This window comes from Paenibacillus sp. FSL A5-0031, from assembly GCF_001956295.1.
In the GTDB taxonomy this organism is placed as follows: domain Bacteria; phylum Bacillota; class Bacilli; order Paenibacillales; family Paenibacillaceae; genus Pristimantibacillus.
The window spans coordinates 1-57,671 of record NZ_MRTD01000030.1; the positions used below are offsets into that span (position 1 = coordinate 1).

The 57,671-nt window shown below is 42.7% G+C and carries 42 protein-coding genes and 1 pseudogene; 8 read left to right on the top strand and 35 right to left on the bottom strand.

Annotated elements, in window-relative coordinates:
• Positions 1–96 precede the first annotated feature (96 nt).
• From BK120_RS31885 to BK120_RS35625, 4 genes are all read right to left on the bottom strand, one after another.
• On the bottom strand, positions 97–1,782 hold the full coding sequence (locus BK120_RS31885; protein WP_076271499.1) for a response regulator transcription factor: 1,686 nt from the start codon (positions 1,780–1,782) through the stop codon (positions 97–99).
• Positions 1,783–1,810: 28 nt separating this feature from the next.
• Positions 1,811–3,136: an ABC transporter substrate-binding protein gene (locus BK120_RS31890; RefSeq protein ID WP_076271500.1), complete on the bottom strand. Its 1,326-nt coding sequence runs from the start codon at positions 3,134–3,136 to the stop codon at positions 1,811–1,813.
• A gap of 121 nt (positions 3,137–3,257) precedes the next feature.
• Positions 3,258–5,039: a sensor histidine kinase gene (locus tag BK120_RS31895; RefSeq protein ID WP_076271501.1), complete on the bottom strand. Its 1,782-nt coding sequence runs from the start codon at positions 5,037–5,039 to the stop codon at positions 3,258–3,260.
• A gap of 26 nt (positions 5,040–5,065) precedes the next feature.
• Positions 5,066–5,248 (bottom strand): hypothetical protein, encoded by a 183-nt coding sequence (locus BK120_RS35625; protein WP_076271502.1) that lies wholly within the window; start codon positions 5,246–5,248, stop codon positions 5,066–5,068.
• A 53-nt stretch (positions 5,249–5,301) separates the two neighbouring features.
• On the opposite strand from BK120_RS35625, the gene BK120_RS31905 reads away from it, so the two are divergent.
• The 6 genes and pseudogenes from BK120_RS31905 (at position 5,302) to BK120_RS36215 (ending at position 12,953) form a co-directional block, all read left to right on the top strand.
• Positions 5,302–6,696 (top strand): ABC transporter substrate-binding protein, encoded by a 1,395-nt coding sequence (locus tag BK120_RS31905; RefSeq protein ID WP_076271503.1) that lies wholly within the window; start codon positions 5,302–5,304, stop codon positions 6,694–6,696.
• Positions 6,697–6,794: 98 nt separating this feature from the next.
• Complete coding sequence (locus BK120_RS31910; protein ID WP_076271504.1) at positions 6,795–7,709, top strand: carbohydrate ABC transporter permease; 915 nt, start codon at positions 6,795–6,797, stop codon at positions 7,707–7,709.
• A gap of 15 nt (positions 7,710–7,724) precedes the next feature.
• On the top strand, positions 7,725–8,540 hold the full coding sequence (locus BK120_RS31915; RefSeq protein ID WP_076271505.1) for a carbohydrate ABC transporter permease: 816 nt from the start codon (positions 7,725–7,727) through the stop codon (positions 8,538–8,540).
• A gap of 17 nt (positions 8,541–8,557) precedes the next feature.
• Positions 8,558–10,591 carry a DUF5107 domain-containing protein gene (locus BK120_RS31920; RefSeq protein WP_076271506.1) on the top strand — a complete coding sequence of 678 codons (2,034 nt, stop codon included), beginning with the start codon at positions 8,558–8,560 and terminating at the stop codon, positions 10,589–10,591.
• A 502-nt stretch (positions 10,592–11,093) separates the two neighbouring features.
• A pseudogene (locus BK120_RS36210) lies at positions 11,094–12,257 on the top strand (family 8 glycosyl hydrolase); the annotation flags it as partial.
• A 48-nt stretch (positions 12,258–12,305) separates the two neighbouring features.
• Positions 12,306–12,953 carry a discoidin domain-containing protein gene (locus BK120_RS36215; RefSeq protein WP_372239036.1) on the top strand — a complete coding sequence of 216 codons (648 nt, stop codon included), beginning with the start codon at positions 12,306–12,308 and terminating at the stop codon, positions 12,951–12,953.
• A gap of 65 nt (positions 12,954–13,018) precedes the next feature.
• Here the strand turns inward: BK120_RS36215 and BK120_RS31930 are convergent, their stop codons facing one another.
• The 4 genes from BK120_RS31930 to BK120_RS31945 all read right to left on the bottom strand — a co-directional run bounded on the left by BK120_RS31930 (position 13,019) and on the right by BK120_RS31945 (position 18,918).
• Positions 13,019–13,609, bottom strand: a complete 591-nt coding sequence (locus tag BK120_RS31930) for a TetR/AcrR family transcriptional regulator (RefSeq protein WP_076271507.1) — start codon at positions 13,607–13,609, stop codon at positions 13,019–13,021.
• 52 nt (positions 13,610–13,661) lie between these two features.
• A complete protein-coding gene (locus tag BK120_RS31935; RefSeq protein ID WP_076271508.1) occupies positions 13,662–14,117 on the bottom strand; it encodes a VOC family protein in 456 nt (151 codons plus the stop codon).
• Positions 14,118–14,270: 153 nt separating this feature from the next.
• On the bottom strand, positions 14,271–16,073 hold the full coding sequence (locus BK120_RS31940) for a glycoside hydrolase family 3 protein (RefSeq protein ID WP_076271509.1): 1,803 nt from the start codon (positions 16,071–16,073) through the stop codon (positions 14,271–14,273).
• A 670-nt stretch (positions 16,074–16,743) separates the two neighbouring features.
• A complete protein-coding gene (locus tag BK120_RS31945; RefSeq protein WP_218639610.1) occupies positions 16,744–18,918 on the bottom strand; it encodes a glycoside hydrolase family 3 N-terminal domain-containing protein in 2,175 nt (724 codons plus the stop codon).
• A gap of 115 nt (positions 18,919–19,033) precedes the next feature.
• Here BK120_RS31945 and BK120_RS31950 point away from each other — a divergent pair, with 115 nt between their 5' ends.
• On the top strand, positions 19,034–19,828 hold the full coding sequence (locus BK120_RS31950) for a helix-turn-helix domain-containing protein (RefSeq protein ID WP_083682697.1): 795 nt from the start codon (positions 19,034–19,036) through the stop codon (positions 19,826–19,828).
• A gap of 64 nt (positions 19,829–19,892) precedes the next feature.
• Here BK120_RS31950 and BK120_RS31955 read toward each other — a convergent pair whose 3' ends face one another.
• The 13 genes from BK120_RS31955 to BK120_RS32015 form a co-directional block, all read right to left on the bottom strand.
• The gene (locus BK120_RS31955) at positions 19,893–20,642 is read right to left on the bottom strand and encodes an N-acetylmuramoyl-L-alanine amidase family protein (RefSeq protein ID WP_076271511.1); all 750 of its coding nucleotides are present in this window, start codon (positions 20,640–20,642) and stop codon (positions 19,893–19,895) included.
• A 180-nt stretch (positions 20,643–20,822) separates the two neighbouring features.
• On the bottom strand, positions 20,823–21,926 hold the full coding sequence (locus tag BK120_RS31960; RefSeq protein WP_076271512.1) for a hypothetical protein: 1,104 nt from the start codon (positions 21,924–21,926) through the stop codon (positions 20,823–20,825).
• Positions 21,923–23,392: a HAMP domain-containing sensor histidine kinase gene (locus BK120_RS31965; protein WP_256711085.1), complete on the bottom strand. Its 1,470-nt coding sequence runs from the start codon at positions 23,390–23,392 to the stop codon at positions 21,923–21,925. Before BK120_RS31965 ends, BK120_RS31960 begins: the two co-directional genes overlap by 4 nt.
• A complete protein-coding gene (locus BK120_RS31970; protein ID WP_076271513.1) occupies positions 23,389–24,084 on the bottom strand; it encodes a response regulator transcription factor in 696 nt (231 codons plus the stop codon). The genes BK120_RS31965 and BK120_RS31970 overlap by 4 nt, the downstream gene beginning before the upstream one ends.
• 227 nt (positions 24,085–24,311) lie before the next feature.
• Positions 24,312–24,941 carry a hypothetical protein gene (locus BK120_RS31975; protein ID WP_076271514.1) on the bottom strand — a complete coding sequence of 210 codons (630 nt, stop codon included), beginning with the start codon at positions 24,939–24,941 and terminating at the stop codon, positions 24,312–24,314.
• Between the two features lie 223 nt (positions 24,942–25,164).
• Complete coding sequence (locus BK120_RS31980) at positions 25,165–27,147, bottom strand: AraC family transcriptional regulator (RefSeq protein ID WP_076271515.1); 1,983 nt, start codon at positions 27,145–27,147, stop codon at positions 25,165–25,167.
• Positions 27,148–27,467: 320 nt separating this feature from the next.
• Positions 27,468–28,463: a cell wall hydrolase gene (locus tag BK120_RS31985; protein ID WP_076271516.1), complete on the bottom strand. Its 996-nt coding sequence runs from the start codon at positions 28,461–28,463 to the stop codon at positions 27,468–27,470.
• Between the two features lie 145 nt (positions 28,464–28,608).
• Entirely contained in the window at positions 28,609–29,154 is a 546-nt protein-coding gene (locus tag BK120_RS31990) for an RNA 2'-phosphotransferase (RefSeq protein ID WP_076271517.1), read from the bottom strand.
• Between the two features lie 31 nt (positions 29,155–29,185).
• The gene (locus BK120_RS31995; RefSeq protein WP_076271518.1) at positions 29,186–30,277 is read right to left on the bottom strand and encodes an NAD(P)H-dependent flavin oxidoreductase; all 1,092 of its coding nucleotides are present in this window, start codon (positions 30,275–30,277) and stop codon (positions 29,186–29,188) included.
• 160 nt (positions 30,278–30,437) lie between these two features.
• Positions 30,438–31,067: a hypothetical protein gene (locus tag BK120_RS32000; protein WP_076271519.1), complete on the bottom strand. Its 630-nt coding sequence runs from the start codon at positions 31,065–31,067 to the stop codon at positions 30,438–30,440.
• Between the two features lie 173 nt (positions 31,068–31,240).
• Positions 31,241–32,281, bottom strand: a complete 1,041-nt coding sequence (locus BK120_RS32005) for a serine hydrolase domain-containing protein (RefSeq protein ID WP_076271520.1) — start codon at positions 32,279–32,281, stop codon at positions 31,241–31,243.
• Positions 32,281–34,695: an excinuclease ABC subunit UvrA gene (locus tag BK120_RS32010; RefSeq protein WP_076271521.1), complete on the bottom strand. Its 2,415-nt coding sequence runs from the start codon at positions 34,693–34,695 to the stop codon at positions 32,281–32,283. Before BK120_RS32010 ends, BK120_RS32005 begins: the two co-directional genes overlap by 1 nt.
• A gap of 26 nt (positions 34,696–34,721) precedes the next feature.
• Positions 34,722–35,657 (bottom strand): AraC family transcriptional regulator, encoded by a 936-nt coding sequence (locus BK120_RS32015; protein WP_076271522.1) that lies wholly within the window; start codon positions 35,655–35,657, stop codon positions 34,722–34,724.
• A gap of 177 nt (positions 35,658–35,834) precedes the next feature.
• Between BK120_RS32015 and BK120_RS32020 the strand changes: the two genes are divergently transcribed.
• A complete protein-coding gene (locus BK120_RS32020) occupies positions 35,835–36,479 on the top strand; it encodes a phosphatase PAP2 family protein (RefSeq protein WP_076271523.1) in 645 nt (214 codons plus the stop codon).
• Positions 36,480–36,659: 180 nt separating this feature from the next.
• Here BK120_RS32020 and BK120_RS32025 read toward each other — a convergent pair whose 3' ends face one another.
• The 14 genes from BK120_RS32025 to BK120_RS32090 form a co-directional block, all read right to left on the bottom strand.
• On the bottom strand, positions 36,660–39,059 hold the full coding sequence (locus tag BK120_RS32025; protein ID WP_076271524.1) for a hypothetical protein: 2,400 nt from the start codon (positions 39,057–39,059) through the stop codon (positions 36,660–36,662).
• Between the two features lie 75 nt (positions 39,060–39,134).
• Positions 39,135–40,742, bottom strand: a complete 1,608-nt coding sequence (locus BK120_RS32030) for an extracellular solute-binding protein (RefSeq protein WP_076271525.1) — start codon at positions 40,740–40,742, stop codon at positions 39,135–39,137.
• Positions 40,743–40,787: 45 nt separating this feature from the next.
• Positions 40,788–41,684, bottom strand: a complete 897-nt coding sequence (locus BK120_RS32035; RefSeq protein ID WP_076271526.1) for a carbohydrate ABC transporter permease — start codon at positions 41,682–41,684, stop codon at positions 40,788–40,790.
• A gap of 30 nt (positions 41,685–41,714) precedes the next feature.
• A complete protein-coding gene (locus BK120_RS32040; protein WP_076271527.1) occupies positions 41,715–42,665 on the bottom strand; it encodes an ABC transporter permease in 951 nt (316 codons plus the stop codon).
• A gap of 172 nt (positions 42,666–42,837) precedes the next feature.
• A complete protein-coding gene (locus BK120_RS32045; RefSeq protein WP_076271528.1) occupies positions 42,838–44,550 on the bottom strand; it encodes a sensor histidine kinase in 1,713 nt (570 codons plus the stop codon).
• Positions 44,551–44,553: 3 nt separating this feature from the next.
• Complete coding sequence (locus BK120_RS32050) at positions 44,554–46,107, bottom strand: response regulator transcription factor (RefSeq protein WP_076271529.1); 1,554 nt, start codon at positions 46,105–46,107, stop codon at positions 44,554–44,556.
• Positions 46,108–46,502: 395 nt separating this feature from the next.
• Positions 46,503–47,387, bottom strand: a complete 885-nt coding sequence (locus BK120_RS32055) for an ROK family protein (protein WP_076271530.1) — start codon at positions 47,385–47,387, stop codon at positions 46,503–46,505.
• A 163-nt stretch (positions 47,388–47,550) separates the two neighbouring features.
• The gene (locus tag BK120_RS32060; protein ID WP_076271531.1) at positions 47,551–48,999 is read right to left on the bottom strand and encodes a glycoside hydrolase family 32 protein; all 1,449 of its coding nucleotides are present in this window, start codon (positions 48,997–48,999) and stop codon (positions 47,551–47,553) included.
• 29 nt (positions 49,000–49,028) lie between these two features.
• Complete coding sequence (locus tag BK120_RS32065) at positions 49,029–50,681, bottom strand: extracellular solute-binding protein (RefSeq protein WP_076271532.1); 1,653 nt, start codon at positions 50,679–50,681, stop codon at positions 49,029–49,031.
• Positions 50,682–50,792: 111 nt separating this feature from the next.
• Positions 50,793–51,662 carry a carbohydrate ABC transporter permease gene (locus tag BK120_RS32070; RefSeq protein WP_076271550.1) on the bottom strand — a complete coding sequence of 290 codons (870 nt, stop codon included), beginning with the start codon at positions 51,660–51,662 and terminating at the stop codon, positions 50,793–50,795.
• Between the two features lie 27 nt (positions 51,663–51,689).
• The gene (locus BK120_RS32075; RefSeq protein WP_076271533.1) at positions 51,690–52,601 is read right to left on the bottom strand and encodes an ABC transporter permease; all 912 of its coding nucleotides are present in this window, start codon (positions 52,599–52,601) and stop codon (positions 51,690–51,692) included.
• Positions 52,602–52,625: 24 nt separating this feature from the next.
• Entirely contained in the window at positions 52,626–54,494 is a 1,869-nt protein-coding gene (locus BK120_RS32080; protein ID WP_076271534.1) for a glycoside hydrolase family protein, read from the bottom strand.
• 17 nt (positions 54,495–54,511) lie between these two features.
• Entirely contained in the window at positions 54,512–56,005 is a 1,494-nt protein-coding gene (xylB, locus tag BK120_RS32085) for a xylulokinase (RefSeq protein ID WP_076271535.1), read from the bottom strand.
• 190 nt (positions 56,006–56,195) lie between these two features.
• Positions 56,196–57,392 carry an ROK family transcriptional regulator gene (locus tag BK120_RS32090; RefSeq protein ID WP_256711086.1) on the bottom strand — a complete coding sequence of 399 codons (1,197 nt, stop codon included), beginning with the start codon at positions 57,390–57,392 and terminating at the stop codon, positions 56,196–56,198.
• Positions 57,393–57,671 lie beyond the last annotated feature (279 nt).

Below are 57,671 nucleotides of genomic sequence, written 5' to 3' on the forward strand. Positions count from 1 at the left end.
GTACAGGAATAGCTCTCCTGTACTGCTACCAATACTCCCGTTCAAAGCGAGCTATTCCTCAGCGAGCTTGATGCTTATGGGACAGCCCCTTAGCATTTATGAATGCTTTAAATAATAGGAAGCCGTCATGGGACGTTTCTCACATTTCTTGCGATAGGTTACTGGGCTAAGTCCCGTCACCTTCTTGAAAATTCGGCTGAAATGCTCAGGATTAACATACCCTACACTTTCCGCTACATCGTAAATTTTCAACCCGTTCTCTAGACCTTCTTTCGCTTTTTCAATTCTTAAATTGGTCAAATAGTTGATAAAATTAATACCGATTTCTTTCGCAAACTGTTTGCTAAGATAACTGTCGCTCACACCGACCATGGCGCAAATCGTAGACAAATGCAAATCTTCATTAAAATGATTATCTAATATCGCTTTAGCTTTCGCTACAACAGGACTCAGCCAAGCAGCAGCTTTGTCGAGCTTAGGATGCAGCTTATCATGCAATGCATCAAGAAATAATTGCAGCCATTCCATGGTCTCATCCCATGTCTCTATACTCCGGACATGCTCAACCGGTTGAGGAAATCTTTCATGCAGCTTATCCCACGACATTCCTCGCTCATGCATCAGCGTGCCCGTTTCCCAGATCAAATCGCTGAGTGCTTTTTTGATAGGCTCAGGCGAGGATGGAAAGTATTCAAGTAGCAGCTTGAATCCGTGCTGAATAGACTGTTTCCATCGCATAGGGTCGGTATCTTTTAGCGCATGCAGCAGCTCGAGCTTAAATGGCGCCCATGCTTCTTTCCAATTGTCCTTCTCTGCACCCATTGATCGTTCGGCTTCTGGATAGATCAAGTGATCATATCCTTGATAGTAACTAAGAAGGGAAAGCCGTTCAGCTTGACGGAACAAACGATTCCACTGCATCACTCCATTGGCAGAGTCACTGATACCGATAGATAAATGAAGATTCAAAAACTGCCGCAGCCTTATTTTCACATCCGTCAAGACAGCTTGGGTCAAACTTCGAATTGCCATCGCACTGCATTGCTCAGGAAAGGTGAAATATAGGATATAGTTCCGTTCATCATGACGACAAACGCGGCATATTCCTTCATTCCTATCCGTGTTCGTTACGGTTCTAATGGTTTGCATAATAATTTGCTTCGTATGTTCGAAGTGAACCACTTGAGATAGTCTAATGAAGGCTACCTTCTGATTTTTCTCGCCCAACTGTTTCCGTACGATATTCAATCCTAATTTCAACTGTTCATCGAGTTCACAATCAGATGAGCTCAATCCATCTGACACCGACAGCTGGTGGAGCATGGAACAAACCATTTCGTCTTCATCTAAGGCAGACAATTCAGGTTCCGCAGCCTTGCTCCTCTGTCGCCTATTCAATTCCTCCACTGTCTTATTCAGCACTGGAGCAATATATTGTTCATCCAATTTCGCCTTTAGCATATAATCAAACGCCCCAAGCACAAATGAGTCTCTTACATAGCCATAGTCGCCGTATGCACTAAGCATAATAATAAGCGGCGGGCTCTCGAACGACACATCTCTAAGTGATGCAAGAAGCTCCACACCATTCATCCGCGGCATCTTTATATCTGCGAAGATGATGTCGATATCCTGACGATCCTTTAGAAGATGCAATGCTTCTTCTCCGTCGCCCGCCTCTCCTGCAATTTCAATATCTGTTGAAGTTAAAGCGATATATTCCCGAAGCGCTAATCTGGCTAAAGGCTCGTCATCCACGATAAAGGCTTGGTATTTCGGCATCTTACTCCCCCTCATACATCGATAGGCTTTAATTATGCTGAACATATTGCACCGCTTTGCTCCAGTTTTCATTCATCTTGTTCTGAATGCCTGCCACTGACTCGCCTGCAAAAATTTCTTGCGCCAGCTTTTTCTCATCATACTGCGCTGCGTTTTTCACTCGTACAAATTTCTCATCTAACGCGGAATACATAAAAGGCACAAATGGATGCTCTTTATTTTCCTCATTAAAAAAGGGAAGTATGGACTGAACATCCGTTAACGTCGATGAGCTTTGTGAGTTATTTATAAAAGCCTGATAAACCTCGGGGCTGAATACCCATTCAAGAAATTGTATCGCTTCTTCTTTGTTTTTGGAGTTTTTGTTAATCGCCATATACTGGTCCGGCATCGTTACAGAAAGCAGCGGTTCTTTGGTCGTTTCCCTCCACGGCAACGCAAATGCACCTATATCCTCATCATTGCTCACTATTGCCACATGATCCGAGTAATACCATTGACCAAGTGCGATCATTGCCGCTTCTCTGGACTGAAACAATTGTTTCGCCTGATCAAAGCCAATTTCAAGCGCGTTTGGGCCAGCTAATTTATTTTCCGCGATCGTCTTGAGCATAGCGGCTGCTTTGCCAAAGGCTGAGCCTTCTCCGAATGGCTTCAATTCGTTTGATATATTGGCCAAATAGTTCTCTTCCTTCGCAAAGATTGGCGGTCCAAATTCAATAAATGGATAGAAGGTCCAATCATCTTTGCCCCCGATAGCAATCGGAATATATTTGCCGTGCAATTTAATTTGATTCAGTACATCCATAAATTGTCCTAAAGTTTGCGGTACGCTAACGCCCACCTCTTCAAAAATACTTGGTCGATAATACACATACTCAGAGAAGGATATGAGCGGCAAGCCAAGTGTTTCGCCCTCTATTTCAGCTGGGTACTTATTTCTGCTCGTTGCTTGCAATTGATTAAGAGACAGCAATGAATTTTTATAAATGGGCAAGTGACCCGGTTTCAAATAAAATAGGTCAGGCAAATCATTTGCCGTCAGACGCACCTTTAAATATTGGCCGCTATTATCTGGAATCGTCTCTACTTCCACGGTTACATTTGGTTTGAGAGCCGAATATTCCTTCACCTTCTCCGTCCAAAATTCGATATCCGTCTTCGATTCCCATATTCCAAATTTCATTTTTACCGGCTGATTTTGATTGGAGGTTTGTTTCTGTGGTGTATTAACAACTAAAGAATAAATCGTATCATTGGTATCAGCCTTAAACATACCGATCCATCCTGCAAGCAAGCCTACCGATATCAAAGTAACGACTAAGACAGTGACAATATTTTTGTTAAATTTCATTTCCACTTCTCCCAGCAAAACTTGAAGCCGCAAACGAATGATTGCGCTTTCAAGTATATGGCATTTATTATACAGCGTTTATGGTTAGAAAAGTTGACATTTTTAGTTCAAACATGATCATTTATGCTGAAAAATCAGCCATTTCCTCATCCGGTTCATTAATCAAAGGCAATCGAATGCTCACCTTTGTTCCTTGCGGCAAATTAGATTCGTATTGCAATCCATACTGCAAGCCGTAGTGCAGTTGTATCCGTCGATGTACATTTCGATTTCCCATTCCGCTAAACGTATAGGAGGCCGTTCTGTCTTCAAGCTGATCAATTACGTCTGACGTCATTCCCATCCCATTGTCTGCGATCGTAATGAGTAAATTTTTATCATCCCTTACGATTGTGATTGTGATGATTCCAGGGTAATCAATATCCTTCAGACCATGAATGATGCTATTTTCCAATATAGGCTGCAGCAATAGCTTTAACAAATAATGCCCTGAAACCTCAGAATCGATGTTCCATTCCATTTGGATCGGTCTGCCGAAACGAATCTCCATAATGTACAAATAATGCTTCAAATGGTCGACTTCATCCGCTATCGTAGTTAGAAGCCCGCCGCGGTTAAAAGAGGAAGCTAATAGCTGTGTCAACGAGTGAGTCATGTTGCGGATATTGTCCGCTTTGCTTATTAAGGCCATAAACTTAATTGCGTTTAACGTGTTGATTAGAAAATGCGGATTAATTTGCGACTGCAGCGCGGCAAATTCTGCTTTACGCTTTTCGACCTCCTGCTTCTCACGCTGGCTTATTAACTGGCGAACCTGTTCGGTCATTAGATTAAAGGAATGGCCCAGCCTCACCATCTCCAAGCTGCCTGAGCCTGTAAATTTTGCATTTAAATCTCCACCCGTTACACGAACCATTTGGTGGAGTAGCACACGAATCGGCTTGGTCACATTGGAAACAAAATAGAAGGAAACGAGCACAAACGCTAAAATGATCAAAATAGCGAGAAACCACACAAATGAATTTACATTCCGGTAATTGGCGAGCAAATCTGCGAATGGAATAATTTGAACAATGTACCAATCCGTATTGTCTACTTTTGCATACGTTATTAATTTCTTATTGTCCTCTGAGTCATCTACGAAGGACCCTTCTACCCCGCGGCTTATCTCTTTCGACCAATTGTTTACAACCTGGCTTCCCCTATCGATAACTGTATTCGAAGCGATGATTTGACCTTTGTCGCTTACAATATGCAGAACTGATTCCGAATTATCGCGTGACTGCAAAATATGATCGAAAGTTCCGCTTTCAAATGTAAATAGGATTAATTCCATTTTGGACATCCGATTCGTCGTGCTTGGAGAGAGCGCAGCGGCCATCATGTACGGATTGTAATTCCCATAAAGAGCGTTGGGAAGCATGCCTTGAAACCGGATGACGTCAGGCTTGCTAATTGTGTCTCGGTACCAATCTTGCTCGCGTACAGCAGAGTCATCCATCATCATGTTTTTCAAATAAGAATATGATTTTCCGTTATCAAAAAAAAAGTTAACAGAGAGCACGCGGCCAGAGACCGATGCGGTGTACTTCTCGATCATTATTTTCAGCTTATTGGCAGCCTTCTGCTTTTCGATGCCGCTCAAACGATTAATATCAAATATGGTGAAAATGACATCCTGATCTACGCCAATCGAAGCAAACAGACCAGACATGCGGTTGATTTCTTGACTTACCGAATATGAAAGCGCTTTCGATATTTGCAGCGAGCGCCCTGTGTTTTGTTCGAGAATATCCCGTTCGTAAATGTTCAATATGACGGAGCATATTAAAAAGACAGGTACGATAACAACCGAAATAAAAAATAGTTTTAGTATGGTAGACATGCGCAAGTTTTTTTGCATATTGGCTCCTTGATTAGATGTTAGGCTTACTCCTCGTATATAACCACCTCAGGCTCATCGCTGTCAATATTCATTTTGGCAAAACCAGTTTTCTTTCTATTAATAAAGTAATGCACCCGCTCGCTGTTTGCTGTAACCGCTTCCTTATCAGCAATAACCAAATATAAATTGAGTACAAAATATGACGGATTCAGTTCAAAAATGGTCATGTACCCGGTTGCATTCCCAGCGGTATACTTACCAAAAAAAGGAGGAGTCAACAATGCAAAGAAACAAAATATTTTCGATTTTATTAACAGTAATGATGATCTTTTTAGCCGTCGGGTGCTCAAATTCGAAGAGCAACAACCCGGAGGTTACTGAGTCTCCCGCTCCTGCTGCAACAAACGAGCCCACTTCTGCTGCCGAGCCAAGTCCTAATGCTGCCGGCCTTGAAGGCAAAGTTGTCTTCTGGTCCATGTGGAGCGACACCGAACCGCAAGCGAAAGTGATTAAAGTGGCAGTCGATGAATTTAAAGCTGCTAACCCAAAAGTTACTGTCGATCTGAAGTTTACAGGACGGGATATTAGAAAGCTGATTAAACCAGCACTCGACGGCGGTGAACAAATCGATATATTCGAGGATGATCCTTCCGTTACGATGGCGATCGTTAAGGACCATTTGCTGAAGCTGGATGAATATTTGGCTACACCATCTGTAGGTATGGAAGGAAAATCATTGCAAGATTCACTTATGCCAAGCTTAATGGATTGGACAAAATCATTGTCAGTAACAGCAGGACTTGAAGAAGGCCACTATGCGATTCCGCAGCAGCCGTTCGCTGTACTATTTTTCTACAACAAAGAAGTGTTTGAGAAAGCAGGAATTACGACTCCGCCGAGCTCATGGGAGCAGTTTATGGAATATTGTGAGCTGATTAAGAAATCTGGCGTTGCTCCAATTACATTCGATGATGCATACCGTGATTTGTTCATCGGCGGATACCTCAGCAGCGCAATGGGCAATGAATGGGTCGACGCACTCGTGAATGACAAAACAGGCGAGATGTGGAAGGATCCGATCATCCTTCAATTCGCCAAAGATATGGTCATGATGAAAGAGAAAGGTTACTTCTCTTCTAAGCTTGCAGGCAGTAAATATCCAGCTGCACAGCAGGATCTCGTATTCGGTCAATCCGCAGCTTATCTGAACGGCACTTGGCTTCCGAATGAAGTTTCTGCCACAGCAGGTCCTGATTTCAAATGGGGCTCCTTCCAATTCCCAACTGTGCCTAACGGCAACGGAAAAGGCCAGAATGAGCTGACATTTGGCGCACAAGCTCTTATGCTGAACAAAAACAGCAGCAATAAAGAAGCTGCTATCGAATTGGTTAAATACCTGGTAAGCCAAAAAACACAAGCTGAAATGGTGAAGCAAGCTCAAGCTATTCCCGTTTCTATCGATACAGAATGGCCTGCAGCACTCGCTGAAGCAGAAACAGCAATTAACAACGCTAAGGTCAATGCGCCTTGGGGCTACGGAATCAACAACTCCGCTGACTTCTCCAAAGGTGTAATCGTACCCGTATTCATGGAGCTTGCCGCTGGTAAATTAACGGCAGACGCTTACGTCAACAAAATGAGTGCAGAAGCCAAAAAGTTTTATGGCACAAAATAACGTTAATTAAATACTTCGATCATTGTGCAGCGATCCTTCGGATTGCTGCACAATGACGTTATAACGGATTATGAATCATATCCGGGAGGGAAATTTACATGCAAATTAAAAAACCGATGATTGCCCTTTTCCTTTTGCCGGCGGTACTCATCTATCTTGCAGTCTTTCTATATCCAACGCTTAGAGCTTTGCTGATGAGCTTCTATTCCTTGCCGTCCATCTCAAGCAAAATGTCAGAGTGGTCATTTATCGGATTCGAAAATTACGCAGACCTGTTCCGCAACAGCTATTTTATGGAATCTGCATGGAATGTATTGAAAATATGGCTGTTTGGCGGCATCATCACGATTTGCTCCGCCTTCCTATTTGCTGCTATTTTATCATCCGGCGTCCGCGGCAAAACGTTCTGGCGCTCGCTCGTTTATTTGCCGAATACCGTATCTGCAGTCGTGTTATCCGTTATTTGGATTCATTATATATTCAATTCAAGCTATGGCTTCTTAACGAAGCTGTTCCGTTTCCTTGGACTCGATATGCTTGCCGATATTCAGTGGACGAGCGACAGTTATTTGTTCCTCTCCATGCTGCTGGCGTACTGCTTTGGTTCCATCGGCTACTTTATGCTTATCCTTAATGCCGGGATGGACCGCATTCCACGCGATTATTACGAAGCTGCCCTGCTCGAAGGGGCTAATCCATTGCACAAGTTTTTCCGAATTACGCTGCCGCTGCTTCAGGACATATTCCGTATGACGCTCGTTTTATGGACGGTAACAGCCGTGAATTTCTTTGTCTGGTCCGCTACCTTTGGCGGTGCGAGTGAAAGCGTCGCTACGATGACGCCGGGCTACTTTATGTATCTCAAAGTGTTTGGCGACGGCACTTCAGTTTATACGCAGGATGCCTTTAATGTAGGAGCAGGCGCGGCAGTAGGCGTTAGTATTACGATATCAATTCTAATCCTATCCGCCATCATCAATCAGTTCTTCCGTAAAGAACGTCTTGAATATTAAAGATGAGGTGTTAGCATGGTTAATAAAATTCGGTACGTCCCGCTCTATTTGTGGCTGCTGTTCACGATTGTATTGTTCGGTTTCGCCATTCTAGCCTCACTGAGCACAACAAGAGGCATTTTTACAAATTCATTATTTGAGAGCGGCATTCATTTCTCCAATTATATTGATTTATTCAAAACCCAAAAGATGGGACGGTACTTTCTGAACAGTGTCATTTATACCGTTTCAGCTTGCGTCGGTGTTCTCGTATTCGCTGCTCCTGCCGCTTATGTTTTGGGCAGAGTTAAATTCCGCGGCAAAAAAATAGTCAATCTAATGTTTTTATCCGCAATTTCCATCCCTGGCTTGCTCATATCCATCCCGCTTTTTTCATTGTTCGTTGAGCTGAAGCTTACGGGTTCTATTATTACGCTCGTATTAATCTATATTTTCACTAATATTCCGTTTAGCGTATTCCTTCTCACTGGATTTTTCGCTTCCATTCCTAAGGAATTGGAGGAATCAGCAGCTGTTGACGGCTGCGGCCCTATTCAAACATTTATCAAAATTATATTGCCGGTTGCCCAGCCTGGCCTCATTACAGTTTCTATTTTCAACTTTATGTCGATATGGAATGAGTATTTGTATGCGCTTATATTTGCTGGTGATCCGAAATATCATACGCTCGCGCTTGCATTGCAATCCATCGTACTCGGCTTTACCAACACAGGAAACTATTCCGGTATTTTTGCAGCATCCATTATCGTATTTTTGCCTACATTCATTTTGTATTTGTTTATTTCCAAGCGCATTGTTGCAGGCATTACGGTTGGATCAGTAAAAGGATAGAAAGGAGTTCATTCACCATGCGTGTATATCAATCTACCTTACGGATCGAAGGCTCAAGCATTGGCGGTCAAAATCCACTGCCGATGTTCCGAAATCGTCAAAAACATAGAGAAGTCAGCGATAACGGCACTCTTCCAAGCGAGCTGCGATCAAAGCTAGGATATGAAGCAGGGGAACGTTATTTACCCTACCGAATGCAGGATCGTTATACTAGAGATCGGAAAAATCTATTGCTAGAAACTATCGTGCTGGAAAATGAACATTTGCAGGCTGTTTTTTTACCTGCTTATGGTGGAAGATTGTATTCTCTTACGGAGAAAAAAACGAATCGCAGCCTTCTCTATACGAATCCGGTGCTGCAGCCTGCCAACCTAGCCATATTGAACGCTTGGTTCTCTGGAGGAATCGAGTGGAATATCGGTCAGCTCGGACATACGTTTACCACATGCTCCCCCGTTCATACAGCCATTCTGCAAGATGAGAAAGGAAACGATTTTCTAAGGCTGTATGATTACGAGAGCTGTAAAAACGTATTTTGGCAAATTGACTTTCATCTGCCCACTGGTTCAAACAAGCTCATTCTTTATGTGCGGATCATTAATGACAATGACAAGTCGGTTCCGATGTACTGGTGGACGAACATCGCTGTAGAGGAAACACCGCAAGCCCGTCTTTTTTCGTCAACAGATGAAGTCATTTATATTGACCATAAAGTGAAAGGATTTGGCCTTGGCAAGCTGCCGTATCTGCCGACTGTACCGGGCAAAGACATCACCTATCCGCTGAACTTTCCTTTCTCGAATGAATATTTCTTTCAAACGAAGGCAAGCTGTAATGCTCCTTGGGAAGCTGTCGCTTATGAGGATGGACGATTGTTTTATGAACGCTCCACCTCTCTTCTCCGTTATCGCAAAATGTTTTGCTGGGGAAACCATGCCGGAGGAAGACGATGGTGCGATTATCTTGCTAACCCCGGTGAAGGAAATTACATTGAAATTCAAAGCGGCTTAGCGCCAACGCAGCTGCATGGACTTGATATGCCTGCTCAATCGGAGTGGGATTTCACGCAAGTAATCGGCATGACCGATATTAAAATCGACAAAGCCCACCAACAGGATTGGAATCAGGCGAATCAATACATTCGAGATTGTGTCGATCATCATATCGATGCCGAAGAAATGGAGAAGCTGCATGAGTCCATGCGAATTCTCGCACAACAAGCGCCTGAGCAAGTCCTTTATACGGGTTCTCCATGGGGTGCGCTAGAGCAGCTGCGCCGAGAACTGAAGGAAAATCGAACGATTCCTGAAGGCTTTTATTTTACGAAGCTAAGCACAGCGCCCGAAGCCGAGCATAGCGATTGGCTCGCCCTTCTTGAAACAGGAACGCTTCCAGATCACGACGTGCAAGAAGTGCCAAAAGCATGGATGGTTCAGGATGAGTGGCTTGCCCTGCTTGAAGAGAGCCTTGAGCACCAAGAGAACCAATCATGGAACGCTTATATGCATTTGGGCATCATGCTTTATGAGCGAGGAATGGAGCAGGAAGCTATCGATGCATGGGAGAAATCGATAGACATTCAACCCTCCGTATGGGTATATCGAAATCTAGCTGAAGCGATGAAATATGTAGGACGAATCGATCTGGCGCTTGCCTACTGGAAAAAAGCCTATCTCGTTTCCAACTCGTTCCCTGATCGTGCTTTGGCTGAGGAATACTTAAATTTGCTCATAGCTAACAAACAGTACGAAGAGGCGTGGCAAATGTACAAAGAATTGCCTGAAGCCTATTCGAGCAGTGACCGCATTCAAATTATAGTAGGCGTTGCCGCACTTGAGCTTGAACAGGATGCATTCGTTAAGCAATTGTTCCTTAAGGAATTTGCGGTCATACGTGAAGGTGAAATATTAATCATAGAGCTATGGTATAAATACAATGCCAAGAAGCTTGCACAATCAAGGAATGAATCCTATTCCGAAATACATCTTGAAGAGGCGAAAAATAAATTTCCGCCGCCAACCAATATTGACTTCAGAATCATAGGTGAATAAAGAGATGACGGTGCGTAGTAACGTACCGTTTTTCTGTGCTTTGAGAAAGCTGCCTCGCCCTCTTCTGTTCCGTTTTAGGCATAATATAAAAATTGAAATTGGCTGTAGACATATACAAATTTTGTGTGTTACATTGATTAACATAGAGGCATGAACGAAAAACAACCATCAGGAATGGATGGCTAGAAGTAAATTGGTTGATTCTATAGTGTGTCCTGCACCTTTAGTCTCATCTGAATTACTTTTTTTATAGGCCTAAAGTTAAAGCGCTTAAATGTTTTATTTTTTTGTATTTAAATTAAAGCGCTTTAATTTTGTTTGAGCTTGATTACATGCAAAGGAGGCTGCGAATCTGTCGACGGTTATACGACTATAATTTTAGGAGGAGTTTTAATTGCGCACTTTAAAAGCAAATAAAAGTATGATGAAATGGATGGGCCATGTCTTTCTCTGCTCAGCAATGCTTCTAACTTTATTGGGTGCACCCGCTCCACTTCAAACAAAGGTGCATGCTGCAGGAGAGCTTAAACCGTTTCCGCAGCAGCTGAGCTATCCTGGCATTATAAAACCTAACCATGTCACTCAGGCAGCTATGAATACAGCGGTTTCGAGTTATTATACTTACTGGAAATCAACCTATTTAAAAAATAACCTCTCCTCATTGCCAGGCGGCTATTATGTCAAAGGGGATATTACCGGCGACGCTGATGGTTACGATCCGCTTGGCACTTCAGAGGGGCAAGGCTATGGCATGGTCATTACAGCCTTGATGGCAGGTTTTGATTCAAATGCCAAAACCATTTATGACGGCCTATTCAAAACCGCTAGAGCTTTTAAAAGTTCGGGCAACTCAAATCTTATGGGCTGGGTTGTTGCAGATGCTGCTGGAGCACAAGGACATTTTGGCTCCGCTACCGACGGTGATTTGGACATCGCTTATTCCTTAATACTTGCTGACCAGCAATGGGGATCAGCTGGTACGATAAATTATTTGGCAGAAGCCAAAAAAATGATTACGAACGGTATCAAGGCGAGCAATGTCACGACGAATAACCGCCTGAACCTTGGCGATTGGGATGCTAAGAGTGCATTAAATACCCGTCCCTCCGACTGGATGCTCTCGCATTTAAGAGCCTTTTATGAGGTGACAGGAGATCAAACCTGGTTGAATGTCATTAACAACTTGTACACGGTTTATAGTCAGTTCTCAAGCGCCTATTCAGCTACCACGGGGCTGATTTCAGATTTTGTTGTCGACAATCCTCCAAAGCCAGCTCCACAAAACTACTTAGATGAATTTCCAGAAACTAATGAATACAATTACAATGCAAGCCGGGTTCCACTCAGAATCGTAATGGACTATGCTTTCTACGGCGACACGAGAGGCCGGGATATTGCTAACAAAATGGCCGTATGGATCAAAGGCGCTACAAGCGGCAATCCGAATAACATTAAAGATGGATATAAACTAAATGGCGGAGTTAGCGGTTCCTACGCAACTGCTGTTTTTGTATCGCCGTTTATTTCAGCAGCAACCACGAGCAGCACGCACCAAGCATGGGTAAATGCTGGATGGGATTGGATGAAAAACAAAAAAGAATCCTATTTCAGCGATTCCTTCAATTTGCTTAATATGTTATTCATTTCAGGTAATTGGTGGATACCAACTGGTGGCGGAACAACGGATACACAAGCGCCTACAGCACCAGCAAATTTGACTGCATCTTCTGCATCCAGCAGCCAAATTAACTTGAGCTGGTCAGCTTCTACCGACAATGTTGGCGTATCTGGTTATCAAGTATTTCGCGGCGGCACATTAGTAGGCTCGCCTCCTTCCGGTACGACCTTTACTGACACAGGCCTAAACGCTTCCACGTCATATAGTTATACAGTGAAGGCCATTGATGCTGCGGGCAATCTTTCTGCGAGCAGCAATACAGCCAGCGCAACAACGAGTCCGAATTCAACAACAACGAACCTTGCTTTAGGCAAAACCGCTACAGCAAGCTCAATTGAGGGCGCAGGTTTTGAAGCTTCCAAAGCGACGGATGGCAATTCGACGACAAGATGGGCGAGTGTTGAAGGAAGCAACAACGAGTGGATTTACGTAGACCTTGGTTCCATTCAAAACGTCAACCGTGTGAAATTAAACTGGGAAGCCGCTTACGGTAAAGGCTATAAAATCCAAGTTTCCACAAATAGTACAACTTGGACAGACGCTTTTACAACGACAACGGGCAATGGAGCCATCGATGATATTACGTTTGCATCCAAAAGCGGAAGATATGTAAGAGTGCTTTGCACGGCACGAGGTACTGCTTACGGATACTCGCTTTTTGATTTCGAGGTATACGGCTCTTAATAGGTAAACACACGCAAAGCCTGACCGATAACTGTCGGTCAGGCTTTGTTTTGTTTGTCTCTCATTTAACGAAGGCCGTCTAGAAGCTTACGCAGCGTCTGCAAACATTCCTCCATCGCTTCAGCAGCCTCAGCAGTATCCGATATTTGTGCGAGCCAAAGCGCCGCTTCATTCATAGCTCCCGACAACAAATGAGTGGCAGCATCCAGACGAACACCCTTAAGGTAGCCCTGCTGCTGCATCGTTTCCAGCTGTTCAAGCAGCAATTTCATCGACTGCTGCTCATCCAGAAGCCGCCACTCCTCCCAGCCAAGCACAGCAGGACCATCGATTAGCATGATCCGCCTGTTTTGCGGTTCTATTGCGACAGTCACAAATGCCCGGCATCCCAGACATAATTGCTCCCACAAATCGTCGCTAAGCGAAGCCTCTTCCTCCAGCCGCTGCGCTACTTCAGATTGAACAAGTGAAAGCACCGCTCGGAATAAACCTTTTTTACTGCCAAAATGGTGATAAACAGCCCCCCGAGTGACCTCAGCATCTTTGGCTATTTCCTCTAGTGAACTGTCCGCAAATCCGAAAGTGGTAAAATGATGCCTCGCCACTTCCTCTAGTTTATGAATCGTCTCTTCCGTATCTTTTTTCGTTTTCCTCATCCAGTTGCTCCTATTTTCTTAAAAGCTCAGAAGGAGCTTCAAGCAAGCTCATTTAATTATCAGCTGCTGCTCCCTCTTGCTGCCACACGGATTGCACATAGTTCATGCTTTCTTGTTCCGAGGGCGGAATAATTGCAATTACATCTATTAATACGCCGCCGGGATCAGAGAGAATAAAATGTCGTTGCCCAAAATCCTCATCGCGAATATCCTGCTCCAAAGACAGCTTCGCGTCAAGGACCAAGCGCTTGTACTCACTATCTACATTATCAACTTCCATGTTAAGAATCAATCCTTCCGCTCTCTTACGATAGCTCGCGGGAACCGTGGAATGACTTGCTGATAGCAGCGCTAATTCATAAAAACATTGCCCTTCACCCGTCTTCCGCAAGCTCACATACCAGTCGGACTCGTACACAACTTCAAAACCAAAGTAACGTTGATAAAAATCAGCACTTTTCGCTACATCCTGTGACATCACAACTGGATAAAAACTGTTCATTTTCAAATGGAAGCTCTCCTTTAGTATTTATAGGATTGAATATAGTTGGATCTTAACATACATACTGTATGTATGTAAATAGTTTTGTTATTTACTCTAGGCCGAACGCAAAAAAAAAATGACCTTCCGGAAATGAAGAAGGTCATTTCTTATGTCAGGCTAGCGATAACTCAAGCCAAAGTTTCTTGAGTATTCGTTATTTAAGGTCACAGGCAGCTTCCCCTGTGGCTTGGAACCGAATATGACCTTCACAGCAGCTTCCCACGATATTGGAATCGGCGTTATCCAGTACCAATTATCAAGCGCATAGGTTGAAATATATGCCTTCACATTCGGATATCCCAAAATATCGCTTGGGTTTCCGAGGGAGACAGCTGCTACCGGCTTTCCAGTTGCAAGTAATCCGTTCACCAGATCCACTTGCCCTTGTGGTATTTGCTGATCCGACTTCGTAAACACAATAATTCGATCTGCGTTTTCAGCCTTCTCGACCGCCTTCTTAACCGCTGACTTTGTAGCATCTAACACTTCTCCCGCAGCTTTTGCTGCCTGATAAGAAATGACTTTGCCTTTGCTTATTTGCCTAACTGCTGCTGCAATCTGATCTGCGTAAGCCATACTTACGACAAGCGTTGTCTGATTTGCTTCCGCATCAAATGGAAGAACATTGTCATTTTTGATGAGCGTTATAGAATTCAGTGCCATTCGCTCAGCTAACTCACGGTGTTCTTTTTTCCCAACTACTTGGCTCACATGATCAATGTCTACCAAACGATGATCAAACATGTCTAGCTTGAATTTATAGGTCAGTATCCGTTCCACCGATTCATCCACTCGGCTTCTCTCGAGCTTGCCGGCCTGCAATGCTTCATAAAGGGACTCCAACGTATCGAATTGATCAGCTTCAGTGCCATTTGCCATGACGATATCTGCTCCTGCATTGATGGCCATAACCGCAGCTTCGCCCGCTCCCCAATTGTCGGATATCGCTTGCATCACCATAGCATCTGTGACAATGATCCCTTTAAAACCCATTTCCTTTCTCAACAAACCTGTAAGAACTTTCTTTGAGAGTGTCGCAGGAAGTTCAGCATCAATCGCTTCAATAATAATATGTGAAGTCATAATAGACTCGATTCCTTGATCGATTACTGCTTGAAATGGGGGGAGATGCACGGTTCGCAGCACTTCTTCGCTGTAAGACACTTTGGATAACGACATATGAGTATCAAAACCTGTATCCCCATGCCCTGGAAAATGCTTGGCGCTAGATATCATTCCTTCGTTTTGATAACCCCTCACCTCTGCAACAGCCATATCGCTTACAAGCTTCGTGTCTTCTCCAAAAGACCGAACACCAATCACTGGGTTCATCAGGTTCGAATTGACATCAACGACCGGCGAGAAACTCCAGTGAAAACCCATTGCTTTGGATTCAACAGCCGTCAAGCGCGCAGCTTGTTCCGCATAATCTACATTTTGTGTAGCTCCAATTGCCATCTGTCTTGGCAATACCGTTGCCTCATCAGGTACTCTTTGAGCAGCGCCGTATTCCAAATCGCCAGAAATAAATAGAGGGATACTTAATCTGGATTCAGATGCCAGTTGCTGGAGCGCATTAGTAAACCGGGCAGTATCGGAAGTAGAATTCATTCGTCGATTCAAGAGGGCACTGCCCACACCGTATTCCTTGATCATTTTATTTGATAATGAATCCGCTTGACCCGTAGGTGTATACATCACAAGCTGGCCTATCTTTTCCTTGTCCGTCATTTGACTTACAAGCTGTTTAGCTTTACTCGCATTGGTTATCTCTTTGTCTGTAGATTCCGAAGGTGATGGTGTTTGAACCGTTTCGGGTTCTTTGCTCCTTTTTTGGAAGTCAATCGGTGCTATTACGAATATTACAGCTATGGCGATAACCATTACTAATGTAAATAATATAACTGATCGCTTCTTCATCGTTACCTTCCTTTGCTTATTCATTTCGGATGATATGAGTTAATACTGCCCATATGTTCCGAATAAAACCCTTCATTCACAGTTCTTGCCTAGTGTAGCACGACCATTTTTAGGAGAACAATATTGGAAATTCATTATTTATTATAGTTATCCATGCTTTTAAATCCGCTCAAAAAACAACACTTGTCAGACAATAACTAACGAACCCAGCAATGCTTATTTGAAGCATTCATAGTGGAATAAAATTGTAACGAACTCCAGAATCGCTATTTCGAGAAGAACAGCCCATTAGACCCTGTAAACCTTGTAATAGCGCCAATAAGGTTCGTTAATACGTAAAAAAGGGTATTTTTCGAATAATAAGCATGATACAGTTCCTTAGAGATTCGACTTGGGGAGGTCTGGAGGTCTGGCGATGTTTGAGGCAAAGCGGCACTTACATTTCAGTATCGCAACTTCGCAGCATACCAAAGGTAAGACTAGTGCTTCGCTTGTATTCGCTTGCCCATAATCGGTTTAAGCAAGCAACCATGCACCAAATTGAAAAAATAGCGCTGAAGGGATAACCCTTCACCGCTATTTTTTCATGTTCTATAATATCTCTGCTCAAAGCGAGCGCTCACTCTGGCGAGTTCAATACTACTGCAGGAACAGCATCCCCTGTTCACAATTACTCTACTGTGATTTCACCGATCAAGCCCTTCTCGGAATGAGGACCAACCATCAGTTGGAAAAAGCCAGGCTCAACCGACAAACGGTCGTCTGCCCCTATGATTGCAAGCTCCGAAGGGGTTACCGAGAATGTCACCGTCTTCATCTCGCCGGCACTTAAGCTCACCTTGGCAAAACCTTTTAGTTTTTTGAGAGGCTGTGTTACGCTTGCCGCTGCATCACGAATGTACAGCTGCACCACTTCTTCACCCGTAACGCTGCCTGTATTCGTAACATTTACAGAAACAGATACGGAATCCGAGCTGCTTATGCGAGCTGAGCTCACGACAAGATTGTCATATTCAAAGTCGGTATAGCTCAGACCGTACCCGAACGGATATAATGCTTGCACTGGAGCATCGATATATCTTGAAGAATACACGCCTCCTGGAGGACGTCCTGTGTTCTTCCGGTAATAATAAAGCGGGATTTGTCCTACACTCCGCGGGAATGTTGCTGTCAGCTTGCCGCTTGGGTTATAGTCTCCAAACAAGACATCAGCTATTGCATTGCCGCTTTGAATACCTAGGTGCCATGCTTCTACTATTGCTGTTGCCGTGTCATCCAGCCAAACCGTTGTCAGCGGACGGCCGTTGAACAAAACAACGATAACCGGCTTGCCCAGCTGTATTGCTGCTTCTACGAGCTCACGCTGCTTACCAGGCAAGTCCAGTTCTGATCGGGAGTTTCCTTCACCGCTCATCGTCAGACTTTCGCCTACTGCAATAATAGCAGCATCCGCCCCAGCAACTGCTGCCAGCGCCTGTTCAAAGCCGCTCTCGTCTTCACTTTCAATGCCGCAGCCTTCCGCATATAGCAGCTTTGTGTCTGGTGATATTTTCGCTTTAATGCCTTCAAGCAGTGAAACGACATCATCCGCATTGCCATCCGCTGCCCAGCAGCCTAGCGGGTCTTTCGTGTTCGCTGCCAACGGTCCGATAACAGCCAGCGTTTTCAGCTGCTTTGAAAGAGGCAGTATGCGATTATCATTTTTAAGCAGAACGATAGACTCTCTTGCTGCCTCGCGCGCCAATGCCACATGCTCCTCTGACAAAATAACGCTTTGGCTTCGTTCTGGATTTACGTATGCATTCTCGAACAATCCAAGTTTCATCTTTACAGCTAAAATTCTGCCTACAGCAGCGTCGATCAGGCTTTCGGCAACCCGTCCCTCTTGAACGAGCTTCGGCAAGTATTTGTAGAATATGCCTGAATGCATATCCATATCCGTACCCGCTTTAATCGCAATTTCACACGCTTCCTCTGCGTCTCGGGCAACCCCATGAGTGATTAATTCGCCTAGAGCATTGTAATCACTAACGATGACGCCTTCAAAGCCCCATTCCTCCCGTAAAATAGTCGTAAGCAAATAACGGTTGGCACATGCAGGAATGCCATTCAATTCATTAAAGGAGGCCATAATGCTAAGCGCTCCTGCTTCAACCGCTTTACGAAACGGAGGCAAAATAACTTCACGCAGCACGCGGTCCGAGACGTCTACCGTATTATAATCTCTGCCCGCTTCCGCAAATCCATATCCGGCAAAATGTTTAGGACAGCTTGCTACAGAGAGGCTTTCGCTTGAAGCATCATCGAGCTCGGCGCCCTCAACCCACGCTTTTGCCATAAGCTCGCCTACATAAGGGTCTTCTCCCATCGTTTCGGCAATTCTTCCCCATCTAGGATCTCTCGTAATATCGATCATCGGCGCAAACACCCACGAAATACCGTCGGAAGCTGCTTCCTTAGACGCTGCTGCTGCTGTTCTTCTAATCAGTGCTGGGTTCCAGCTTGTCGATTGCGCGAGTGGAATAGGGAATACTGAACGGTAGCCGTGAATAACGTCTCTCCCAACGATCATCGGTATGCCAAGGCGTGACTTTTCAATGGTTTGTTTTTGCAGTGTATTCGCTTGTTCAACGCCCGATAAATTAAACAACGAGCCTAACATTCCTTTATCGATGAGATCCTTCATAATTAGATTGATCTCACCGCCGGCATCCGGATTTATCGCATGAAAGCCCCAGTCAAATTGCGACATTTGGCCAATTTTTTCTTCTAATGTCATTTGGGAAACCAAGGACAATACTTTCTCCTTTATTTCCGACGAGAACAACTTTTTGTTTCCTGCCATCGATAACAACTCCTTCATGTATATACTGTCCATTATGAAGGAAATAGACAGGCATGTGTAGAAACAAACTAATGATAAACATCAACGATCTGCTTATGAAAGAGGAGAAACAGTCATGAAGGAAACTGGAATAAAGCTCGATTATTGTGCCTTTATGTACCATAATACGCCTTTTAGGCATACCTATAAATCCGGCCTCGAAACCTATATCATTCGATTGCAGACTGAAGGCTTATGCCAAGCATTGATTGCAGGGCAGGTCGATATCATCGAGCCTGGCGACCTTCTTCTATTTGCCCCCGGTGAAGTTTATGATCTGAGAATTGGCGAGCTTGGGCCAAGCGGAGACTATTATGTGATCTGCAGCGGTCCTTGGCTTGATGAATGGTGGAAGCTTCAGCGAAGACCTCAAAAAACAAAAATAGGTGAGAACGGCAGAATAGCGGCTTTATGGCAGCAATTAATATTAGAAAGCAGACGTCATGACGGTGGGAATCCTGAACTATTAAGTACGCTGATGCAATCACTTTGCTATTTGCTCGATAGAGCCATAGATGAAGCAACCTCATACAACTCCGGTCCCAAGCTTCTCTCTTATAAAATAAAGCTTTATATCGAGGAGCATGCGGCGATTCCGTTCACTTTATCCGATGCTGCGAAACATACGGGACTAAGCGTATCCCGATCGGTTCAATTGTTCAAAGCTGAATTCGGCATGTCGATCATGCAATATGCCCAGAAGGTGCGTCTAGCGATGGCGCTTGAATTAATGGGCAAAAGTCCGCTTACGCTCGAACGCATTGCTGAAGAAACCGGATTCGGCAGCTATACTTACTTCCATCGCGTGTTCCAGCGGTATTACGGCATCTCACCTGGCGCATACCGAAAACAAATGACAGAAAAACAATAAACCACGTCCAGAGGACGTGGCTTATTGTCTCATTACCTTTTATATAAAACGGATTACATTCTTATTAGGATTGTATGATTGCATCTTCTGAATTGTTTTTAAAATATTGCTTCAAACCTTCAACAATAGCTTTCGCAGCACGGTCTTGTCCATCTTCTCCAAGCAATACTGCCTCTTCAGCGGGATTTGTCAAATAACCTACTTCGAGCAAAATCGCCGGCACCTTGCTTAGTGAAAGAACCTTTAACTCTTCATTCCGTATTCCGCGATCCCGAAAACCCATTGCCTTTACAACTTGATTGTGCATGGTCTGAGCTAATTCAATATTTTCATCAAAACGATAAAATGTTTCAATTCCACCAACATTCTCGTCCTTATAGGTATTTGCATGAATGGATAGAAGCACATCTGCTTCCATTTGATTCGCTATATCAGGACGTACGTCCAGATCAATAAACGTATCGTCATTCCGGGTTAGATGCGGCTCAAACATGTTTTCTTGCTTTAACAGCTCGTACACTTTCTGTGATAGCGATAGTGTAAAATGTTTTTCTCTTTTTCCGCTAGCTCCTTCCGCCCCGGGATCTTTGCCGCCGTGTCCTGCATCAATGACAACTTTGTATATCCTATCTGGTTTTCCATCCAAGGATTGCTGCTTCGTTGGAACAATTGGCGGATTGGCTGACAGAGCTTGCGACTTTTCTTCTTTGTTTGCGGCAAAGCCAATTAAAGTTATACTAATTAAAATTAAAGTGAATAAAAACACAATAAGCCTGACTATACGCGGTTTTCGTTTTTTCGTATACGAGTACATGTTGTCCTCCTAAGTAATAGATGTTTAGCAGCTTCTTTATTTATACATAATCCTCATTTCGAGCACTTCTCCAATTTGTAAACAAGTTGTATCTAAAAATGTTGAAATGCGTCGTCTTATGAAACGCAAAAAAAACAGCCATCACCGATGGAAGCAGTGATGGCTGTTTGGAAACATGTTTTATTTAAACTCAAGAATGTAATTCATCGGTAACTGTACGGACAATTGGCTTTTAACTTGAGCGTCAAATGACTTCCAGCCGCTCAAATAGAGCTTGTTGCCCGATGGACTCCACTCCATTTGACCCGGATTTATTCCTTTGAACACCTCCTGTTCATTTAAAAGATTGTTTCCTTGCAATTTGGCAATATAGATATTCAGCGAATCTTTCGAATAGGCAATATATTTGCGATCCCTTGTTAATTGGAAATTACCCACTTGCTCACCTAAGATCGTGGTAGCTTTATTGCGACGATCATATGCAAACAGCAAATTGTTCTCGCTGACAAACAATATTTGATCATTATTGAGAAAGTCTACCGTCCCATCACGATTCAACAGATGATTATACAAACTGGTAATTACAGTCCCGTCTATTTTACCGAACAAGATCGATTGTCCATCATACATTTGTTTGATGATCAATACCGTTTCCCCATTATCAGACATTTTCGCATATCTCGACCAGCTTTTATCGCTATCATTCGGAACATCATATTTCTTCATCTTTTTAGTCGTAACGTCGTAAACGGCCAGCTTTTCTACTTTCTGATCATCCCATATGAAAAAAGAGAGATATCGGCTGTTGTTAGACCAGATCATCGTAGCCGACAATGGACTCTGCATATCTTCGGCAGTAATCGTCTTGCCATCAATCAGGCTGTAGATCTTCAGCGTTCTGTTTTTGTTATTATCCCAAACGTAAACAGCGATATATAACCCATCTGGGGAAACCATGCTTGCTTCTGCATTTTGAGGGAAGCTCAAAACCTTATTCATCGCTTGTTTCTTATAATCGAAGCGATGCAGGGTTTGAGTTGAATCAATATTGTTGAGCAAGCCAAGAACTTGATCATTGTCTGTCCATCCGAGAATTCGGATATCGCTCTCTTCTTCCTCAAACATGCGATATATTTTGCTTACTTCAAAATCACCGTTCGAATGGGCCAATTCCGGTGCAGCTTCTGTATCTGGTATTACGACGGTTCTTGAATTAAATTTCGTAGATGCGCAGCCCGACAAAATAACGAGGATAAGCAGAGCAAATACTGATTTTCTAATCACGAGGTCACCTGCTTGATATCAAATTGCGGGATTTGAACAATAACGCTTGTTTCTCTATCCGCGCTTTGGATTTGAATGGTTCCTTGATGTTCTTCTACAATGGCTTTGCAAATGCTAAGTCCCAATCCACGGCTCCCGACTTCTTTCACAAGACGACCATTTTCTCTATAAAAAGGTTCATAAATACGGGCTAAATGTTTTGGTGCAATGACATCTCCCTGGTTCTTAAAAGTGAATTGTATGACCTCGGAGGTCAGATCTGCTTTCACTATAATTTCAGAGGAAGCATCGCTGTATTTAATCGCATTATCAATCAAGTTGATAAACAGCTGTCTTAATTTAGTTGGACTACCTTCAATGATGAGATGATCTTCTAATTCGCAAACAATATTTTTGCTATACTTTTGTGCTTTGAACACCATACCTTCACAAACGCTTTGCAAAATGAACCCAGCATCAACCATTTCATAGGATGCTTTAGAGTCTGTTTCCTTGGACAACTCCAACAGCTGCAAAACCATTTCGTGGAGGCGAGCACTTTCATCCGCTATATGCGCAATACCTTTCTCGAAAAAAAACTCATCATTTTGCCCATTGTCTTTGATCATCTGCGCATAGCCCATGATAGAAGTTAGTGGCGTTTTCAACTCATGGGTAACATTGTCGTAAAATTGCTTGCGGTGCTGGTTTAACTCTTTAAGGCGGTCGCGGTCCTTTTCTATTTTGCCGATTTGAAGCCTAATTTTCTCAATCATTTGATTGAAGTTATGAGCAAGCTTGCCCAGCTCGTCCTTTCGGTTTAAAGAGATATGGACATTAAGATTGCCGTTTATCACTTCCGTTGAAACTTTGGTCATCTTGACGATGGGCAGTGTAATGTTCCAGAACAATGCATAACAAAGCAGCAAGCCCATAGCAAAGATAGCGATCGTGACATACAAAATGACATCTAATATTTGCCTGCTGTTCTCATAAAGCATCGATACGTCTTTGGAAAATCGTAAAATACCTATTTTTTCACCGTCAATGACAACAGGATATGAAAAATAGATCGTAGATATTTTTTCTTGATGGGAGATGGTATAAGCGGTTTCTCCCTTGAGCGCATGCTTGAAATCGTCTCCAAGAGGACTCATGAAGGGAGCACTGTCCGATGCAGCAAGCTGCTTGCCCTTTAATGAATAAACAGCCACTTGGCTAGACGTAATGTTTTTTAAATCAACAACCAACTCTTTAGACATTTGCTCGAAATAAATTTCATCATGACTGTAATGATTAATCATAAACGTCTGTTTTACATAAACATTGCTGTTTTTCTTCATCGTATTCAAATCCTGCGTAATGATGGTTTCGTTGCTGGATTCAATAATTTGCATGACAAAATGATGCAGCAGCAATAGCGAGCTGAAAAAAATAACTAACAATCCGATTAAAAACTTAACCTTGATAGACTGTACCATATTCATTCCACATTCTTCTCGAATTTGTACCCGACACGAAATACCGTAGTAATTATGTCATTGGCATCAAGCTTTTTGCGCAAACGTTGAATATGAATATCCACGGTACGAGTATCACCAAAATAATTGTAGCCCCATACTAAATCAAGCAAATTTGAACGAGTAAATACGCGTCCTCTAGAGCTTGTCAAAGTCATCAATAGGTCAAATTCTTTTGGTGTCAGCTCGATGAGCTCATTGTCTTTTTTGACCATTCTTTCGGGTACATTAATTTCTATCGTTTTGAATTTGATGATTGCTGGCGCTGCTTCTTCGTTCACAGCCGTTATAGGATTGATTCTACGAAGTAATGTACGAATGCGGACGATTACTTCACGCATATCAAATGGTTTTGTAATATAGTCGTCGGCGCCAAGCTCCATTCCGATAACTTTGTCGGAAATATCAGACCTAGCCGTAATCATGATGATCGGAAGCATGTATTTCCCCATAATTTGCTTGCAAATATCTAGTCCGCTTTGATCGGGAAGCATCCAATCAAGCAGCAGCAGATCAGGCTTGAACTCTTCGATTTCTCTTAAGCCATCCTTGCCGTTATGAGCAAGCTTGGTCTGAAATCCCTCTTTCTGCAAGCCATATGCAAGCAAATCAGCTATTGCTTCTTCATCTTCTATGATCAAAATTTTGGTAAGCTCCATTCGTTCATCTCCATTCACCCTTGATCGTATCACAGCCTCGTTTTCACAAACAACTAAGCCCACAAAAGTTTACAGTATTGAAACAAGTCGGGTGCATAACAGTTGGATATACTTAGCATGTGCAAAAAAGCAAATATCGACTATTAAAATTTGAAGTTGCTCGCTGCGTACGAATAAAAAAAACGCAACCCTTATCGGGTTGCGCTAAATACATTGATTCATAAATGTTAGCCTATGCCATGTTCTTTTCGAATGTTGTACATTTCTTGAATCAACAGATCTCCTGGATCCCGGTTCAACTGCAAATGAATCAACAAAAAATGCAAAGAAATCGCGCATACATTATTTCCACCTGTGAGCGCCGGAAATCCAGCTTCAAAGACTGGACCGTGGTCTTCCTTCCAAGCCAGACCTGCATGTACCTGCTCCGAAGCAAACTCTTCCGTTACTGCTTTTATACATTCCGGAACGAGTATGTTGTCAATTATCGCTTTAGCCTCAGCTTCATTCGTTGCTGGTTTTGGGAGGGGCTTGCCACCCTTCGTCTCCATAAGTTCAACGAAAAAGGAAGACATCCATACTGCAGGGTCATTGTCCGATTGGAACCTGTTAAGCAACTCATGCAGAAAAAAACCGCAGGAATATCGACTACCCGATTCATCCTTCACATGAAATATAAAAACTGGGCCATAATCATGGAAATTCGAAACCTGTGCCTCAACATCGTTATAATGTATTCTTAAAGCTGCAAGGCCATTATCGTAAACAGCTTTTATAAGTTCCGCCCATTCCTCCTTGGACATCTCTTTTTCCTCACTATTTACTTCCAAGTCAGTTGTCTCATTGTTTAAGTTCATAGTTCCACCTGTCTCCTATCATACTATCATCCTGTAAAGTAGGCTTCATTGCGATCATATCATACGGCAGCTCTACTGCAAATCTATTATAGATTACCACAAATGGTTTCAGTCATCCAACAACGATACGGCAGCTCTGTCTTCGTCCTCTTAACAACAAGGGGAACAAATCCATTGGACTTGTTCCCCTTGTTTCTGCAACCTGCAATGGTTCAGCGGCAATCTATTTTTCCTCAGCTAATAGAACTTTAACAATCTTGTCTAGTTGCAGCTCCAGCGAATAGGGATCCTCCATTACAAACTCATCTTCTTTCTCACCGGAAGAACCATAATTGTAAACCTGTCCTTTTTTAACAGCAGGAACGCCCTTCCAGACATTGCTGTCCAAGATTTTTTCTGCTCCTTCATCTTCTGCCCCATACAGAAACACATGATCACCCATATATTCTGGCAGCACCTCAAGAGAAATTTTCTCAAATCCGTTTTTCATATTGAGTGCATGTTCAGTAGGCGGCAGCTGCAGCATTTGATAGATGGTTGAACTACCATAATTACCGCCTTCGGCAGCCAGTACATACAAACCATCCCAACCAATTTGTACAATGGATACGGTCTCTCCTTCTTTGATGATTCCGGATATTTTATTTTTAGCTTCATCTACTTTTTGCTCATATTCTGCTATCCATTGCTCTGCTGCCTGTTCCTTACCGAATAATTCACTAATTCTACGGAATTTATCCAACGGTCCCGCTGTCGATTCGCCTTCCCAGTAAGGCAAAAAAACTGTCGTTCCGATTTTTTCATAAAGCTCAATATTTTCTTCAATTGAACCTATAATTAAATCCGGCTCTAGATAGGTTAATTTCTCCAGATTCATAGGAAAATCGCCTAGATCCTCAATGCCCGCAATCAAATCATTCGATATGCCTGATTTGCTGATCCATGCCTCGTTAAGCATGTAGCTTCTAACCCCGATAGGTACTATACCAAGTTTCACTAGATAACCTAAATATTGATCGGATGCCACTCGTTTAGGCTCGGCCGGTATCTCTACATCACCCTTCTGAGTAGATACTATTCTTGTTTTCACTGTAGCCGCAGCTTGCTGATTAGTCTGTTCAGCATTTGTTCCTGCAGTCTTATTCGCTTGCACTTCTAAATTTACATTTGTATTTGCTGTACTCCCGCAAGCACTCACCAATAATGAAACACACATTACCAAAGCCATGATCGCGATCTTCGTTCTTCTTTGCATCAATAACTCTCTCCCTGTCTTATATTGAAAATGATTTTCATTATCATTATAAAGGTGATTATTATTTAGCAAAACGGCAATTCTATTCATCGATAAGGGCAATTCCTGATCTCTCCAATCATGAGCATGCTTCTTCCTAAATCGGGCAGGCGATATTCCGATATATTTCTTGAAGCTGCGACTAAGGGAGTGAGCATCCGGAAATCCCACCTGTTCAGCCACTTCCTGTAATGTTGCCTCCGTTCGCATAAGCAGTTGTATAGCTTGATTCATCCGCACTTGACTCAAATAATGAATCGGACTATTTTGCATCGTGTTCCTGAACTGCCTGGATAAATGCCCCTCACTGCAATCGAGCGCTTGGGCTATTGATTCTAATGTTATCATCTCAGAGTAATGCTCATGTATGTAATGAGTTGCCAGTGAAGCCAGGTCCGGCCTTATCGGTTTAACATCGTGATGATTCAGCTGCCTTAACAGCTCATAGACGAACTGATAAAAAATCGACTTCACATGCAGCTTACCGAGTGCAGTAGTTTGATTCCACTCTTTCTCCAACCGTGTTAGCTTATCAAATAAAGCTAAAGGATAGCTTGGAGCAAAAGCATATTGATATTGGAAGGGATTATCCTGTCCTATTCTGTTCACAAATTCCTCGCGATTCGGCAACGTTAGTGTCGGCTTGTACAAAATCATATAATATTCCAGCTCGTCTATAGCCAGAATAGTCAGATTCATTCCTTTTCCGCCATGAAAAATAAACGATTGTTTGGCAACATAGGCGTTCCCATCTAGCCATACCTCGGCACTTCCACGTATTGTATACAAAAATGCACTGACAGGCAAACGATAAGCTCGCAGTGCTTCCCCATGCTCCATTGCTGAATGGCGAACATCGATTACCTGTATAAAAGCATGATTCCATATTAGTATGTGATCATTTAATTTCAATCGTTCCACTCCCCGTCCGGTTGCACATCTTTACATTGAGAACAATTCTCGATTAAACTCCATTATAAATGATAGCCCTTCTGAGTGACAATTGCCTTTTTTACATTTGCCCATTCCGTCCACTCCGATCAATGCTTCCAATTCTTCTCGCATCTCAAAACAGAGAAGTAAGTTGTACCTGCACCAGAGATTCAAGCCAAATAAAAAACAACGTGCACCGATTGAATATCGGTGCACGCTGGCTGCATAACTTTTTTCAATTGTCTACTTGACTGGGGTTTGACCCATGATAGGTTTTTTCACCTATTCCATGCTTACAACTATTTTGCAAAGCTATGATTGTCGATTGTCACAATAACATCTAAGCTGGACCAAAACGATCCTTTGGAAATATCGGGATTGAAGAAATAAACGGCATTCTCCACATTATTTTTGCCGTTAAGGGCATCTTTCGCTGCGCGAAGTGAGCTTGCGTTTGGCTTGCTTTTATCTAAGAGTCCATTATGCGCTGGAGGAAACTGCTTGCCTGAATAAATGACGTCGCGTATCGTATCCGGAAACCGCTCATCCTTCACTCTGTTTAATATAACATTTGCTAATCCAAGCTGTCCTTCATAGGATTCATTGCCTGCTTCAACCATCGTAATCTTAGCTAGCAGCATATAATCCGCTTCCGTGAACGATTTTGCTATTTGATCAACATTTGAAGGAATGACGACCTTGAGCTTTGTTCCCGGCTTGATCTTCGCCTTGCTATCGAGTCCATTCCATTTGAGCAGCTCTGATTTGGTGCTGCCAAACTCCTTGCTGATTTCATCCAAGCCATACTCTTCTGTTATTACAGCAGGCTGTACTTTTATAAGTTCAATAACGTTTGATTCTGCATTCGATACCACATTAGCATGCAGCATTTCTGACAATTGGCGCAGAGGAGCATACAGCCTATTATCCTTTAAAAATGGCGCCGCATCCAATTTATAACGGGTTTCGTTGAAATAAACCACTGGTACTCCATTTCCCAGCACGACTTTATCTTTTAATTCTGTATGTATGGTTACTTCTTCGTTCACATTATCCCAGCTCGACTTTGCACCGAACATATCAGCAATGCGGGCTACCGGAACAAACAATCGTCCTTCTGACACATAAAGCGGATCCGTTATCTTCACTATTTTCCCATTAAATTTAATCGTCCAATCTTCCGCAGCAGCTGCATTCCCTGCGTGGACACTCGACATAGGTCCGATACAAAGCAGAAACAAACCCAATATCATGGTGATGATAAGACCTCTAATCCGCTTGGCATCTCTGATCATGCGTACCTCCCAGTTAATTAAGTTGGTGTAAAATCCAACGTTCATCTTCTGGGCAAAATTATATCACAGTTTATTGGGACTTTAGCATTAACATTTTCACAGAATTAACCACAAACGATACAAAAGGACAAAAAAATGAAAACCCTTACTTCATTAAGATACAGGAAGGCGGTATAAAATCAGAAAGCCAAACGCCATTATTAGCCAAATAAAAGCTGACGCCAAGAGATAATGCAAGCTCGGTGTTAACATGCAGGATGACTAGTTCTCCTCGCCTTTTTCCTGCAAGTGTAGCAAAATCAAGCGATTCCGAAAGATGAACATATTGTCTTCCCATTGGCTTTAAACCTTCGGCTAAAATAATATTCGAAACCTTAGTGTTCGTTCCATGAAACAATAGGGCAGGGGGCTTTGCCTCTTTATAAGTTATTCTTTCAACGCTATGTCCATAGTTTGCACGAATAGAGTCACCCGTAATTTCATATCGCTGCTTCTTACAATGACGGACGACTTGCTCAATATCACTATTTTGAATGCTGCTCCATCTTGCTTCATTCCGAATGGAGGAAACGAAATCATCCAGTTTACAAAATCCCTCTTGGTCTAATGTAATGCCAAAAGCATCAGGCGAATGTCTTAAAATTTTACTCATGAACTTACTTAGAGATTCTTCTTGTTTTTCCGTTAACATTTTGTTGTCCCTCCTTTTTCAGAAATTTATGTTATTGGAACCTGCCTGTCTCACTAATGGAAAGTGCTTGCCGAATCGTCTCCGCAACGATATCCTCCGCAGTTTGACCAGAAGTAAGCATCCTTGTCCCTTGACCAGCCCATAGGGACATATATTCTGAATTGTTTTGGCTGCTTGCAGCGTTTCTTATATCACGAGTCACGGTGTTTTGAGTAGGAAACGGAAGGGGCTCGATCCCGTTCTCTTCCCATTGCTTAACAAATGAATTGCGTATGCCTCTAGCTGGTCGTCCCGAGAAAGCTTTCGTAATAACCGTGCTCTCCTCTGTACTTTTCAGCAGAGCCTGCTTATACATCTCATGCGCACCAGATTCAATCGCTGTAAGAAATCGCGTCCCCATCTGGACACCCTGTGCTCCTAAAATAAGTGACGCTGCTAAACCCCGTCCATCCATAATGCCGCCCGCAGCAATGACTGGAATGCTCACACGATCTACAATTTGCGGTACCAAAGCAAATGTTCCAATATTTGCACCCAGCTGATGCTCGGTTATGTCAAACGTTCCTCGATGTCCGCCCGCTTCGCTGCCTTGGGCAACTATCGCATCGCAGCCTGCTTGCTCCGCCAGAAGCGCTTCGTTCACCGTAGTTACCATCGCAACAACAAGAAGATTAGCCTCTTTAGCTTGCCGCAAGAAAGGCTCCGGAAGAATACCGAATGCTGTGCTGATGACAGGAACCTTCTCTTCGAGCAAAACAGCAATTTGTTGGTCAAAACGATCGGGAGTCGTCACATGTTCCGCACTCGCATGAGAAATTCCAAGCACATTCCGCATAAGGTTTAGCTCTCGCTGAACTTCTCCAATTCGAGTACTGTCATCCGAAGTTTGCGTCGCAAAAAGATTAACTGCAAAAGGCTTATCTGTCAGCTTGCGGATTTCATTAATCGTTTCTCGAATGGCAGCCGGCTCCATATATGCAGCGCCAACCGTTCCTAGTCCACCTGCATTCGATACTGCTGCTACCAATTTTACAGTCGATGGCCCGCCAGCCATTCCAGCTAAAAAAAGCGGATAACGAATATTAAACAGTTGGCAAACCTCAGTATGTAGATTTATATTCATGTTTTCTTCTCCAATTTGTTATGATTTTTTGAATCATTAGAGTCAACCCAGTTATTATTCTTATTCTCTTAAATTGTACACTTTTTATTTTCTTAGATCGATTTTATCATATAAAAAAAACGCAGCCTAATCAGGCTGCGTTAAATCTTATCTACGTTATTTATTCTAAGCCATGCTCATACCGAATGTCATACAATCCTTGAATCAGCAGCTCTCCTGGATCACGATTCAACTGCAAATGTGTTAACAATAGATGCAAAGAAACAGCACATACGTTATTTCCATCTATGATTGCTGGAAAACCCACTTCAAAAATCGGACCGTGGTCTTCCTTCCAAGCCAGTCCCGCATGTACCTGTTCCGGAGCAAACTCTTCTGTTACAGCTTTTATACATTGCGGTACGAGTACTTTGTCTATGATCTCTTTAGCCTCATCTTCATTCGTAGCCGGTTTAGGCAAAGGCTTGCCACCTTCTGTCTCCATAAGATCGACGAAAAAAGAAGCCAACCATACTGCTGGATCATTATCCGATTGGAATCTAGCAATTAACTCGCGCAGAAAAAATCCGCACGAATATACACTACCCGATTCATCCTTCACGTTAAATACAAAAACCGGGCCGTAATCTACGAAATTTGATACCTGTGCTTCAACCTCGTTAAAGTGCATTTTTAAAGCTACAAGACCATTATGGTGAACAGCCTTTATAAGCTCAGCCCATTTCTCCTCGGACATCGCAGCTTCCTTATTATTTACTTCCTCGTTAGTTGTCTCATTATTCGTTGTCATCGTCTCACCTGTCTCCTATCCTACTATCATCTCGTAAAGCAGGCTATATTTAGCTATCTCGTAGGGTAACTCGTCTTCAATGCGATTATGGAATGCCACAAATGCTGCATCTATTATTATAGGCATGTGTCAATTAGACTAGCAAACACTAGACGATAGCAAATAGAGGATATTCAACGGATTACGACAGAGGGAATGATGCAATTTTTAATCAGAGGCCATATATCACGAGGTTTGTTGACGATTTTGGAAGCTATAGCTACTATCAAATCTTTGGCCGGAATGCAAATAATAGCATTGCCTCCATCGCCCATTGCCATATATGCATAATTCCCATCCTCTTCATGCAGCCACCACAAATAACCGTATTTGTTCGCATTCATTGTGATCGACTCATCATGCCACTTTGTGGAGATTATCTGTTTATCTTCCCAAATGCCGTCATTTAAATATAGAAATCCAAAACGCGCCATGTCTCTGAGCGTTAGACAAAGCCCCCAACCCCCTGTCGAATTTCCGGTAGGGTCATGAATCCATCCTTTTAGGCTTTTCCCAAATACATCTTCGAGACCAAACGATTTCATTTGGCGCTCAGCAATAATTTTCATCCCAATTGGCCCAAACAACTGCTCATTTGCAAACTCACGAGCGCTTTTACCTGTCGTGCGTGTCAAAATAACCGACAGCAGATGTGCACCCGCAGTACAATACTGAAACTCGCCCATTCGCCCTTTTTGTCCCAGTAGGTCAAGCGTATATTTGGTCCAATCCTTTTGCCTCCGCAGTCTGTCCAGCGGCTCCTGCGCTCCCCCTCCTGGTTTCCATGTAAAAGGAAACGGCGCCGTCATCGTGAGAAGCTGCCGGATCGTTACCGCCCGCTTCTGAATGTCACTGGCAACGGAAACATATTCGGGGAAGAAATCCAGTACCTTTTCGTCTACACTTTTGATATATCCTTTGTCTATAGCGATGCCGATGAGAGCAGATGTGATGCTTTTTGTAACCGAAGCTACATGATGGGTATCACTAGCGATAAAGCTGTTTTCATATTTTTCAAAGGCGATATAACCCTTATGCACAACAACAATACCATTTAGATTACTATATTGTGTCTTTATTAGTTGGTTAAGTTCGGAAAACTTTTCTGTGTCCATGCCGAGAGCTGCTGGCTCCCTCGTCCGCCACTCTGTTGTTGGCCAGTAATCTCTTTGCATTATAGATACCTCCCGGTTAAGGACTGTGGATTTCCTTTCAGCACATCGGGTGAACCTTCTGCAATAATATAACCTCCTTCTGGGCCGCCGCCTGGTCCAAGTTCTATCATCCAGTCGCAGGAAGCAAGAACAGCCGGGTTATGCTCAATAACGATTACAGAATTCCCATTTGCTATAAGCTCGTCTAACAATTCGATGAGCTTTGCGGTATCATACAGACTAAGACCAGTGGTAGGCTCATCCAGTATATACAGGGTATTCCCTTTCCGTCTTCGGCCAATCTCTTTAGCGAGTTTTATTCTTTGCGCTTCTCCGCCGCTTAAAGAGGGTGTGGGCTGACCCAGTTTTAAGTATCCGAGCCCCATTCGATCCATTACTTTCAAAGCTGTCACAATCACCTTGTTGTCTTCAAAGAAAACAACCGCTTCCGAGACGCTCAGTTCTAAGATGTCAAAAATATTTTTTTCTTTGTATTCGATCGATAACGCGTCATCGTTAAACCTTTTCCCACAGCATGCTGTGCATGGTTTTTCTATTTTCAAATTGCCGCTCAGCCAGATTGCCGTATGTCCACTGCCGCAGCATTCCGAACATGCGCCTTTCGAGTTGAATGAGAAGTGGGCTGAAATAAAATTCCGCTTCACGGCTGCCGGCTGTTTGGCAAACAAGCTGCGAATTTTATCCCAAATGCCGATATAAGATGCAGGATTGGAGCTCGAGCTCCTGCCTATAGGTGCCTGTGATATTTCGGCGTAGCCACTAATATGCTCCAAGCCCTCCAACCTGTCCGCAGCCATTTGAGTCATCATGGCTTCTACCTCATTGCCCATTTCGGTTTCTTCGTTGCTGTCCTGCTTATTACGAAAATGGTTTTTCAGGAGAGGGAGCAGCGTATTTGAAATCAGCGAGCTTTTACCGCTTCCCGACATACCTGCAATCCCGACCATTACACCTAAAGGAATAGCTGCTGTCACATCCTTGAGGTTGTTCGTTTTGGCATGTCGAATGGTTAGACAAGGTACTGTTTCAATACACGGATGTTTAGTTCTGAACGGCATGGTCATTTTGCCTGAAAGATATTGGCCAGTGATAGACTCTTTGCACTCGAGCAATCCTTCTAAATCACCCTCATAAATAACCTCTCCACCTTCAATACCCGCCATGGGTCCTATATCTATGATATGCTCTGCTATTTTAATTGCATTATTATGGTGCTCTACAACAATCACCGTATTGCCCAGATCTTTGAGTGCGCGTATAAATTTTAAAACATCCGATTTTTCAGACTCATGCAGCCCTGCTGTAGGTTCGTCGAGAACATAGATCATCGAATCCATTTTTGCATCCAAATGTGAATGCAGAAATAATCGCTGTATTTCTCCTCCACTCAAAGTTGGCATTTCTCTGTAAAGGGAAAGATGGCCGAGGCGTGCTTTAATCAAGTTATTCGTTTTAAGCAATATTTCTTGCAGCAAGTTTTTCCCCATCATTGTGAATGTGTTTTGCTGGAACAAATCTTCAAGCACTTCATTCACTTCTGAGATTGTCATCCGCCCAAGTTGACCAATATGCTTGCCATTTAACAGCACTGCCCTTGCCTCTTCACCCACTCTAAATCCATGGCACTCGGAACATACAATATTAGCATACACACCATTTAACGGTTCTCCTCTATGAAGGCGAGTATGAAATATGTTCGTTAAACAGGCGCTGCGTTTTTCAGAATTGCCGTTTGCATAATGCCCATAGATGATTTCTCCCCTTACTTCTTCTGGCAGTTGTAAGAAAGGAATAGCTAAATAGGAATGGAACTTCCTTTGAAATAATCGCAAATAACCAGGAGTTAAGCCGACTCCATCAAGAACCTGCTCCAAAGTCATACGGCTATCTGAAACAAGTTTTTCCATGTCAACTTTAAAATACGATCCTCGCCCAGAGCACTTGATACACATTCCATTTGGAGAAAGGTAGGAAAAATAACTTGGCGACAATCGCTCCTCGCTATTCCCGCATTCTAAGCAGAATAGGTTGTCATTCACAGCTGTTCCGCAGGTGGAGCAACGAATTGACCCTTCTCCAGCATAGAGCAGTGCCACCCTATTCATAATATTGGTCTTTGAGCCTACGGTTGAGCGCGTGTTGCTTTGACGGATCGTATTTTGCTGCACGGCTATGGCTGGGCTTAAACCTTCTATACTGTCGAATTTGTCTTCATTATCAAACCCAGCAACAATACCTAAGGATTGCAAGTATTGCTTACGTCCTTCCTCAAAAATAATATCAAACACAAGGCTGGATTTACCTGATCCGCTGACGCCAGTTGCTGCCACCAGCTTGTTTTTTGGAATTGAAATGTCTACGTTCTTGAGGTTATGCACTCGTGCCCCTTTTATCGTTATGTTTTTCTGCTCCATCTCATCGCCCCTTATTCTAGATTTGACTATGCAAGAGGTCCTATCGGCAAATATATATCTACGACATGTTTTGTTTGTGGGTTTGGGTCTGGTTCGCTGACATATACTTCAAAACTTGAGGTGTCACGAGGAAGATAACCGCTTTGGGGCAGCCATTCGCCGCATAAATAGTCCCAAGCTTCACTATACTCATTTTGGTATATTTCAAAATGACCTACAGCGTATTTGCCGGAAGGAATAATCATGATTCCGACATCACTATCCCCTTTTTCGATGACCTTGGCAGCACTGCTTGGGATTGTCACACAAAGGCTGGTTCTTCTATGATGATCCTCTGTAATTTCCGGATGATCATGATAGATCGTCAACACTTTTATGCTGCTCGAATCGATGAGGTTCCATTTGCTTAAATAAGCGAGCAGCTGGTGCATGAGTGATTCAAAAACAAGCTTTAATTGTTCATAGGTGCCAAGATGTCTCACATAGGCAACATTCATGTCGCCAATCGTCTCAATGGTTACCTTTCCTTTTACCTTATTTTCATCATCCTTTTTTGTCATTTTCAGCATACTTTCATGATAAGGAGATATTTTTATCAAGTCTTTGCAATTCTTGCGATATTGATTTCTATAATAGCTCGGGCTTACACCATAATAGTTTTTAAACGCCCGTGAAAAAATCGCAGTATCCGTAAAACCAAATTGATAAGCGATAGCCGTAACTGTCATATCTGGCCGATGAATGAGAAAATTTAATACTTTCTCCAGCTTCACTCGGTTTACGTATTGCAGCAATGATTCATTCACGATCCCTTTAAAAATTTTATGAAAGTGATACTTTGAAAACCCAGCAATGGAAGCAAGCTCATCTAGTGAATGAGAGTCACATACATTTGCTTCTATATAATCCTGCACTTTATGAATGCGACGCAAATACTCTTTTTTACTTTGAGAAATTGTCATATATGATCCCTCCGCACCTTTTGGAGCAACATTAGTCCATTACAGAATACAGAATAACATATGTTAAAATATGTTTTTCCAAAAACAATTCAATAATGTATTACATTTGTGTATTGTTCTGGCATCTGATGAAGTTTAGAATGAATAAAACTTCAAGAGAAGCGAGTGAGGACTAAAATGAAAATGTGGATTGAAAAATGGAAACACCTGTTAGGTATTCTTTCCATTCCTCTTCAGGGGTTTATTTATATGGGGATTGCCAGCAATATTGGACCGGACATTATTTTGGATTATTTTTGGATAGATACGTTAATTCCTTTTGTAAAATGGTTTATCTTCCCTTATATAAGCTGGATGCCTGTTTTATATCTAAGCTTTTTGTATCTAGCTGTTAAACATCGCCGTATTTATTGGCGTACTCTATTGATCTATAATATTTCCGTCATGGCATGCAATGTTGTTTTCTGGTTTTTTGCTACCCTTGTCCCTCGGCCCGATGTTGATGGCGCTGACTTGGCGAGCAGGCTTGTTAATTTTATTTACGAGTCTGACGCACCCTTTAACTGTTTTCCTAGTGTCCACTGCTTAACAAGTTATTTGCTATTCATAACTTTGAAACGTGAATTAATTGTCAAACTGTCTGTTAGAGTCTTTATGTACATTTTGTTGTGGCTCATTATCATCTCCACTGTCTTCACCAAGCAGCATGCACTCATTGATGTATTTGGAGGAATTCTCTTCGCTGAAGTGACATACCAGGTTGTCCATTATATCTCATCTCGAAATCAACGGCGTGACAAGCAGGCTACTACAAGTATGTAGCAATGGGATCTATGATCATTACAAAGGGCTGGAAAGTAGAGGTAACAAAAGGGAGGACCATCTCAGAAATCAGAATTGGTCTTAACTGGCAGACTTACATAATGAGGAGTGGGTTTCCTGCAAACTTGCTTCCACCAAAGAAGACCGTTCCCCTATTATGTATAGGAAAACGGCCGCCGCTTAATTTACTACTTCTTCCCGTTCTCCCCAAGTCGTCACTCTGACGCTAACTAGAGGTTTCGGATCGCCTTCGAATTTACAACTGAATGATAGCGGCTGTCCACCTTTTCTTACGATTGGCGCATCGGCGGAAGCATGAATGGTTCTTAGCAGCTTCCAGTTCTGATCATAAACTTTACCGATTCTGTCACCTTCACAAACGAGATATTGGTTCACGAAAACTTCTGTATCAAACGTCATGTATACACCATTCGTATAAAAAGTTGGACGTTTAATCGAAGCATCATCGTTTCCATATGAAGGAATGACACGCAGCGTAAATTTTAGCGGTTGATCCGCATATCGGTTGAAATGCGTCCAATCTGCTCCTCCTGGCTGGCCTGGCTGCAGCTCCGCCGGGTTGCATACGAGCGGTTTTGAGATATGAACAGGGTATAAATTCCACTTTCCTTCACCTGAAGCTTCCAAATGCCAATCGCTTTTCGGGTCCTTCAACCGTTCCCGTTGTTCGGATGTGAAGGCGCCGGCTTGTCTTGCTGTCTCCCACTCGCGCACGGATGTAAATACCGACTCAATGTTACCGTTTCGCCCAAGCACCTGCATATCGGCAACTAAAGCAAAACCAGCGTTAAAACCTGCCGCTTTCGATAATACCCACTCTATTTCATCAGGTGACGTCGCTTCGAACTGATCGGAAGCAGAACGAACAAGAAACCATCCAAGCATTGACGGAATGAAGTTACGGGCAAAGTACCGCTGGTTGGTAAGCCGCCATTCTAGCTGCCCTTCACGTGTTGCAGCACCCCAAGGCTCGCCCCAGTTGAACCTTGTGAATACATGCCACAAATAGTTTGGAACGACAATGCTAGCATCGTTAATGACTTCTTCTCCCCAGCCGTCATAACACATTTTCACAAAACGATTCACTCCATACCCGTCATGACCTGTTGCATAGCAGCCTTCCAAACCATCAAATGATATTTGCTTCAAGCCCGTTTTCATAAATAGCTCGTTGATGCGAACGCAATATTCGTCCTGCAGCTCAATGTTCGGGAAAAATACATCGTAAGGGTGATCCCATAGTCGACCTATAATCGTACCGATTTCATGCGTCGCGATGGTTGTTCCATTTACTCCACGCTTAACGCCTGTCAGCTTCCACGGCGCGCTTTCTGTAACTCCATCATATTCTATTTGTTCACTTCCGATTTGTGCTGTATGCCGGAACAAATGTAGTTGAAACGGCGCGGGATCATCAACCTCGATACAATCTGCTTCTAAGTCAACCGTTGCAACTAATTGCGACATGCCTGCCATTTGCAGCCTTTCATCCGGCACTGGCGTTACATAGGAATCATTTAATGTCGTAAAGTTGGATAGTGTATGCACGCCGACATGAACACCCTCACCTTCTGCCATCGCCACAGAAGACTTTAAACCCTCATCGCCATTCGGGAAGCTTTTTGGCTTCAGAGTGAAATGTCCCCAATTGATGAATGGATCGGGATGATACACGTATTTGAGACCAGCCATTTTCGTAAAACTTACAGCTTCGGACATTGTAGATTCGGAGAAATCCGTAATCAGGTACGATTGGTTTGCCATAGGCGATATTTTACCCCAGACCCCTTCAATCATAGGATGAGGCAGTCCTTCTCTAATCTCAATCGCTTCAATCGTCGCAAGCACATCCTGTAACTCACAACCGAACAAAGCAATACTTGTTCCAACGATTGATGCGTCGTCCCCACTTATGGGCGCTGTTTGAACAAGCGGTAAGTTCCATGCCGGACGACGAAAGCTCTTCGACCGATTTCTAGCAAATGCCTGCAGCAGGCTTCCTTCGCTTGTTGGCCATGCTGCGCAAACATCATACTCGAATTTACTATCGGATATTTGCTGACTGTCAGGATCCGGCTTTACGTTCCCGTTGTCCGAATAACTTTGCTGCACATTTTCCAATCGATCGAGCTCGATCGGCCACCCCCCGACAGTCTTGATATTCAATGCCTGAAGGCCGATCGCGAATTGTCCATTATGAACGACACCAACCGATTCACCGATCGAACCGGCAACCGTTGTCATATACGGTCCCCATATGACCCCATCCACGTCGGCGCCTTCAATACGCTGAATCTCAAATGTCGCATACTGCGATTTTTCTGCTATCAATACATCGACCACAGCACCGCTATCTGCAAATTCAAATGTTATTAGCCCCAGTACCGCGTTCAAGGATGCCTTCGAAGGCACTTCCATTCGACCATCGATGACAATGCGTATAAGCACAGTAGTCTGCGAAGTTGATGCATACGCATGATCCCCGCTATCGTTCATAGCTGTGATTTGACCTTTTTCGTTCAACTGCAATTTTAAGACACCAGCGTTTATGGTATACATAGTTCTCCTATCTCCCTGCTGCATAATTTTTCATTTAAGCGCATTCTTAGATCGATAATTAGCTTAGCAAAATGATTATGATTTTAAATTGTCGTCATATACTTGTTGCGCTTCTTTTAATACATCATTGCCGCCCATCTTTTTCCATTCAGCTACAAAACTATCGAATTCGCTCAGCGGTTTGCGACCCGTAATAAAATCTATAAAATTTTGTAGTGTATACTGTTTCAACTTATCCTGTGTTTCATTGTAGATGGGCTTGTTGAATGGTGCTAGAATATCAATATTTCTCGTTCCCTTGGCACGTGTATCTTTCGCAAGCTGACGCAGACTTTCTTCAGATGTATATGACGTTTGAAATTCGTAGTCATTGAACGAGCCTGCCATCGAGTAACCGCCAAGACCTATTTTTTTGCGTTCTTTCTCGTCTGTATATGGAGCGATGAATTCAACCGTTCCTTTGTCGCTCTTATTCCAATGGACACCTTTCTCTCCAAAGTTCATTTTTTCATAAATTTCCGGATCAAATTGGGTAGCTTCGAAAATTTGCATGTATTTAATCAGTTTTTCCTGGTCTTTTTCTAAATGCTTACCGAACATAACACCCGATGCAAAGGCTGGGTTGTACTGTGATATGCCGTATTTCCCATCGGGTCCCTTAATTCCGCCTTCAATTGCAAAATTAAAGCCCGGGTACTTCTTAGCCAGCTTGTCATACCACTGTTCTCCACCAAGGAATGCGTTGCCCGGCAAGAACGCCCACCAATAATATTCAATCGCTCCTATTTTGTCCGTAAGCACTTTGTCTTCAACATTATTACCTTTATTAACGACAAATTCGGGATCAATCAATTCATTTTTATACCAACGGTTCAGAACTTCAAGCGCTTGCTTGGCGCCTGGTTCAATTTCTCCACGGACGATTACTCCATCTTTCTCACGGAATATATTAGGATAAGCATCATATGCGCCAAACACGGAGCTGAAAATAGATTCGATATTTTCACCTGCTGCTGTGATGCCATACGTATCTTTTTTACCATTGCCGTCAGGATCCTCGTTCCGGAATTTCGTCAATGCAGCTTCCATCTCATCAAGCGTTTCCGGTGTTTTTGTTATGCCTACTTTTTTCAACCAATCTTCACGAAAACCAAGCTGTATACCATCGATACCAATATCCCAGATGACCGGTAATCCATAGATTTTCCCATCTCTTCTTATATACTTAAATGGATCTTCCCCAAGGTAACGTTTAAGCCACTCCGTATATTTCGGCATATTTTGTTCAATTAATTGTTGCGGAATTTCAGCGGCAACATCCTGTTGGAGAAATTTATCGTAATCCGTAAACGATGGCTCTTTCCACCAATCTGGAATTTCACCAGAGGATATAAGAAGGTTCAGTTTTTCCTTCATCGCTTCCCTGGTTGATGCTATACTTTCCAAATCGACGTTGTACTTCTCTTTCAGTGCATTTAATCCGACTGAGTCTGTCGTTTGATTCTCATCTAAATTCCAAAACATCAATTTCATTTTCTTATTCGTGGCTTCTCCATTGACTGCCGATTGTTTATTCCCATTATCAGTCTGATTACCCGAGGAATCATTTTTGCCGCATCCCGCCATGATCGACATCAGCATAACTGCGGATAGCCCTCCTAGCAATACACGCTTCTTTATCATTTCAACCAGCCCTCTCTGTTTATGAAATATTATCTATTAGGGGAGTTACCCTTTAATAGCGCCAATCATAACGCCTTTGACAAAATACTTTTGGATAAAAGGATAAACGACCAGCATTGGAATGATCGAGAACATGACAACCGTGGCTTGCAGCTGTCTTCCCGAAAACTCTGTTGTTTTACCGATATTTTGAATGACGCTGTTAATATCCGCCATGTTGTTTTGAATAATAATTTTGCGTAAAACAATCTGCAGAACTTGCTTATTTGGATCTGAAATGTAGATCATGCTGTCAAACCATGCATTCCAGTGGCCTACACCTACCCATAAAGCAATCGTAGCCAGCACTGGCTTCGATAAAGGTATGACGATCTGAGTAAATATCCGCAAGTAACCTGCACCATCCACACGTGCCGACTCTTCCAGTTCTTCCGGAATCGAACGAAAAAAATTTCGCATAATCAACACGTTAAACGCACCAATCATTCCCGGAATAACAAGCGACCAAATCGTATCAAGCATATTCAGTTCCTTAATAAGCAGGTACGAAGGAATCGTCCCCCCAGCAAACAACATCGTGAACAAAATCATGCTTGTAAACGATCGGTTAAAGGGAAGGTCTTTTTTTGCTAAAGGATAGGCGGTTATGGCCGTAAAAAAAATAGATAATATAACACCCAGCGCGGTTCGAATAATCGTATTCCAGTATCCCGTCCATAGCGCATCGAACTTAAAGGCCAGCTTGTAGCTCTCGAACGTGAGCTGTGTCGGCAACCATATGAAGCCTGATGAATAGGCAGCACTGTCTGCTCCTGCTCCATCTAAAGAAATCACGACCTGCGTCCAAAAGGGATACAATGTGATAAAGATAATACCTGCCAGAATGAGATACAAAAAGACGTCGACTATTTTGTCTGCCGTTGATTTTTTTATGTTAATCATCGCTCTCGCTCCCTCGTCTAATTAAGAAAATTACCATATGGCATGCTCCTTGCCGCCAATCCATTTCACTATCTTATTTACGATAACGATCAGGATCAGAGCAACCACGGATTTGAACAATCCAACGGCCGTCGCGTAGCTATAGTTCATCTCAATTAAACCTTTGCGATACACATAAGTATCGATTATGTCTGAAACGTTATACACTTTGACATTATACATATTGAATATTTGATCAAAACCCGCATCCAAAATACCGGACATTGATAGAATAAGCATAATGGCTATAACGGGCGCAAGCATCGGAATAGATATATAAAACATCCTTTTAAAACGACCAGCTCCATCGAGTACCGCAGCTTCGTACAACTGCGGATCGATACTCGAAATGGCTGCGAAATAAATAATTGAACCCCATCCGAAGCCTTGAAAAATACTCGTCGCCACAAGTATGGTGCGGAAGTAACGATCATCCGCCAAGAATAACATCGGATCGCCGCCTAATAGTTTTACAATGCCATTGATAGGACCGTCCAAGGAAAACAACGTAAAAAATATCCCAGCCATGACAACCCATGATATAAAATGGGGTAAATAGGATACAGTCTGAGCTAACCTCTTGAATTTCATATTTGAAATCTCACTCAATAACAATGCAAAAATGATGGGTACCGGGAAACCAAAAACCAGCTTGCTTAAACTGATAATTAGTGTATTTTTCAACACAGTGTAGAAATACGTGTCGTTCATGATCTTTTCGAAATGATGAAGTCCAGCCCATGGACTTCCGATGATGCCCTGTGTAATTTTAAAATCCTTGAATGCCAACAATACGCCGTACATGGGGAGATAATGAAATAGAATGTAATAGACAACTGCCGGAATCATCATAATCAGCAGCACACGGTATTGTTTATATTTTTTTATCTTCTCCCTCCTCAGCACCTGTTTCGTGCTAATTGCCCTAATCGTATTGCTCATTGCTTTATTCCCTCCTTTTTGTAAGCGGTTCCATTGTGCTAAAGAGAATATAACATAGGAAACTTATTTAATAATTATCAAATATTTTAGAAATGATGCAGTTTATTACGGAGTTAAAAAAAACCCGTCCGGCTAGCCGGCGGGCGAAGTTGAATTTGGGAGAATAAGTTGTTTATAGTGTGGAACTATACAAGCTTTGTGGAATAACGATGGTCATAACTGTACCATAGCCAAGTCGACTTTGGATGGAGATGCCGTATTTAGTGCCGAACCGCAGTTGCAGACGCTCGTTGACATTTTTGAGGCCATATCCTGTCGATTGCATCGTAAGTATCGTATCGATCGTCTCCTTCTCCATACCTGGACCGTTGTCTTCAATCGCGAAATTGACCGTCCCTTTACCAAGCCAGGCACTAACATACAGTAGACCCTTTCCATTATTTTTCTGTTTGATACCATGCTTGATTGCATTTTCTGCGAGCGGTTGAAGAATTAAATTTATTGTTGAATAATCGTTAACCTCCTCATCGATCTTATAAACCACATCGAAGCTATAATCACCCATAACCTGAATAATCTCAATATAGGATTTGATATTCTCCAATTCGTTGCGCACAGTAATAATATTGTTGCCTTGATTAAGAGCCGTTCGATAAAATTTCGACATCGATGTAACGACATGACTAATTTCCGGCGCTTCGTTTTTGAGCGCCTTCCAATTGATGAATGAGAGCGTATTGTATAGAAAGTGAGGATTGATTTGCGATTGCAGCGCTTTCAGCTCGGCCTCTTTCTGAATGATTTTACTTCGATAGGTTTCATCGATCTGTTCATTAAGCCGATTAAGCATCTTGCCGAACCGATTAGTCAGTTCGCCGATTTCATCCCTGGCCTCACTTTGAACCTGTAAATCCAATTCTCCCCATTCGACCCGCTTCATTATCGCATTAAGTGAGAATATCCGTTTGATGAATGTTTTGGAAAAAATCGAAATAATGATCAGCAAGCTGACAATACAAGCAAGGATCACGATTAGCGTCGCATTAATGATTGAACCTGCGTTATGGGACACAAGCGCTGCGGGTACGAAACAATAGACCGTCCAATTAGCCTGAACGATCTTCTTCTTGACAAGAAACATTTCCGTTTGACCGGTGCGTACCGTCCCCTCATTCATTTTCATCATTTCTTTGAAGTCAAAGGCAATCAACTTTGCACTTTGATTCGCATATACGATTCGGTTATTGTCATCAGAGATAATGACAGCATACTCCTGATCGAGATCGGTAATGTTTTTGAAGAAACTGTTCTCATTAATTCGCATATAGACCATATTCGTATTGGGCTCTTTTAGAGTTTTTGGGAATTTATGAATGACAAACAGTTCGTTATCCTCATATTTCCATAGCGGTTCTATCCCTTTCATAGCTTCGTTGTACCATGGCTTCTCGTTAACCCGTTTATATGAAACTACTGAATCGCCGAATTCTGGAACAGTGCTTTGCGTGTAAAAGGTTATTTTCTCAATGTCCTTGTCAAGGTTCATCATCATGATAAAATACGGATCTAAGAAATCTTTCAAATCCCGTGAAAGATTGACTAAGTCGATATAATCGTTGGCTACGATCTTCTGGAACATCTTCGTGAATACGATCGATCGAATCGCATGATTGTAACGTTCAACCGAATTGTCAATATTCTGAGTAACGGTATTCACATTCTTATCAATCCCTTGCAGTGCCTGCAATTTGAGCATGTCCTTTGATTGATTGTAGGCGTATATGCCAAGCACCATAATAGGAATGATAATAACAATTAAATAAGATAGAAACAGTTTTTGATTAAACCGTAAACGATTGAACAAACCATAGATCAGCCGTTTCATCGTTTATGCCTCTTCTCTGTATTTGGAAGGCGTTCGACCAAAATGATTTTTGAATAACGAGCTGAAGTAGGAGAAGTTGTTATAACCAACATCCTGGCCGATATCGATAATTTTACGATTGGTTGTTATAAGCAGTTCCTTTGCCTTTTCCATTCGGTGCACGGTCATGAACTTATTAAGACTTATCCCTTTCTGTTTCTTGAATAGATGGCTCAAATAACTAGGAGATAAATAAACCCGCTCCGACAATAATTCCAATGACAAGTCAGTCTGATATTCGTTCTCGATGATTCGGACGACTTCATCAATCGCTTTGGAGGTCGCTTCCAAATTCGTTTCGCAGAAAGACTCGTTTTCCTTTAGAATACGCAGTACTACTTTACGCAAATCGCTCAACTTTACCGTTTTATAGATGTCCTCCAAACTATGCTTGAATCTATCGTTATTCTTTTTTATAGAGGCATTGAATGCAGCTTTGACAATTTCGGTGCACACATATTTTACATAGATAACCGTTAAATGCTCACTGTTTTGTAGAGCATCAAACAGTTGCTCGACATACAGTTGCGCGATATCATATCGGTTGTGCTGAATATTTTGCGTCAATTGCGTTAACACATCATTTACTACTGCTGTCATATCGCCCTGAGCAAATAATGTGCGGTTTGCCAGCATCACCGTACCCTCATCGAAAAAGAACTTGTTTTCCAGCATCGTTTCCATTTCGTGAAATTGTTTGTGGAGCTGCTTCACATCATCCATCAATCCGCTGATCACAACACAAATATCATTATCGTACATATCCTGGAATATCCGGATCAATTGCTGGCCAAGCTCCGTTATAGCTTCCAGCGACTCGTCGGGGGCTGTTTCCAAGAACAGCAACGCTTGAAACTCATTCAAATGAATAAAATCGATATTGCGATGAATGAGTTCGCCCAACTGCTCTTCGATATCGAGATCAAGCCGATCGAAAAAGCGTTTACGAGAATCCAGCATCAGCATCCGCATGTAAAGATAATTTTCGAACCTGCCGTTAGGCACCTTCAGATCCCGTTTGTCATCCGTCTCCTCTGCCTTGCTGAGTATAATATCAGTAAGCTGCTTCTGCTTTTCGTATCTGACTTCCTTCAAATAGGCAGCTTCGAGCCTTTCCTGCTGAACCTTTAACTTCAACGCTTCCTCGCACAGTTGGATGATCTCGGTCATATTCTTAATAAATTCGCTAACCTGCACAGGTTTTAATATATAATGGATTGCCTTCAGATCGATTGCCTTCTGTGCATACTCGAACTCACCATAGGCGCTCATAAACATCGTTTTGATAGGCTTACCTAGTTCACGAACCTTCTCTGCTAGCTGTAAACCGTCCATCCCATTCATCCGGATATCGGTCAGCAAGATGTCAATATCATGGCTTTCGATATATAGGAGAGCGCTTTCACCACTGTCAGCTTCAAAGATCTCCAAATGCAGTCCGTATTTATCAACGAGAAACCTAACGCCGTCCCGTTCGAACTTGTCATCATCAACAACAAGCATTTTTAACAAGTACATCACCACATTTCGCCAGAAATATTTTCAATGGGAGTTTACCACTAAGTCAAGCTATTCATATACCAATACAGTACTATACTTTTCAGTTCTTTAACAAACACATCTTTACCAACCAGATATCCCTCAAAGGTAACTGCTACAATAACGCCGTCATCGAGAGCTTCTTAGGCACAATGAAACCTAAATTTCTTTATATTAATGAATTTGAAAGTATTGAACATTTTAATCATGAGCTATCAACACTTATATAAAAAAAGAGGTTATCCCTTCTGGCCGCAAAGCAGACCTTCCTGGACAACTTCTTTTATTGTTTCGCACATTTAATAAAGACTGAATTTTGTTTGCGATTTGAGAGGGGCAATATAGTCTGGCATAATATCTGTGATCTTATGAATTCACTTTTGTGCTTCCAATAAAGCTTGCAAACCTAGAGCTACCGCACCGCACAAGCCTGCATTGTCACCAAGCAATGGCGCAACAATGTAATCTTCGATATGATTCACTATTTCGCTGGCATTCACATATCCATTTAAGTTTTTCTGTACATTAACGTGGATCAGTGGAAATAGATGTTTTTGTTTCATAACGCCTCCTCCAAGAATGATCCTTTTTGGAGAAAGCATTAGAATAGCCGCGGTTACTCCTTGAGCGATATAAAATGCTTCGATCTCCCACGCTTCATGATCTTGTGGGAGCTGCTCGCTCTTCCTATTCCATCTCATTTCGAGCGCTGGCCCTGATGCCATTCCTTCTAAACAATGGTCATGATAAGGACAAAGTCCGTTAAACCGATCATCCGGATGCCTTCTCGTTAAGATATGTCCACCTTCCGGGTGAACCAGTCCATGTATCAGCCTCCCTTCCGTGTAAACCCCCATCCCAATACCTGTTCCCACGGTATAATAGACACAGCTGTCAAGTCCCTTTGCGGCACCCCAAGTTGCCTCTCCAAAAGCAGCTGCATTAACATCCGTATCCCATCCGTAAGGCACCTTAAACTCACTTTCTAGTTTTTTCAAGAAAGGATATCCTGACCAGCCCTTCTTCGGAGTCGTGGTGACATAACCATAATAGCGACTTGTGCGATCAATGTTAATGGGGCCAAAACTTCCAATGCCAATGGCATCCACATGACGATCACGAAAGTATTCAATGATGCTCTCTAGCGTTTGTTCCGGTTGCTCTGTAGGGAAGCTTACCTTTTCTTCAATCTTTCCCTCTTCATCTCCGATTCCACAAACAAATTTAGTACCGCCAGCCTCAATCGCTCCAATGCGCATGCAGCTTCCTCCTAGTGAATGATCTGGGAGTGATCATTAGACTATTATTTATAACCATCTATTTTTTATCCGGCTACACAAGAAGCAAGCGGTTCGCCACGCGAACCGCTTGCGCATTTAACACCTGATAGGTATATAAGTAGTAAACCTATATTAATAGAAACTAACTTAACTTAAAAATTTCGAACCTCTGGAGCTGAATACCGTCCTGTGAAGCATGCAATCCCAACCCTGTTGATTCTGGTTCAGGGAATATTAGATCGGTTATAACAGCTATCCCATCATTTACAAATACCTCTACCGAGGATCGATCCACAAAGATGTGCAGCTTAATCAACTCGTTCTGTGTCATGAGTTTTACTGCATGCGTCCCGGCAAAACCCTCTTGAAAATCAATGATTCCAGATAATGTACGGTCTACAAATATTTCATTTTCAATACCCTTATAGCCTATAACCGTTTGCTGAGAATCAGATTTTCTAACCTTTATGGCGAAATCCTCCGTTATGACGGGTACAAATTCCGCAATTAGTTCAAAGCTGTCCAGTTCCAAGCCCGATAAGAATAACTGGGCTTCTTCTAGCGATGTGTTTTCGAGTGATAGAATTGGAGTTCTGATTCTCTGCAATTCCTGAATAGGCTTTTGAATCAACCTGACTTGACCATACAGGAATTCCAGTGACAACGTCCTTGGAATGGTCATTGCACTTCTCCATCCCACCGTTGGTGTAACATTGGCATATTTACCATTACTCATCCAAGCTAGGAATATACGGCGTCCATCCTCTTCAGGAATATCTGACCAGCAGACCCCAGCGTAATTATCTCTGCCGTGATCAAGCCAAAGTACAGTATCAGATGGGTTGTCGTTTACAAATGAACATCCATCGAATTCCCCGATAAAATATTGTGTCCGAGATCCTTCAATATGATCAGGTCCGCCTCCAACACTGACGATCATCACCCATTTCGTGTGAGAAGGATCACCATTAACAGGCAATGGAAATAAATCCGGACATTCCCACACTCCAGCGTGCGAGCCGTTGCCTTGACCAAATTCACTACTAAATGTCCATTCCTTCAGATTGCTAGAGTGGTACAGACAGACCGATTGGCCTGATGCCAGTATCATAATCCACCGCTTCGTATCGGGATGCCAGAATACTTTCGGATCCCGAAAATCAACGAATCGGTCGCTTTCAAGGACAGGATTATCCCGATATTTTATCCAGCTTCTCCCGGAATCAACACTGTACGCCAAGCTTTGACGCTCCCTGACGAGGTCTGTCCCTGGAACTGTATCATGGTGTGTAAATATCGCAACTAATCCAGGCTTACCCCCGAAGAAACCCGTTGTGTCCTCCCAGTCTACAACGGCACTTCCTGAGAAGATCGTGCCATTCTCATCCGGATACAAGGCAATCGGACGATGTTCAAAGTTCACCATATCCGAACTGATTGCATGGCCCCAGTGCATAGGTCCCCACGTTGAGCCCTCTGGATGATGCTGATAGAACAGATGGTATTCTCCATTAAAGAACACCATGCCATTCGGGTCATTCATCCAATTCTGTTCAGGTGTAAAATGATAGTTTGGTCTAAATTTATCCATACCGTTCACCTACTATTCGTATATTATTATCACTTCTGGTTTGCTAGATAACGATCATAAGCTTCTTGTACATAACCGATAAACTCGGAGAGCCCTGCCTTCTCCAGCTCTTTTTTATAGGAATCCCACTCTTTATCGATGCCGCCATCGGTAATCCACTTTCTTCGATTAGTGTCAATAAGACCATAAATTTGAGGTGACAGAAGTGCCATCTTATCCGCCGTTTCTGCATCGTAGAACAATGTATGTGGAATATATGGATCGTTAAAATGCTTGTCTAGGTAACCTACCGTCTTCATATCATTCAAAATATCCTGTGCATCCTGTGGATACTCAACCACCGTGTCATAATAATCCGTTAAAATGGCGACTGGAGAGTTGCCTTGGATCGTATTTCTTGCACGCATATCATTATAGGTATCGAGTCCGTCCTTCAACGTATCAAATACCATGACGCCTTTCTCGTTCTTTTTGTACTGATAATCAAGTGGTCCCCAGTTCGTCTGAACAGACCACTCTGGATCGTACATTTTATCAACCCAAGCCAGTACCGCTTTAGGATTCTTATTCTTTGTTGTCAATACAAATGCGAGAGGATTGTGCATCTCAACCAAATTCTCCCGGCCCCCATACTCTCCTCCAGGTCCCTTCAAATAAGGGATCGGCACATAGTCATTGGCTACCTTCTCACCTGCTACATCCAGAACAGAGAAATGTACGACAGACCCAACTGTCACAGTCTCATTTCTAAGCTTAGCCTGAAGCTTAGGTCCGTCCGTAATGGTGAACTCAGGATCAATGAGCCCCTCTTTATACATTTCATGGAGATAATTAATGCCTGCTTTATAGGCTTCGGTTGAAGCCGTGTTGAAAATTTTACCATTGCTATCTAGGAACATGCTGTCTCCACGATCGACTTGCCCCCATAATCCGAAAAACTGTCCAAAATCGGCATTGTTTCTCCAGGAGCCAATACCCGAATTCGCTCCTTTGTTAGCTAGAGATAACCCAATCTCATCTTTAATGCCGTTTCCATTCATATCATTCTCAACAAACTTCTTTAACGTATCGCGATACTCGTCGATGGTCGTCGGAACGGGTAAATTAAGTTTATCCAGCCAAGGCTTATATATGGAAAGAATCCCTTGGTTCGTTATAAGGCCAAACATTTCTTCAATATAGGGCAGCCCATAAATATGTCCATCCGGCGCGGTGATAAGAGCCCGATACTCCGGTCGTTGATCGAGTACTTTAGAAAAATTAGGCATCTCGTCTATATAATCCTCAATCGGGAGGAATATGCCTGACTTGACGTTTTTCATTACTTTTCCGATACTCATTGTACCTAGAAATGCTTCTGGCAAGTTATTGCCAGCGAGCATCAGATTAATTTTCTCATCAGCAGATTCAGAAGGTATTTCTTCCCACTTTATCTTTACGTTCGATGGGGCGACCTCACTATATTTCTTAAACCAAATCATTTCATCTACCGGTAGATTGCGAGGATCTTTTGCTCGTACAATGGTAATGCTCGTTTTTGCATTAGGATCTGTTGATTCCGCAGTATTATTTTCACCTGTATTGCTTTTCGCGTTATCTGTGTTGTTCGAAGCGCATCCTGCGACTAAACTTACTGATAAACTCGCAATCAATAATCCTTTAATCCATTTTGCTTGGCTCATTGTCTCTTGACCTTCCCTTCGAATAAAAAAATTTTAATACTATCCTTGTGACGCTGTGAGTTGACTAACAGGATCACCCCCTTTGCTAGCCCAACGAATGACCATGGTGCTTTATCCCTTAATTGATCCAATCATTACACCTTGCGTAAAATATTTCTGTACAAATGGGTACACAATTAGCAGCGGCAAGCACGCCACGACAATAACGCCGTACTTCAATTGCTCCGCAATACGCTGCTTGGCCGCTAATGACATAGGGTCGATCACCATTCGAGATCCCGCTTCATTCATAATCAGCAAATTTCGCAAAATAACTTGAAGCGGAAACTTCTCTGTACTGCTTAGATAGAGCAATGGCTCAAAGAAAGAATTCCAGTGGCCGATTCCATAAAATAGCGCCATGACAGCGATGATCACTTTGGATAGTGGCAGTGCGATAGAGAAAAAGAATCTGAAATCCGAGCATCCATCCATAACCGATGCTTCTAGCAGCTCGTCCGGAATGTTGCTCTGGAAATAAGTGCGAGTAATGATAATATTCCAGACTGATGCGGCGACTGGCAGTGTGATCGCCCATATGGTATCCAGCATGCCAAGATTGGAAATAAGCAAATAGGTTGGAATAAGTCCTCCACTAAAAAACATGGTGAAAGCAAACAACATCATTATCGGACCTTTTCCTGCAAGTCCTTTTCGAGACAGTGCATACGCACACGGAATCGTTACTGCTAGATTAATAAAGGTGCCGATTAAGGTGTACATAATGGAATTGAGATATCCATCCCATAACGGCTTATACTCGAAAATTTTCTTAAATCCGTCTAGATAAAACGACTTGGGGAAGATAAGCAGGCCGCCTTTATTTACTTGATCAGGATCCATAAAGGATGCTAGAAACACAAAATAAAGCGGATACAAAATAGCAATAGCAATCATGCTCATGAACACAAAATTAAATATATTAAATATCTTGTCGCTCATTGATTGGCTTTTCACCGTATTCCCTCCTTACCAAAGACTATTTTGCGTCAATTTTTTGGATATTTGATTTGTAACTATGAGCAGTGAGAAATTGATGACCGAATTAAATAACCCAATGGCAGTCGCCAAACTATACTGCGCGTTTAGCAGTCCCACCTTGTACACATAAGTCGAGATAATTTCTGAAGCCGGCAAATTCATCCCTTGCTGCATGAGAAAGGCTTTTTCCCATCCGACGGCCATTACGCTTCCAACTCCAAGAATGAGCATAATCATAATGGTTGGTGTGATGGAGGGCAGATCGATATGCCAAATTCTTCTTATGGTAGTGGCTCCGTCCACAGTGGCTACCTCATGTAATTCAGGGTTAACGCCACTGAGCGCTGCCAGATAGATGATGGCGCTAAAACCCATAGTCTGCCAAATTCCTGAGGCGATATATATCGTTCGAAACCACTCTGCGCGTGCCATGAAATTAACAGCATCACCGCCGACCATCGTAATTAGGTTGTTTACAAAGCCAGTGCTTGGAGCTAGAAATACGTTAAGCATGGATACAAGCACAACTGTAGAAATAAAATAGGGTGCATAGGTCACCGTTTGAACAAATCGTTTGAAAACTTGCTTGCGAACCTGATTGAGCAGCAAAGCGAATATAATTGGAATAGGAAAGCCGATCAATAATGAAAAAACACTTAACTTTAACGTATTGAACAGAACATTCGTAAACACATAGGAATTAAAGAAGGTTTCAAAGTGCTTAAAGCCCTCCCAGGGGCTGCCTAATATTCCTTGCACAGGATTGAAATTTTTGAAAGCGATGATTATTCCGTACATAGGAGCGTATTGAAACAGGATGAGATAGATCAAGGCTGGCAGTAAAAGAACATACAATTGCCAGCTCTTGATTACATTTCTAAGCGCAATTTTATCCATCATAGCTGTTGGCCTCCAGTTCCCCTGTCATTCCAATTCACGATATGTAATATTGTGAAATTCCGCAGCGCCAAATTGTGAGAAGAAACGGAGATAAGCATATTCCTTGCCAGATCTGCTTATCATCGTCCTTGCGCCATTCACGCAAAGATCTATATACTCATTCGTTACAACAGCCTCCACAATAACCTCTTGCTCCAAATCATTCATATGATAGAGGGATGTCGCTTCATCTTGAGAGAAGCTTCTGCCGTTTATCTGATGGATGCCCAGTTTACGTCCCGCAGGATCGAACCTTACTTCATGGCCCTGTTCAAATTTGTCTGAATGCGCTAGAGAGAATCCATAGTACATATTCGGATATGCCGGAATGACTTTAAATTTAAGATAATAATCGTTCTCTATTCGTAAATGGCCGCTCGCAGCATATCCTTCCAAATTTTCAAGAGTAAACGTCTCTAATGTTTCGATCTTGTTTCTCGAATCAGTGTAATCGTGCAGCTCCTCTACGAAATTTGTACCTAGAGAACCATCCGGGTGCTGTATTAGCTCACGAATGACGAGCTCACCACCGTACCTTCCTGGTTCAGACAAGAAACCAACAACTAATCTTCTGCCTTCTTTGTAAGCAGCTGACTTCGGTACACGTAACTGAACACCATCGATAATGTCAGCGGCTGGTCTCATCCACGGACCAAATTTGTTGCGGGAATAGCGATATCTTGCAGCACCATCGTTACTGAAAATGAGATAGTACCAACCGTTCCATTCAAAATAGTCAGAGCATTCCGGCTGATCATGGTAACCGGGAACAATAAACGGCGTGTGCTCCACCCACGTTTTAAGATCGGTGGAAGTCATATGTGCTAGACAACCTTGTTCCCTATCGCCATTCATAATGCTTGTTGTAATCAACATATGATAGGTGCCGTTATCCTCTCTAAACACATGTGGGTCTCTCACCGAACTGAGATGATACTGACTAGATAGTTCGATGTAAACGCCTGACTTCTCGAATTCAACCCCATCAACGCTAGTAGCCCAGGTCAAGCGGGCAGGCGTGCCATCAACTGCACGAACGGCGTAAAATGCGTAATAATGAGTATGATCTTGAATAATGGATCCCGTACAGATTGAACCTTCCCACTGCTCGGTTATAGCCACAGAAAGGGGATAGTGCTTCCAGTCGCCGAGGTTATCCGAAGACAGGTGTGCCCATTGATGAGCCCCTAGTCCCCATTTGCTTCCATGACCCCGGCGATCAAATAAATAGAAGATATGAAATGTATGACCATCGAAATAAGGCATACAATCACCAACTCCAGTGTTGAAGCCGCGCGGGCGCCAATATTGAACGGATGTGGATTCCTCGCCCAATAGCCTGTTAGCTCTCTGTTCCATCTGTTTCTCGTCACCATAAAGCTCGGAAATCTCTTGCTCGCTAATATTATAATTAAGCAATCGTCCCTGCTTGATCATTGCCGATTCGATCGTTGCATCTCGGAGATTAATGGATCCCATTGGCCACTCCTCGTCAATTAGTACACCATCCAGATGCAGTGCTAAGTGAAATCCGTTATACCGAATCATCACCTTAAGCTGCTCAGCCTTTTGGAGAACCTCCTTGGGCGCGGACAGCTTTAGCGGTGTTTCCTTTGCATCCGTATATATCTCCGCCACTAAAGTAAGCGTTTTCGATTCAGGCAGCATTACGAGTTCAAGCCCAATAATATCCTTCAAATCTTTTGTATAAACTCGCAATACCTGTCCCTCTGTTATGTCGGTGAGTGATAAAAGAATCGTTGTCGCTTCAACTGCTCCCCAGTCCACCGTTGCAACAGAACTCCCCTCTTCCAAAAAAACTTCAACTGGTAAAAACTCAGTATTTTGATTCACGTATCTTACCCCTTTCACTATTTAGGAGAATTTGATAATGCAAATAATTGTTTATTCTTTTGGTATAGCTCTTTGTATAAACCGTATTGATTGTCATAGAGATTCTGATTTGCTGCGTTAGGGACTACCGGCTCTTCCTTCATCTTTATGATTCCCGAGCATGCTTCCTCAAAGCTAGTATATAAGCCAACCCCAACGGCAGCTGTGATTGCCGCCCCAACACAAGCATGTTCTGTCATTGAGCTGGTGTACACCTCTTGACCGAACACATCCGCCAAAATTTGTTTCCATAAGGGGCTTCTTGCTCCCCCTCCTGAGACGATGACTCGATCGATCTGAACATTCAACGATTTAAATATTTCCAGCCCGTCTCTTTGAGAGTAAGCAACTCCCTCCAAAACTGCTCTCACCATATGATCACTGCGATGATTGAGCTGAAGTCCAAAAAACATCCCTTTAGCGTTAGGATCCATATGCGGCGTTCGATCACCAATCAAATAAGGGAGAAAAAGAAGACCCTCGCTGCCTGCATGTATCTGACTAGCACTTTCATCTAAAATATTGAAATCCTGCGTTTTAAGGATATTGTGAGCCAACCATTTCAAGGACAAACCAGCACTCATCGTTGCTCCGAGCAGATACCATCTGTCAGGTACCGAATGTACGTAAGTATGCACCCTTAGCTTTGGATCATAAGTCGGCTGTAATATGGGGGCTAATAATTGACCACCTGTTCCAAGCGTACAAGAGACAACTCCCGGATTAATAATACCGTTGCCAACAGCTTGCATCGGTTGATCGGCTCCTCCAAATACGACAGGAATACCTGCGCAAAGCAGGCTCTGGCTTGCTGCTTCCTGTGTGACTGCACCGCTAACTTCCCAGGAATACCGAACAGCAGGGAATAGATCCGGGTCGATTCCAACACGCTCCAATAACTCAAATGACCATTGTTTCCCGGCCACACTAAATGCCGCAGTTCCCGATGCATCCGACATCTCTGAACCTATCTCACCCGTTAGCCGATATCGGATATAATCCTTTGGGGTTAAAACCTTATATATTTTCTTATAATTTTCCTGATCATGTTCCTGCATCCAGAGCAGCGAAAGCAACTGAAAACCTGTAGCCACAGGATTCTGAATAAGCTCACCTAACTCTTCTTTTGAAAAAAGCGTCTCTACCTTTTCCTTTTGTGAAATTGTTCTTTGGTCGCACCATATAATGGCAGGACGCACAATGTTAGCGCTTGCATCTATAGCGACAAGACCATGCATCTGACCTGAAAGTCCTACAGCTTTTATCTCACTCCCATTCTTAGAAGATTGTCTGATTGCGTTAGAGCAGGTGCTGCACACGATCTCCCACCAAGTCTCCGGATCTTGCTCTGCATACCCTTCGGTCGGAATATTTATTGCGTACTCTTGTTGAGCAATACCGAGAATATGACCACTAAGATCTATAACCATTGATTTCACACTTGAGGTACCAATATCAATACCAAGTATCATGGATGCGCCTCCCAACTTTTGTACTTTCAATATTTGGTATTAATTAAGAAGATTATAGATCAATCAATTCATTCAATCAATACATTTTTTAAAAAAATATATACACTTTAAAAACCGTCGATAATGCTGTTTTTTACGCACAAAAAAAGAGCGCACTTTATTAAAAAGGGCGCTCTTTTGAAGGTAAGCTTTATTCAGCCTTAGGCCATAAATGAACAGAAGGTTGATTCAACAAATTATCAATAGCTATTGTAGCTGCACCAACTAACATAAAATCTTTTTCTGGTGGTGCAAGTTTAATCTCCAAACGGTTCCATACATCAGGCAAAACATGTTGTTGTATGACCTCAGATACGGTATGCAATAATCGATCTCCTACCGCCGCAAACTCGTCTCCTAGTACAATCTGGCTAGGGTTATATACATTGACGACATTTACGAGACCAAAGCCAAGGAACCAAGCCGCTTTTTGTACGGCTTCTTCAACAATTGAATTACCAGCTTCTAGAGCTTGGCAAACGGCTTGAATAGATGGATATTCATTCCCAAGTACACGTAGAAGCGAGGAAGTCGAGCAATAAAGCTCAAGACAGCCATTATGTCCGCATTCACATTTGGGACCTTTGTAATCGATACTCATATGACCAATCTCGCCAGCCATACCAAGGGAGCCACGGTATACAGTACCATCAACAACGATACCTGCCCCCACGCCTTGTCCAGCAGTTACAAAGATGAGGACACCGTGATCTTGATGATCACCAAACCACCAATGCGCCATCCCGCCTGCTTTGGCGTCATGCTCTAAATAAACAGGGATTTCATATTCTCGTGTCAATTCTTCCTGTATATTAATTTTCTCCCAGCCCGGGAAGTTGCTCATCAAAGCAATTCGACCTTCATTACGGAATAATGGACCTGGAGTAGCCATTCCGATTGCATATACTTTACCAACCGTATTCGTTGAAATGGCTTCGGTAATTAAATCCTTCATTTTCTTAAATGCAATAGCAGAACCTTCACCAGGATTGATCGTTAACTTTTGGAGTCCATATTCAGTACCATCCAAATCATACATACCAACCGAAATGGATGTACGTGTAAGTCTAATTCCGATAATTTTATAATATTCACTATTTAATTTAATTCCGATTGAGCGGCGCCCTTTTTTTCCTTCAATCATTCCCGTTTCCACAATGAGACCCCAATTAATCATCTCATTGATTATATTCGTAATGGTCGATTGCTTTAAACCAGAAGCTTCGGCTATTTCGGCTCGGGAGCAGATTTGATTTTTCCTTACCAATCGCATTACTAAAGATCGATTCATTTCCTGTACATCTTCTAGATTAGTACCAGATAATGTTCTTAGCGTAGTCGAGCTCAAAAAAATCCCTCACATCCATATAGAAGCCTGATTAATACCTCTACTCAGCTTTTTAATTATCATTTCATTCCTTAATGCTTAATCCTAAAGAATTATGCAAAAAAATACAATTTCAATTTTCAATTACTAGCCTATGGAGCAGCATACTTCCTATTATACTACGGAATGAAAATGTAAATAAACACAATAATGCTAATGCAATCCTAGCTTCACATGATTAAAGAGTCAGCTTATGAATAAAGCCAAACAAGCTGACGCCGTTAAAATACCGGAGCCAGC

Bases quoted from the DNA above. Each gene is read 5' to 3' on its own strand.
- BK120_RS31885 (WP_076271499.1), bottom strand. From the start codon at position 1,782: ATGCCGAAATACCAAGCCTTTATCGTGGATGACGAGCCTTTAGCCAGA.
- BK120_RS31890 (WP_076271500.1), bottom strand. From the start codon at position 3,136: ATGAAATTTAACAAAAATATTGTCACTGTCTTAGTCGTTACTTTGATA.
- BK120_RS31895 (WP_076271501.1), bottom strand. From the start codon at position 5,039: ATGCAAAAAAACTTGCGCATGTCTACCATACTAAAACTATTTTTTATT.
- BK120_RS35625 (WP_076271502.1), bottom strand. From the start codon at position 5,248: ATGACCATTTTTGAACTGAATCCGTCATATTTTGTACTCAATTTATAT.
- BK120_RS31905 (WP_076271503.1), top strand. From the start codon at position 5,302: ATGCAAAGAAACAAAATATTTTCGATTTTATTAACAGTAATGATGATC.
- BK120_RS31910 (WP_076271504.1), top strand. From the start codon at position 6,795: ATGCAAATTAAAAAACCGATGATTGCCCTTTTCCTTTTGCCGGCGGTA.
- BK120_RS31915 (WP_076271505.1), top strand. From the start codon at position 7,725: ATGGTTAATAAAATTCGGTACGTCCCGCTCTATTTGTGGCTGCTGTTC.
- BK120_RS31920 (WP_076271506.1), top strand. From the start codon at position 8,558: ATGCGTGTATATCAATCTACCTTACGGATCGAAGGCTCAAGCATTGGC.
- BK120_RS31930 (WP_076271507.1), bottom strand. From the start codon at position 13,609: ATGAGGAAAACGAAAAAAGATACGGAAGAGACGATTCATAAACTAGAG.
- BK120_RS31940 (WP_076271509.1), bottom strand. From the start codon at position 16,073: ATGAAGAAGCGATCAGTTATATTATTTACATTAGTAATGGTTATCGCC.
- BK120_RS31945 (WP_218639610.1), bottom strand. From the start codon at position 18,918: ATGGCAGGAAACAAAAAGTTGTTCTCGTCGGAAATAAAGGAGAAAGTA.
- BK120_RS31950 (WP_083682697.1), top strand. From the start codon at position 19,034: ATGAAGGAAACTGGAATAAAGCTCGATTATTGTGCCTTTATGTACCAT.
- BK120_RS31955 (WP_076271511.1), bottom strand. From the start codon at position 20,642: ATGTACTCGTATACGAAAAAACGAAAACCGCGTATAGTCAGGCTTATT.
- BK120_RS31965 (WP_256711085.1), bottom strand. From the start codon at position 23,392: ATGAATATGGTACAGTCTATCAAGGTTAAGTTTTTAATCGGATTGTTA.
- BK120_RS31970 (WP_076271513.1), bottom strand. From the start codon at position 24,084: ATGGAGCTTACCAAAATTTTGATCATAGAAGATGAAGAAGCAATAGCT.
- BK120_RS31975 (WP_076271514.1), bottom strand. From the start codon at position 24,941: ATGAACTTAAACAATGAGACAACTGACTTGGAAGTAAATAGTGAGGAA.
- BK120_RS31985 (WP_076271516.1), bottom strand. From the start codon at position 28,463: ATGATCAGAGATGCCAAGCGGATTAGAGGTCTTATCATCACCATGATA.
- BK120_RS31990 (WP_076271517.1), bottom strand. From the start codon at position 29,154: ATGTTAACGGAAAAACAAGAAGAATCTCTAAGTAAGTTCATGAGTAAA.
- BK120_RS31995 (WP_076271518.1), bottom strand. From the start codon at position 30,277: ATGAATATAAATCTACATACTGAGGTTTGCCAACTGTTTAATATTCGT.
- BK120_RS32000 (WP_076271519.1), bottom strand. From the start codon at position 31,067: ATGACAACGAATAATGAGACAACTAACGAGGAAGTAAATAATAAGGAA.
- BK120_RS32005 (WP_076271520.1), bottom strand. From the start codon at position 32,281: ATGCAAAGAGATTACTGGCCAACAACAGAGTGGCGGACGAGGGAGCCA.
- BK120_RS32010 (WP_076271521.1), bottom strand. From the start codon at position 34,695: ATGGAGCAGAAAAACATAACGATAAAAGGGGCACGAGTGCATAACCTC.
- BK120_RS32015 (WP_076271522.1), bottom strand. From the start codon at position 35,657: ATGACAATTTCTCAAAGTAAAAAAGAGTATTTGCGTCGCATTCATAAA.
- BK120_RS32020 (WP_076271523.1), top strand. From the start codon at position 35,835: ATGAAAATGTGGATTGAAAAATGGAAACACCTGTTAGGTATTCTTTCC.
- BK120_RS32025 (WP_076271524.1), bottom strand. From the start codon at position 39,059: ATGTATACCATAAACGCTGGTGTCTTAAAATTGCAGTTGAACGAAAAA.
- BK120_RS32030 (WP_076271525.1), bottom strand. From the start codon at position 40,742: ATGATAAAGAAGCGTGTATTGCTAGGAGGGCTATCCGCAGTTATGCTG.
- BK120_RS32035 (WP_076271526.1), bottom strand. From the start codon at position 41,684: ATGATTAACATAAAAAAATCAACGGCAGACAAAATAGTCGACGTCTTT.
- BK120_RS32040 (WP_076271527.1), bottom strand. From the start codon at position 42,665: ATGAGCAATACGATTAGGGCAATTAGCACGAAACAGGTGCTGAGGAGG.
- BK120_RS32045 (WP_076271528.1), bottom strand. From the start codon at position 44,550: ATGAAACGGCTGATCTATGGTTTGTTCAATCGTTTACGGTTTAATCAA.
- BK120_RS32050 (WP_076271529.1), bottom strand. From the start codon at position 46,107: ATGTACTTGTTAAAAATGCTTGTTGTTGATGATGACAAGTTCGAACGG.
- BK120_RS32055 (WP_076271530.1), bottom strand. From the start codon at position 47,387: ATGCGCATTGGAGCGATTGAGGCTGGCGGTACTAAATTTGTTTGTGGA.
- BK120_RS32060 (WP_076271531.1), bottom strand. From the start codon at position 48,999: ATGGATAAATTTAGACCAAACTATCATTTTACACCTGAACAGAATTGG.
- BK120_RS32065 (WP_076271532.1), bottom strand. From the start codon at position 50,681: ATGAGCCAAGCAAAATGGATTAAAGGATTATTGATTGCGAGTTTATCA.
- BK120_RS32070 (WP_076271550.1), bottom strand. From the start codon at position 51,662: ATGAGCGACAAGATATTTAATATATTTAATTTTGTGTTCATGAGCATG.
- BK120_RS32075 (WP_076271533.1), bottom strand. From the start codon at position 52,601: ATGATGGATAAAATTGCGCTTAGAAATGTAATCAAGAGCTGGCAATTG.
- xylB (WP_076271535.1), bottom strand. From the start codon at position 56,005: ATGATACTTGGTATTGATATTGGTACCTCAAGTGTGAAATCAATGGTT.